44 protein-coding genes are annotated in these 46,354 nt (G+C 39.8%); 43 read left to right on the top strand and 1 reads right to left on the bottom strand.

Annotated elements, in window-relative coordinates:
- From IV73_RS05240 to IV73_RS05370, 27 genes are all read left to right on the top strand, one after another.
- Window positions 1-420, top strand: a 420-nt coding sequence (locus IV73_RS05240; protein ID WP_236697738.1) for a hypothetical protein, incomplete at its 5' end; no start/stop codon positions are given.
- A 27-nt stretch (window positions 421-447) separates the two neighbouring features.
- Window positions 448-2,757: a hypothetical protein gene (locus tag IV73_RS05245; RefSeq protein WP_057755888.1), complete on the top strand. Its 2,310-nt coding sequence runs from the start codon at window positions 448-450 to the stop codon at window positions 2,755-2,757.
- Between the two features lie 15 nt (window positions 2,758-2,772).
- Window positions 2,773-3,648 carry a sortase domain-containing protein gene (locus tag IV73_RS05250; RefSeq protein ID WP_057755892.1) on the top strand — a complete coding sequence of 292 codons (876 nt, stop codon included), beginning with the start codon at window positions 2,773-2,775 and terminating at the stop codon, window positions 3,646-3,648.
- A 164-nt stretch (window positions 3,649-3,812) separates the two neighbouring features.
- Complete coding sequence (locus IV73_RS05255; protein WP_057755894.1) at window positions 3,813-6,755, top strand: mucin-binding protein; 2,943 nt, start codon at window positions 3,813-3,815, stop codon at window positions 6,753-6,755.
- A 365-nt stretch (window positions 6,756-7,120) separates the two neighbouring features.
- On the top strand, window positions 7,121-8,317 hold the full coding sequence (locus IV73_RS05260) for an IS110 family RNA-guided transposase (RefSeq protein ID WP_057755896.1): 1,197 nt from the start codon (window positions 7,121-7,123) through the stop codon (window positions 8,315-8,317).
- 161 nt (window positions 8,318-8,478) lie between these two features.
- Window positions 8,479-9,162 carry a ComF family protein gene (locus IV73_RS05265; protein ID WP_057755898.1) on the top strand — a complete coding sequence of 228 codons (684 nt, stop codon included), beginning with the start codon at window positions 8,479-8,481 and terminating at the stop codon, window positions 9,160-9,162.
- A 145-nt stretch (window positions 9,163-9,307) separates the two neighbouring features.
- Window positions 9,308-9,853 carry a ribosome hibernation-promoting factor, HPF/YfiA family gene (gene hpf, locus IV73_RS05270; protein WP_057755900.1) on the top strand — a complete coding sequence of 182 codons (546 nt, stop codon included), beginning with the start codon at window positions 9,308-9,310 and terminating at the stop codon, window positions 9,851-9,853.
- Window positions 9,854-10,068: 215 nt separating this feature from the next.
- Window positions 10,069-11,160, top strand: coding sequence for a M24 family metallopeptidase (locus IV73_RS05275; RefSeq protein WP_057755903.1), 1,092 nt, complete (start codon window positions 10,069-10,071; stop codon window positions 11,158-11,160).
- A gap of 14 nt (window positions 11,161-11,174) precedes the next feature.
- Window positions 11,175-11,792 (top strand): metallophosphoesterase, encoded by a 618-nt coding sequence (locus IV73_RS05280; protein WP_057755906.1) that lies wholly within the window; start codon window positions 11,175-11,177, stop codon window positions 11,790-11,792.
- A 23-nt stretch (window positions 11,793-11,815) separates the two neighbouring features.
- The gene (locus IV73_RS05285) at window positions 11,816-13,192 is read left to right on the top strand and encodes a bifunctional metallophosphatase/5'-nucleotidase (RefSeq protein WP_057755909.1); all 1,377 of its coding nucleotides are present in this window, start codon (window positions 11,816-11,818) and stop codon (window positions 13,190-13,192) included.
- Window positions 13,193-13,215: 23 nt separating this feature from the next.
- Window positions 13,216-13,806 carry a YutD family protein gene (locus IV73_RS05290; RefSeq protein WP_057755911.1) on the top strand — a complete coding sequence of 197 codons (591 nt, stop codon included), beginning with the start codon at window positions 13,216-13,218 and terminating at the stop codon, window positions 13,804-13,806.
- Window positions 13,806-14,579 (top strand): TIGR01457 family HAD-type hydrolase, encoded by a 774-nt coding sequence (locus tag IV73_RS05295; RefSeq protein WP_057755914.1) that lies wholly within the window; start codon window positions 13,806-13,808, stop codon window positions 14,577-14,579. Before IV73_RS05290 ends, IV73_RS05295 begins: the two co-directional genes overlap by 1 nt.
- Window positions 14,580-14,820: 241 nt before the next feature.
- Window positions 14,821-15,693, top strand: a complete 873-nt coding sequence (locus IV73_RS05300) for a phosphate ABC transporter substrate-binding protein PstS family protein (protein ID WP_057755916.1) — start codon at window positions 14,821-14,823, stop codon at window positions 15,691-15,693.
- 13 nt (window positions 15,694-15,706) lie between these two features.
- A complete protein-coding gene (gene pstC, locus IV73_RS05305) occupies window positions 15,707-16,624 on the top strand; it encodes a phosphate ABC transporter permease subunit PstC (RefSeq protein ID WP_057755919.1) in 918 nt (305 codons plus the stop codon).
- Between the two features lie 2 nt (window positions 16,625-16,626).
- The gene (gene pstA, locus IV73_RS05310) at window positions 16,627-17,517 is read left to right on the top strand and encodes a phosphate ABC transporter permease PstA (protein ID WP_057755921.1); all 891 of its coding nucleotides are present in this window, start codon (window positions 16,627-16,629) and stop codon (window positions 17,515-17,517) included.
- 66 nt (window positions 17,518-17,583) lie between these two features.
- Window positions 17,584-18,354 carry a phosphate ABC transporter ATP-binding protein PstB gene (gene pstB / locus IV73_RS05315; RefSeq protein WP_420806363.1) on the top strand — a complete coding sequence of 257 codons (771 nt, stop codon included), beginning with the start codon at window positions 17,584-17,586 and terminating at the stop codon, window positions 18,352-18,354.
- A 10-nt stretch (window positions 18,355-18,364) separates the two neighbouring features.
- Entirely contained in the window at window positions 18,365-19,123 is a 759-nt protein-coding gene (gene pstB, locus IV73_RS05320; protein WP_057755925.1) for a phosphate ABC transporter ATP-binding protein PstB, read from the top strand.
- A 22-nt stretch (window positions 19,124-19,145) separates the two neighbouring features.
- Complete coding sequence (gene phoU, locus IV73_RS05325) at window positions 19,146-19,820, top strand: phosphate signaling complex protein PhoU (protein ID WP_057755927.1); 675 nt, start codon at window positions 19,146-19,148, stop codon at window positions 19,818-19,820.
- Between the two features lie 175 nt (window positions 19,821-19,995).
- Window positions 19,996-20,904, top strand: a complete 909-nt coding sequence (locus tag IV73_RS05330) for a sulfite exporter TauE/SafE family protein (RefSeq protein WP_057755930.1) — start codon at window positions 19,996-19,998, stop codon at window positions 20,902-20,904.
- Window positions 20,905-21,162: 258 nt separating this feature from the next.
- Window positions 21,163-22,878 carry a septation ring formation regulator EzrA gene (locus IV73_RS05335; protein WP_057755932.1) on the top strand — a complete coding sequence of 572 codons (1,716 nt, stop codon included), beginning with the start codon at window positions 21,163-21,165 and terminating at the stop codon, window positions 22,876-22,878.
- 332 nt (window positions 22,879-23,210) lie between these two features.
- Entirely contained in the window at window positions 23,211-24,464 is a 1,254-nt protein-coding gene (gene tyrS / locus IV73_RS05340; RefSeq protein WP_057755936.1) for a tyrosine--tRNA ligase, read from the top strand.
- A gap of 115 nt (window positions 24,465-24,579) precedes the next feature.
- The gene (gene secG, locus IV73_RS05345; RefSeq protein WP_057755940.1) at window positions 24,580-24,816 is read left to right on the top strand and encodes a preprotein translocase subunit SecG; all 237 of its coding nucleotides are present in this window, start codon (window positions 24,580-24,582) and stop codon (window positions 24,814-24,816) included.
- 85 nt (window positions 24,817-24,901) lie between these two features.
- A complete protein-coding gene (rnr, locus tag IV73_RS05350) occupies window positions 24,902-27,250 on the top strand; it encodes a ribonuclease R (RefSeq protein ID WP_057755943.1) in 2,349 nt (782 codons plus the stop codon).
- A gap of 3 nt (window positions 27,251-27,253) precedes the next feature.
- Complete coding sequence (gene smpB / locus IV73_RS05355) at window positions 27,254-27,718, top strand: SsrA-binding protein SmpB (protein ID WP_057755947.1); 465 nt, start codon at window positions 27,254-27,256, stop codon at window positions 27,716-27,718.
- 135 nt (window positions 27,719-27,853) lie between these two features.
- A complete protein-coding gene (locus IV73_RS05360) occupies window positions 27,854-28,195 on the top strand; it encodes a PadR family transcriptional regulator (RefSeq protein WP_057755948.1) in 342 nt (113 codons plus the stop codon).
- A complete protein-coding gene (locus IV73_RS05365) occupies window positions 28,188-29,303 on the top strand; it encodes a DUF4097 family beta strand repeat-containing protein (protein WP_057755950.1) in 1,116 nt (371 codons plus the stop codon). Before IV73_RS05360 ends, IV73_RS05365 begins: the two co-directional genes overlap by 8 nt.
- A gap of 14 nt (window positions 29,304-29,317) precedes the next feature.
- Window positions 29,318-29,521, top strand: a complete 204-nt coding sequence (locus IV73_RS05370; protein WP_057755953.1) for a PspC domain-containing protein — start codon at window positions 29,318-29,320, stop codon at window positions 29,519-29,521.
- Between the two features lie 76 nt (window positions 29,522-29,597).
- Here IV73_RS05370 and IV73_RS05375 read toward each other — a convergent pair whose 3' ends face one another.
- Entirely contained in the window at window positions 29,598-30,113 is a 516-nt protein-coding gene (locus tag IV73_RS05375) for a hypothetical protein (RefSeq protein ID WP_057755955.1), read from the bottom strand.
- 30 nt (window positions 30,114-30,143) lie between these two features.
- Between IV73_RS05375 and IV73_RS05380 the strand changes: the two genes are divergently transcribed.
- The 16 genes from IV73_RS05380 (at window position 30,144) to IV73_RS05455 (ending at window position 46,085) form a co-directional block, all read left to right on the top strand.
- Window positions 30,144-30,818, top strand: coding sequence for a uracil-DNA glycosylase (locus IV73_RS05380; protein ID WP_057755956.1), 675 nt, complete (start codon window positions 30,144-30,146; stop codon window positions 30,816-30,818).
- A 99-nt stretch (window positions 30,819-30,917) separates the two neighbouring features.
- Window positions 30,918-31,892 carry a phosphate acetyltransferase gene (gene pta, locus IV73_RS05385; protein ID WP_057755958.1) on the top strand — a complete coding sequence of 325 codons (975 nt, stop codon included), beginning with the start codon at window positions 30,918-30,920 and terminating at the stop codon, window positions 31,890-31,892.
- Between the two features lie 153 nt (window positions 31,893-32,045).
- Window positions 32,046-32,510 (top strand): tRNA (adenosine(37)-N6)-threonylcarbamoyltransferase complex ATPase subunit type 1 TsaE, encoded by a 465-nt coding sequence (gene tsaE, locus IV73_RS05390; protein WP_057755961.1) that lies wholly within the window; start codon window positions 32,046-32,048, stop codon window positions 32,508-32,510.
- Between the two features lie 5 nt (window positions 32,511-32,515).
- On the top strand, window positions 32,516-33,028 hold the full coding sequence (locus IV73_RS05395) for a GNAT family N-acetyltransferase (protein WP_057755964.1): 513 nt from the start codon (window positions 32,516-32,518) through the stop codon (window positions 33,026-33,028).
- Window positions 33,029-33,562, top strand: a complete 534-nt coding sequence (locus tag IV73_RS05400) for a 3'-5' exonuclease (RefSeq protein WP_057755967.1) — start codon at window positions 33,029-33,031, stop codon at window positions 33,560-33,562.
- A 9-nt stretch (window positions 33,563-33,571) separates the two neighbouring features.
- A complete protein-coding gene (gene murB, locus IV73_RS05405) occupies window positions 33,572-34,462 on the top strand; it encodes a UDP-N-acetylmuramate dehydrogenase (protein WP_057755970.1) in 891 nt (296 codons plus the stop codon).
- A gap of 76 nt (window positions 34,463-34,538) precedes the next feature.
- Window positions 34,539-36,602, top strand: coding sequence for a cation:proton antiporter (locus IV73_RS05410; protein ID WP_057755976.1), 2,064 nt, complete (start codon window positions 34,539-34,541; stop codon window positions 36,600-36,602).
- Between the two features lie 9 nt (window positions 36,603-36,611).
- Window positions 36,612-37,436, top strand: a complete 825-nt coding sequence (gene cdaA / locus IV73_RS05415; RefSeq protein WP_057755979.1) for a diadenylate cyclase CdaA — start codon at window positions 36,612-36,614, stop codon at window positions 37,434-37,436.
- 1 nt (window position 37,437) lies between these two features.
- Window positions 37,438-38,412, top strand: a complete 975-nt coding sequence (locus tag IV73_RS05420) for a CdaR family protein (protein WP_057755982.1) — start codon at window positions 37,438-37,440, stop codon at window positions 38,410-38,412.
- 43 nt (window positions 38,413-38,455) lie between these two features.
- The gene (gene glmM / locus IV73_RS05425; protein ID WP_057755984.1) at window positions 38,456-39,814 is read left to right on the top strand and encodes a phosphoglucosamine mutase; all 1,359 of its coding nucleotides are present in this window, start codon (window positions 38,456-38,458) and stop codon (window positions 39,812-39,814) included.
- Between the two features lies 1 nt (window position 39,815).
- Window positions 39,816-40,127, top strand: a complete 312-nt coding sequence (locus IV73_RS05430; RefSeq protein ID WP_057755991.1) for a hypothetical protein — start codon at window positions 39,816-39,818, stop codon at window positions 40,125-40,127.
- A 177-nt stretch (window positions 40,128-40,304) separates the two neighbouring features.
- Window positions 40,305-41,546 (top strand): glycosyltransferase family 4 protein, encoded by a 1,242-nt coding sequence (locus IV73_RS05435; RefSeq protein WP_057755994.1) that lies wholly within the window; start codon window positions 40,305-40,307, stop codon window positions 41,544-41,546.
- On the top strand, window positions 41,546-42,574 hold the full coding sequence (locus IV73_RS05440; RefSeq protein WP_057755997.1) for a glycosyltransferase family 4 protein: 1,029 nt from the start codon (window positions 41,546-41,548) through the stop codon (window positions 42,572-42,574). Before IV73_RS05435 ends, IV73_RS05440 begins: the two co-directional genes overlap by 1 nt.
- A 3-nt stretch (window positions 42,575-42,577) precedes the next feature.
- Window positions 42,578-43,600: a lysylphosphatidylglycerol synthase transmembrane domain-containing protein gene (locus IV73_RS05445; protein WP_057756001.1), complete on the top strand. Its 1,023-nt coding sequence runs from the start codon at window positions 42,578-42,580 to the stop codon at window positions 43,598-43,600.
- A complete protein-coding gene (locus IV73_RS05450) occupies window positions 43,585-43,830 on the top strand; it encodes a DUF1797 family protein (RefSeq protein ID WP_057756011.1) in 246 nt (81 codons plus the stop codon). The genes IV73_RS05445 and IV73_RS05450 overlap by 16 nt, the downstream gene beginning before the upstream one ends.
- 83 nt (window positions 43,831-43,913) lie before the next feature.
- Window positions 43,914-46,085: an LTA synthase family protein gene (locus IV73_RS05455; protein ID WP_057756013.1), complete on the top strand. Its 2,172-nt coding sequence runs from the start codon at window positions 43,914-43,916 to the stop codon at window positions 46,083-46,085.
- Window positions 46,086-46,354 lie beyond the last annotated feature (269 nt).

The raw sequence follows: 46,354 nt of genomic DNA on the forward strand, positions 1-46,354 counted from the left end.
CCAGGAATGGTAACAAAATTTATGGAGGTTAAGAAAATGAATAATATTAGTTTTCTTACGAAAGTATCACAAATTAAGGGAAAGCATAGTGAGGTGTGTGCTTCTCTAACTTCAATGTTGGTTGGCTTAGCATATCCATTAGCTGCACATGCTGAATTATTGGATTCAGCTAAAAATAGTGGTTCTAAGATCTACACTCTTTTTATGTCTTTTGCCCTAATTGTTGCAATGATCGCATTCTCGGTTGCCTGGATTAAACATGCAACTGGTAGCCGGAAAGGTGTACAAGAAGGTAATGAAGGAATCGTTAAAGCCAGTTTAACAATTGGTGGAGTTATGCTAACCGGTATGATATTTGGATGGCTTTATGCAACATTTACAGCAGCTGGTGGTGGATTAGGATTTGCCTGGCCATTCTAAAGTAAATAATAAGGAGTAAAGGATTATATGTTTGGGAAAAAATTTAGGAAGAAGCCCGCCATTACTGAGCCATATTATGTGGAAATTTTACCTGGTGAGTTAGATTTAAAGAACACACTCATAAAAGAAGCAATAGAATCAAGTGGTGAGTTAAAGGAACATTGGCCAAAAGCGACGCTAGATGAATTAAATCAATTCACACAATCTCTAAAGCAAAATTACGTGGTAGCATCTGGTCAAAAGATAGTATTGGAACAATTTCGTTTTATGATAAACGATGAAAATGATGGAACATATCCTGTTGGATTAACCTGGGAAAATCCAGTTATTGATTTGAATTTTGATAATTTTGTTGTTCAAACTGCTATGTCTACGTTTAATGATCGTGATACTCGTTTAAATGAACAGATTGAATATAGTGATATTAAGTCGGCAGTTAGTCAGTTAATTGATTATTCAATTAAACTTACCAAAATTGAACCAAAAGATTTACCTGTATTACCAACTAATGATCAATATAATAATGCTTTGAAAAATGATTCAGATTTACGTATTATTCCAGCAAAACTGATTCCTAAAACTACGAGGATTAATAATGATCCCCATGTTAAGGAGCGTAACAAGCCATTACCACCGGTCAATAAAACTTCAGAACGACAAGTAAAATATGTTGAAAATAGGCAAAAAGAGTCTGTAAGTAAGAGGCCTGAAGGGAAAATTGATAATGTCAATAGGAAACATAATATAAATAATAATACAAATTATGTTGAAAAAAATGTTGTAAATCATGATTCACAAGATAATATAACTCATCATGTTAATGATGGTATCGAAAATATTATTAATAATATTTTTGCAAAGATCAGCCTAAAGGCGCCACAATTTGATTCTTCAAATATTAAAACTAATGAATCTAAATCTACTGATAGCTCGTATGTAGAAGTGGAAATAACAAATAGAAAAAATGATGCAAATACATTTATGAATTCTATTGCATCAGAACTATTAGATGCAACAAAAAGTAAGGTATTAAGTGAAGAAGGTATACAGAAACTTTATCTAGATTATAAAAATAATGTATCAAAATTAACTAGTTCGAACTGGCAAGATCCAGTTTTGAATGAGATTAAAATCAAAATTGAAAATAAGTATAAAGAATTAATTCAAACTGAGTTAGATTCTTTACAAAAGAAATATAAACAAGCGCTTTCTGCCGAGAACAGACGACATGAGGATGAGTTAAGCAAAATTGAATCTGAAAAGAATGCCAATGAACGGAGCACTGAGAATAGATTAAATAATGCAAAGGTGTCTGAAATTGGACAAGAGTCAAATAATGCGTTGTCAATAATGCGTCAAAAAATTGATATTTCATTAAACAGTCTTGAAAAAAGTTTTGTTGATGAATTGGCAATTTATATTAATGCAAAGGCATATGAGTTAAATAAGGATAATTTAGAAACTCTGAATAATATATATGAAGAGCTTCAATCCCAATTAGAAGTCGACGAGGGTAAGTTATCTGAGGAATATGTCAAATCTCTTGCGGCAGAAACAAAATTAACTCAAGAACGCAATGCTCAAACGAATATAACTGAAATTCAAAATAAACTGTTGAATTTGCAAAAACAAAATACTTTGTTTGAACAAGCAGCAAATAAAGCAAAAGAAGAATTATCTGCAAAGAATCTTGAATTGCAAACTGTGAATTCAAGATTAGTTGCTACAAGTGAGGAAGCGGCACGTGCCAATGCTAGAGTAGCAGAGATTACTTCAGAGAAGAACCAAGCGTTTAATCAAACGATGATGGCCTCTGTGTTGACACAGCCAAAATCAAATGAAGTTGAAAAAACTAATTCAAGCTCATCTGGTTTTATTAAGGGAATATTAGTAAGTGTCTTGTTTTTTGTATTAGCTGGTGGAATTGCATTTACCGTATTTAAAGTGAATCAAGCAAATGTTCGAGCAGATCAAGCTACTGCGGCGGCAAATTCAACTCAGAAAAAATTGGAATCAAATAAAAGTATTAAGCAAACATCTGAATCAAAAGAAAGTAATGAAACACCTAAAACTGCTGATGATTCTAAAGCTGATAACTACTTTAAGGATCTTGATTTATCAATTGGAATGAATAGTTTGGTTACATACGACAATTATTATAAAAATATGAATCTAAAAACTAGTGAACGTGTACTTTCTGTTGGTAAATTACTGGTCGCAAATAATCGAATTTTAGATGCAATAAGCCTTGCAAAAGCAAATCTAGATCATAATCAAGAATTACTGCAATACATTGCTAGTCAAACTGGTAGCAGCTATTCAAATGCGTCAGAGTAAAGGGAGTATTATAAGATGGCTTTAAATATTGAACAAAAAAGTGCTTCTAATATCCAAAATATTAATAAACCAAGAAAAAAGAATTGGTTAATTTTAGTAATTGTATTATTCGCATTTATTGGTGGTGTTTTATTGAAAACTCATTTGGATAATCAAATGTTGCCGAAATTAGCCAGAGAATATCAAAGTCAAGAATTTAAGGGACCAGTAAAAATAAAATCAGAATCGAAGGTATATAGTTCTGGATCTAACATACCAAACGGCTATCAGTTGAAGAAATATCATAATTCATCTGGAAGATTGGATCATCGTGGTTATATTGCAGTGCCAAAACAAACAGGAGTAACTATTCCTATTAGATCAATGCAAATAAATGAAGGTTCTTCAAATGATAATCTTCAAAATAAAGCAATGAGTTATGGTGCTGTGACGGGAAAAGCTAATCAGGTTATGGGAGAAATGGGGAATTTTGGAGTCGAAGCTCACACATTTCCTGATGGCCGAACATTTTTTAGCCCGATGCAACATGGGATAGATGTTAATAAAAAGCCACTGGTCTACATTACAGATGGTAAAAAATTGTATATCTATCAGTTAAATGCGCAAAAAGATAGCTCAGGTAAAGATTCGATTGATCCATTAAAGAGCTATGACAATCCTACCAAAATTCCAGGAGAGCGTATTATTCATCAGATTCATGGCAATGTCATGAGTGATGAGGCAGCTGATGGGCTAGCAATGCTGACAATGTCTACTTGTGATGAACGTGATGAGCAAAAATTTAATTTAAGCCCTGTAAATCGAATTGTTATGACTGGATTGTTAGTTGAAACTAAACCATTTAATAGCGCAAATGAATCAGAAAAGTTATTGTTTCCACAACTTAACTAACAGCTTATTTTTAGGGATAGGGGTATGAATGAGAGGGATAAACATGTATTAGCTTTTGAAATTATTATGTTGTTTATATATGTAATTATTTTGATTTTTATGCTAACGCATAGTGATATTTAGATGTTAATTTACTTTGGAATAAAGAATAAAGGAATGAAATTATGAAAATTAAAAGTAGTATTTTATTAGTGCCAACAGTTTTAGGAGCAATGAATGTAGCTCCAATTGTGGGTCACGCCGATGATAAAGATATTGATAAAACAACCATGCAACAGGAACAAGGTCAAAGCATGAGCGACTTACAATCTAAATTGACCCAATCGATTCGCCCAAGTGCAACAACGGGGTCGACTTATACGGCAGATAAAGATACAAGCCATGCCAAAATTATTGGAACACCAGTATTGACAAGTGATACTGGACAAAAGGTAGGCTCGACTTATACTACAGACAATACAGCATTCGATTTAGGTATTGAATTCAATTATGAATTCAATAATTTAAAAGAGGGTGATACAATTATCATTCCTTATACAACCGATTTTCCTTCGGTTTCTACTGGGAATAATCATTTGTTTGCTCAAAATAATGTTACAAAGGGAGCGATTAAGGGAGCGGGATCTGATGACCGAGGAATGATTTTCAAAGTGGTGAAAGATGCTCCAGGGCAGTCAACAGGTACGATTAAGTTGGGCGCACGAATTGGAAATGCGCGAGCAGTCTTTCCGTTAAAGATGAATGCCGATGGCAACAGCATGTCTTATCAATCGATTCATCTTAAATATAACGGTAAGTTAGTGTCTACTGTGAATACGACTGCCAAAGATACAACAGGAAATATGTTTTATGCGAACGGCTATAAGACGTCTTCACCAGTAACTGGTGTTGGTAATCAAGTCGGAATTGGTAACTTGGTTGCTTATGATTCATATACGACAGGTAAGCATTTACCTACAACGCCAATGTATCAAACTGCTGAAGCCACAGTTAAGAATGATACGTTCATTGGAACTACCAATGGAACTTTCAATGTTTGGTTCTACGCATACAACAAAGAAGCCAATAAGGTATTCACAGTAGCTAATTTCTCCAATAATGGTAAAACTTATGCAGGAATCCATCGAGTAAGCGATGCATACAAGCAAGGAATTAAGTATTTAGATTTGCCAGCTGGATTAACATTAGACCAGGTAAAAGCTGAAGCAGCTAAATATACTGGTGTCGTTAACGCCAAGTCTATTTCTAAAGATGGTCATAAGTTGACGACAGTTCTTTATATTTCTAATCCGGCTAAATATGCTCCAAAATTGAAAGATACTCAATTGTATCAAGAGTTGGGTGCTACAAGTGGAGTTGATTTCTTTGAAAAAGCAGCTGGTATTAAGTACACAGGTGATGCCGCAACTAAAGTCAATGACATGATGGATAAATACGCCGGAAACGTTTCAGATTACATGTATGGGACATTGGCTAACGGTGCAATCGATCATGATGTCGATACCGTTACGTCAATCACTACCCCTGAAGGTACGACTACGGAAAGCAATACAACGCACATCAATTCGAGTTCAATGATGTCGCAAGGACAGTCACAAGTCCAAGCTCAGTATGTTGATAAGAATGGTAAGGATATTGCTGCTGCTGGCGATCCAGTCATTGGTTGGCCCAATGGTTCTAAAAATAACCCAACAGGAGCAAATAAAGCCACAGTGCAGTCTAAAGTTATCAAGGGTAATGTATTAACCAGTAAGCCAACTGGAGCTAAGACAACGGCCCCATACGCCGTGACAGCTGATTTTCCGGCCGAAGGACAGACGACACTTGAAAAGTATGTCTATACTCCAATTGCGAAGTTTGTGACAGATGAAGCGAGTGCTAAGGATAAGATGCCAGGATACGTAAACGACGATAAAGATGCGGCTAAGATTAAGCAATCTTATACAATTCCATATGTGAAGGGTAAGAAAGCCCAGGGCCCTGATGGTAAAGATTTGAAGCTGGTTAATGCCAATGATCGGACGAAGGGTTATGTGGCACCAGCTGTCAAGGACGCAACAAAAGACACTAAGATTTCTTATGTGGCTGATGAAGTTAAAATGACAGTCAATTATATTGATAAAGTTGAAGATAATAAAGTAGTAGCCACTGACGTAGAAAATGCGATTAATGGTGAAGCTTCTACTTACTCAACTGATAAAGAGATTAAGGCCTTAGCGGCTAAAGGATATGGACTGAATAAAGATAATTATCCAAAGGGACATATTCATAATGGAAATGAAACATTTACTGTTATTGTTGATCATACGTCAACTAAACACAGACCTGAGGATCCAAAGGGTATGGATCCTGATAAGTTAATCAAGAGCGTTACTGAGACCGTTAATTATTGGAAACAAACTTCAGATATTCAAAATAAGAATAATGATACTGCCTCAGCAGATAAGTCATCAGAGGATAAATCGGCTCAATCAACAGTAAGTGACGGTGTTTCAGGTAAAACCGATACTTCAGATGACAAGAAGCATGAAGGGCTAGAGAAGATTAAAGGTAAAGAATTTGATTCAAAAGTTCAACATGCCAATTTTACCAAAACAATTGTAACGGATAATGTTACTAATAAGGTTATTAATGAAACTGCATGGACTTCAAAGAACAATAATTTTAATGCGGTAGAGAGTCCAAAGTTAGATGGTTATACAGCTGATCAATTAAAAGTAGCTGAAGTTAAGGATGTTAAGCCGACTGATAAAAACATTGATAAAGATGTCATTTACAAAGCTGGTGAGCAAAAAGGTAAAGTAACATATATTGATGATAGTGAATCAGATGCTTCAAAGAAGATAATTAAAGAAGATGGTTTAACAGGTAAGAGTGACCAAAAGTTAGATTATTCAACTAAGGAATCAATCGACAAAATAGAAGCTGATGGTTACAAGTTGAAAGAAGATAAATTTCCAAAGGGCGGGGTAACTCTTGATCATGATGATAAGACTGATCAAAATTACGAAGTTCACTTTGATAAGACTGAGAAGGAGCTATCACACACTGGATCGACAAATATTGTTGGTCAGGTAATTAATAAGATTGTAAATATTTTCAAATAAAGTAGTTAAATAAAAGAAAAGGATGTGACTTTAGTACATCCTTTTTTCTGTTGTTACAAAAAAATCGAATAAAATGACAATAGCTTTGTTAAGGTTTATTCCTGATTAGGAAAAACATTAAATCTAGAAACAATGATTTGAATCACACAATATTGAAATAAAATAGATTGTTTTAATTATTATTGTTTAATATGGCACAATGTATTAGAAGGTAATGTCGGATTTAAACTTTGGACTTAGATTCCGTCGGTGAAAATGACTACTTCACAGAAAAATCGTTCGTAGTGAGTTGGACTTTGAATCCGTGCATGGAAAATTGAAATTCTGTGAAAACCTCAATAAATTATATAAGGAGATTGTATTAAATGCGTAAAGTTGTTGGAGTTGATGTGAGTAAAGCAAAATTAAATTTTTGTATTTTAAACGATACGTTTGAAATCGAAAGAGAAGGTGTTGTTGAAAATAACTTACTTGGATTCGAAAAATTAACTGCTTTATTAGAGTCTAGTAAAGTTGAAGTAGAGATAATTTTCGAACCTACTGGTGTGTACTCACAAAAGCTTCAATATTATTTACATCTGAACGATTTTAAATATGTGATAATTAATCCACTTTTGGCTAAAAAGGAAATGGATACTTTACGTAAAACTAAGAATGATAGATTAGACGCAAAGAAGCTTGCTATTGTGCAAGTAAAAAATAAATATGACTTTACTGTCATGAATAAATTAATATATTCTGAGTTACGTTATGCTCATCGTTACTATCAAGTTATAAGTCAAGATCATATAAATGCCAAAAATAGATTACATAGATCTTTACAGCTTACTTTTTCAGATGTTGAAAAACTGTATTCTAGTAACAAAACTGACGTATTCTACAATATAGTTAAAATAATTCCACACGCAGGTATAATCGCTGGGAAAAATACTGATGAAGTTTTCGCAATATTAGGTGGATTATTATCAAAAAGCAAAAAAAGTCATATTAAAAGAGTTAATCGATTAATTGAACTAGCGAATATTACAGCAGTTGCCGTACCTGTAGAGTCTGTTATGAATGATCAAGTTTCTCATTGGGCTAGTGAAGTACTTAGGTTACAATTACTAAAAGATAGAATTATTGAAGATATGGTAAAGAAAGCAGCTAAATTAGAAGAATTCGAAAAACTTTGTTCACTTCCAGGGTTTGCTGAAGTAAGTGTAGTTGGACTTATTGCAGAACTTGGCGATATTAGAAGGTTTAAAACTTCTCAAAAATTAAATGCATATGTCGGATTGGATATAAGTTTTTATGATTCTGGACAATTTAAATCTAAAGGCAGGATAACCAAAAGAGGTAATCCTATTGCGAGACGTATCCTATATTTAGATACTTTAAATATGATTAAAACAGCTAAAAGAACTCATGAAGATAATCCGGTAGCTAGATGGTATGAGCATAGATCGAAGAATGAATTAAATGGGAAAAAGAAAATTTTGATGGGCGCTACAGATAGGATGTTGAGACTCGTTCATAAATTAGTAACAACAGATGCTACTTATACGTATAGTAATGATTAAATAAAAATAGATAATCTATATTTAAAAAATCTCATTTTTAATGAGGTTTATTTAAGCGTACATAAAAATGTAAGTTAATTGAAAATGTCCCTTGACATGTAGCGGAAAAGTTTTATTAGCACAATTTGAAATTCAAAGGTTGAATTGGATTGGGAAAAAGGATGAAGTGTGAATATTGTCAGCAGCAGGTTGTGCCAGATTGGAATTTAGTAACATTTTTACTGAATGTTCCACAAAAACTCGAAATTCTATGCAACACTTGTTTAGGTCGTTTCAAAATGATCAGTAGTCGAACATGCCGGGGATGTGGACGACCAAATGATGGGCTTTGTTATGACTGCATTCGGTGGCAGCGGCAAGGACAGTCTTTGTTACATAACGATGCACTGTATGAATATAATACGATGATGCAGTGGTATTTTCAAAATTATAAATTGAAAGGCGGATATCATCTACGTCAGGTTTTTGCAGGAAATTTTACGGAGCATATTAAAAGTAAATTAGTGGACAATGCAAGCTGTTTGGTCCCAATTCCAGTCAGTGCAACCACTTTCAAGCAAAGAGGCTTTAATCATGTACAAGGTCTTTTGACAAATGACTGGGTGTTTAAGGATTGGTTAATGTGTACGAGAGAAAATAAGGTAACGCAAAGTTCTCTCAATCGATCACAACGGATGCAAGGCGCATCACCATTTCGACTGAATGTAACTCAAAATGCGATTGTGAATCAGCATATTGTGTTAATTGATGATATCTATACAACTGGTAGCACATTGTATTGGGCTGCCGAATTGTTTTATAGGTCTGGAGCATCTTCAGTGACTTCTATTACATTAGCGCGATAAAATAATAAAAAAATTATGAGAAAAGTTTCCGGCTTAAAGGAACTATGTTATAATAATATTACAGGAAAGATGTTAACGCTTACATATTTTCTGCATGAAGCGCTGTGATAGTGATTCATGAAAAAAGAGAATGGAGATTTACACTATGCTAGAATTTATCGTACGTGGTGAGAATATCGAAGTAACTGAGGCAATTAAAGATTACGTGGTTAAGCGTTTATCTCGTCTCGAGCGCTATTTGAGTGATGATAATAAGTATGTAGCGCATGTTAATGTCCGCTCGTATCAAGAACGAACATTTAAAATTGAGGTAACCATTCAATTACCATACTTGCTATTACGTGCTGAAGATACCCAAGATGATTTGTATCAAGCAATTGATTTTGTATCAGAAAAATTAGAGCGGCAAATCCGTAAGTATAAGACAAAAGTTAATCGTAAGTCACGTGAAAAGGGATATAAGGGCATTGCAACCTTTACGGACGACGTGGATGAAGGACCGGAACAAGAGTTTGAGGTAGTTCGGAAGAAGCATCTATCATTAAAGCCAATGGATGTAGAAGAGGCCATTTTACAAATGGACTTATTGGGACATTCCTTCTTTATTTTTGAAGATGCTGAGACTGAGAGCCCATCAATTGTTTATAAACGTAAAGATGGAAAGTATTCAGTCTTAGATACTGATATGTAACTAAAATATGATTAAGTTGATAGTAACATTGTTACTATCAGCTTTTTTGTTTAGAAAAATATCTCTTGACCGGTAGCGTAAAATTGATCATTTTTTAAACCGATTTATGTAACGAAAAAAGTAAATTTTTGAATAATTCTGCGATTAATATTGAGGAGGGGCAGAAAAATTTAGGTGATACAGGTATAATAATGATAAGAAGAGAGGTACGTAAAATGTATACAGAAAGAATTGCCAAGGTTCGTAAAAATTTACAAGTTTTTAAGACTGATGGAATGTTGATAGCTGATGGTGACAATCTTAAGTACTTAAGTGGGTTTAGTGGCGGAACTGGGGAAGGACTTCTGTTAATTGGACCCACACAAGCAGCTTTAATTACGGATAGTAGGTATGAAGTGGAATTGCGGGAACAATTAGAAACTGGGATTGATTTGTTGATTACGCGAGATTACTATGGGGTGGCAATGTTAGCTGCGCAGCGGTTTCAAATTAAGGACCTGGGCTTTGAGGATACAATGCCCTTTAGATATTTTGATATTTTAGATGAAACTTTTGAAGGCACTAGTGCTGATTCTGATATTATGCCAATTCCAGAATTGGTAGAATGGGTGCGTCAAGTTAAAGACGAAACAGAAATCGAGGCTTTACGCCACTCTAATCAAGTAGCAATTCAGGCTTTTCAACAGTTATTAAAAGAAGTGCATGTCGGAATGACGGAGCGCGAAGTGGCCAATCGGTTAGATCAAATTATTAAATCTTTGGGAGCGACGCAAGCATCTTTTGAGACAATTGTGGTTTCAGGAACTCGAGGGGCTTTGCCTCATGGTGAAGCTTCAGATAAGCCATTAGTGGCGGGTGAATTTATTACGATTGATTTTGGTTATTTTGTCGATGGGTATACTTCTGATATTACACGGACGTTTGTTTTAGGTTCGGCGACCAATGAAATGAAGTCGGCTTATGATTTGTTGCTAGCAGCTAAACGGGCGGCGGTGCAAAAAATGCGCCCAGGTGTTACGACGGGAGCTGTTGATCAAGCAGCCCGTGCGATAATTGAAAAGGCCGGCTATGGTACCAACTTTAACCATGCGACGGGGCACGGGATTGGTTTGGCAATTCATGAAGGTCCAGTCGCTTCGCAAGGCGGAGATGAGCGTTTGGAACCAGGAATGTTGTTGACCATCGAACCAGGCATCTATTTAGCTGATCAATTTGGGATTCGGGTTGAAGATGATGTGATTGTTACGAAAAATGGTTTTGAAAATTTGACGGCTGATTTAACTGATGAATTAGTGGTAGTCAACTAGAGGTAGCTAAAAAGATGGAATTTTTTACGGCAGATATGCATTTTTTTCATGCTGAGTTATTAAAAAGTGAACATTTTTCACCCCGTCCGTTTCAGGATTTAGCAAGCGAACATGCTGCTTTAATTGAGCGGTGGAATAATCGCGTCAAGCCAAGTGATACGGTCTATCATCTGGGAGATTTTGCTATGTTAAATGGAATTAAGCCCCCTAAGCATGCGTTTGAATTGGTTTTCCAAGTTTTAATGCAACTCAATGGGCATATTGTCTTAGTGAAAGGTAATCATGATTCACGAGATCTATTTAAATTTTTGATGCAACATAACCCTGATTTAGCCGATGGGAGAAGCAAATTTACCTTTTCTGATGTTGGGTTGATTGTGAAAGCCCATCATCATCAATTCTTTTTGACACATTATCCGTTAATTTTGGGACCATCCAAGAGTAGTATTAATTTGCATGGGCATATTCACCATGATCAAGTACCATTAGCCAGTAATTTAAATGTTGGGATTGACAGTGCTGATTTTGAGTATTTACCAGAAAGTCAGCGACCAGTTTGGGGCACACCATTGAACTTAGATGAAATTGATACATTAATTCAAAGTAAGCAGGCTGTTTTGACCAAAGTTTAAGGTGTTTAACAGAGGGGGGTAAAATGAGTGAAAAAATTGTTATATTACATACGAATGATTTGCATTCACATTTGGAGCGTTGGCCTAAAATAAGGCGCTTTTTAGTTAACCAACGCAAAAGCGCGTTACGTGAAGGGGTGACGACTTTAACGTTTGATATTGGGGATGCTTTGGATCGTGAACACGCTTTGACGGAAGCCAGTCAAGGACAAGCCAATGTCGCTTTAATGAATCAAATTGAGTATGATGGTGTGACGATTGGTAATAATGAAGGATTAGGACTGAATCATGAAGATTTAAATCGACTGTATGATGATGCGAATTTCCCCGTTTTATTAGGAAATATTACTGATACGCAAACTGGTGAAATACCATTATGGGCGCATTCCTATGAAATCATTACGACGCCAGAGGGGCATCATATTGGTGTGATTGGTCTAACGGCACCTTTTGAATTAACGTATCCTTTGATGGGGTGGACACCCGAGACGGCAGAATCAGCCTTGCGCCGTATTTTAGGTAAGTTAGCAGGTAAAACAGATTACAATATTTTGTTATCACATTTGGGCTTGCCGACTGATCGTTACTTAGCTGATCATTTTGAGGATTTAAATTTAATTTTGGGTGCACACACACATCATCATTTACCAAAGGGCGAATGGCGCAATCAGACTTTGTTAGCCGCCGCCGGGCGTTATGGCGAATATATTGGGCAAATCGGTTTGGAATTGAATCACGGCAAAATATTAGGATCTTGGGCGGAGACGGTGGCCACGGATACTTTGCCCGTATTACCAAAAGATGCGGCTGAAATTAGTGAATATCAGCAACAAGGGATTAATTATTTAAAAAAACAAAAGGTTGGGTATTTGGAGCAACCATATCAACGTGACGTTAAAGCTCCTCGGCGGTTAATTGACCTAGGCTTAGGGACGTTGATGGAACGAACCGATACGGACTTAGCCATGTTGTCGACGGGGATGTTTTTAACAGATTTACCAGCTGGTGAGATTGACCAAGAAATGTTACATACGATGTTGCCCCATGCCGTCCATGCGATGCGAACGCAGTTAAGCGGACGGGATGTCATTCGTTTAATGCAAGAAGTGCAAAAAAATCGGAATTACTTATTAGGCGGTCCGGTCCATGGAATGGGCTTTCGGGGTAAAAAATGGGGTGAAATTATCTGGTCAGGCTTAACTTTAACAGCAGATGGCAATGTCTTAGTGCATAATGAACCTATCAACTTAACTAAGAAATATACCATTGGAAGTTTGGATCATTATTCGTTTTTCCCATTTTTTCCTACTTTAGAAATCGCCGGTAATAACCAAATGTTTTACGATACCGTTTTTCGAGAGGATTTTGCACAATATATTAGAAATCATTTCCCAAATTAATTTAGTTTGAAGAGGAGCCATGTATGGATCGTGAAAGAATGAAAGAGCTGGTGAGCCAGCAAAAAGCTGAACGAATGGCCCAAACCCAATTAAAGGCTGGTCAGAAACCAGATGAAATTATGATTAATCAGCGGATGTACCGGTTAGTGGCCAATTATCGGGATGCGTATCAAGCGGATCAATTAAAGGCCCGTTTTAGTACATTTTTAGAAAAATATGATTTTTTGGTTGGCGATATTGCCGCGGACCAGTTGCGCCTCCGTGGATTTTACCAAGACGGTACGAATGGGGTGCCACGTAGTTTACAAATCGGCGCGCTTCAAGATTATTTATATGAAGATATTAATTTTGGTGCACCGTACTTTGTGTTAGAAAACCTAGAACCCCATGAAGTCGTTGAAGAACCAGAAGATATCCCTAAACGTCGAAATCGCCGGCATCACCGGAATCGGCATAACACGGCGGCCCATATTAGTGAAAAGGCCCATAAGGTGGCAGATCCTAAAAAGAAGCGGCCCATTAAAAAAGGATCTGGTAGTCAGGTGGTGACGAAAGGCAAGCGTAGTCAAAAACGCTTTGAAATTCATGAACGTAAAGTAGATGGAGATAAATAATGACAAAGTATCAAGAATATTTTATTGATTTAGATGGAACAATTTATCAAGGAACAAAAAGTTTTCCAAGTGGGAAGCGGTTTATTGAACGCCTTCAAGCGACTGGTCAGAAATTTATGTTTGTGACGAATAATTCAACGAAGACCCCTGAGGATGTCGTGAAAAATTTAGCTGAAGGGCACGATATTCATGTAGATGTTAGCCAAGTTTATACTTCAGCAATGGCGACTGCTGATTATATTAAACGCGCTTTGCCATCGGCACAAAAAATTTTGACGGTTGGAGAACAGGGGTTAGACGCTGCGTTACAAAAACTCGGGTTTCAGATTGTGACGCAAGGTGATGCCGATGTGGTGGTGGTTGGCTTAGACCGGCAGGTTCAATATGATGACCTCATGAACGCGACTTTAGCAATTCAGCATGGGGCTGAGTTTGTGGTCACAAATATAGATACGAATTTACCTAGTGAAAAAGGTTTTATCCCCGGGGCAGGTGCAGTGGTAGCCGCGGTTCAAACCGCGGTTCAAAAAATGCCACACGTAGTTGGAAAACCTTACCCAACGATTATGGAAGGTGCGTTGCAACGCGCTGACTTGACGTCAGATCAGGTTTTAATGGTGGGAGATAACTACCAAACTGATATTAAGGCTGGAATCGGTGTGAAGATGGATACACTTTTGGTGTATACAGGTGTCTCAACCCCACAACAGGTTCAACAAGAAACCATCCAACCAACTTATACGATTAATTCATTGGATGAGTGGGAAGTCTAGTCTTGGTATGAAAGCTTTGATATTAACTTAATGATTTAGCAGTTCAGCAAGTTTAAACATTAAGAATAATCCATGGAATCAGCAGAGATGTTGGTTCCTTTTTTGTTGGGTGAATTATTTTAATAACGCTGGGTGGAGCGTTTTGGTTATATTACAAATTTCTTTACAAGTCTGTTATAGTATGTGGACGGAAAACATAGGATAATGAACATAGCAAATGATGCATTTAAGGAGAAAAAGGATGAAGCAGAAATGGCTATGGAGTCTGATTGCTATATTGGGAGCGGTGGCTTTAACCGGCGCTTATTTGACCAAAGATAAACAACAGACCATCAATTTAAATGCGGTGGGATCAACGGCATTACAACCAATGGTCGAAGCGGCCGGCGAAAGTTTTCAACGTGATACCCCCGGAGCTTATGTAAATGTGCAAGGTGGTGGCTCAGGAACCGGTCTTGCTCAAGTTCAATCAGGGGCTGTGGATATGGGAATGGCAGACATGTTTGCTGAAGAAAAAAAGGGGATTCAAGCACAAAAATTAACTGACCATAAGGTGGCGGTAATTGGGATTGCGCCTATTTTGAATCCTAACGTTGGGGTGAAAAACCTGACAACGCAACAATTAGTCGATATTTTCACGAAAAAAATTACGAATTGGCAGCAAGTTGGGGGAGCCAACCAAGCGATTGTTTTGGTTAATCGCGTGAATGGTTCAGGAACACGAGCTACTTTTGAAAAATATGGCTTAGATGGTCATTTTTCAGCGGAAGGCCAAGAGCAAGATTCATCAGGAACCGCGCGTTCCATTGTATCTTCTACACCAGGGGCGATTTCGTACGTTGCCTTTTCTTATTTGGATGATAAACAGGTCTTAGTGCCAAAAGTAAACGGCGTGCAAGCAACCGATCAAAATGTGATGAATGGATCTTACCCAATTTGGGCGTATGAACATATTTATACGAAGGGGACTGAGAGCTCGGTTTTGCAAAAATTCTTGCGCTATCTGGATTCAGATGAGGTGCAAAGAAAGCTAGTGCCTCAACTTGGTTATATTTCACCACATGATATGCAAGTCCAACGTGATGTTGACGGACGGACGACGCCAGTTAAATAAAGAGGAAAATGAAATGGACGAAATACAAGAAGCGTTGACAAAAACAAGTAAAGCGACCAAAAAGGATCGTTTTGGACGAAGTGTTTCATTATTAGCATTAATTTTAATTTTAGCGGTCGTAATATCAATCTTTTGGTTTGTCGCCTCTAAAGGATTAGCGACATTCTTTAAAAATCACGTGAGCTTATGGAGCTTTTTAACGGGGACGAAATGGGCCCCTGGACAAGTTGATGCTCACGGAAAGCCCTTGGTGGGAGCAGCACCGATGATTGTGGGTTCTTTCTTAGTAACCTTTCTATCAGCCTTAATTGCGACCCCCTTTGCGGTGGGAACGGCTGTCTTTATGACTGAAATTTCACCGAAGCGGGGAGCTAAAATCTTACAGCCGGTGACAGAATTATTGGTCGGAATTCCTTCGGTGGTTTACGGATTCGTTGGATTGACGGTGGTTGTTCCAGCGATGCGGCATTTATTTGGTGGCTCAGGATTTGGGGTGCTGGCTGGATCGATGGTTTTGTTTGTGATGATCTTACCCACGGTGACATCGATGACCGTTGATACTTTGCGAGCGGTACCGAAACGTTATCGTGAGGCTGCGCTAGCTTTAGGAGCAACACGCTGGCAGATGATCTATAAAGTGATTTTGCGGGCCGCAACCCCGGGGATTTTGACAGCGATTGTTTTTGGAATGGCCCGGGCGTTTGGGGAAGCGTTAGCGGTCCAAATGGTGGTGGGAAATGCAGCCTTGATGCCACATAATTTAATGTCACCATCCGCAACTTTAACGTCTATTTTGACACAAGGGATTGGAAACACCGTGATGGGATCATTAGAGAATAATGCCTTATGGTCATTAGCTTTGATCTTGTTGTTGATGTCTTTGGTCTTCAATCTTGTGATTCGCGCTATTGGTAAGAAGGGAGCGATGTAATTATGAATGCTAAACAGGTTGATAAAATCGCAACGGGAATTTTATATACAATTGCCGGCTTTGTGATTTTAGTTTTACTTGCCTTGTTGGGTTATATCTTAGTGCAAGGAGTTCCAAACTTATCATGGCATTTCCTAACAGCGCCTGCTGAAGCTTTTTCAGCAGGTGGTGGGATCGGTATTCAACTTTTTAATTCATTTTATTTGTTAATTTTAACCATGGTAATTTCTTTTCCCATCGCTTTGGGGGCGGGAATTTATTTAAATGAATATGCCAACCAGAAGTCAAAAGTTATTGAAGTTATCCGGACGATGATTGAAATTTTGTCTTCATTACCGTCTGTGGTAGTGGGATTATTTGGGTTCTTATTGTTTGTCGTACAATTGAAATTGGGCTTTTCGTTGTTATCTGGAGCGATAGCGTTAACATTTTTCAACCTGCCTTTGCTAACGCGTTCGGTTGAAGAATCATTGCGTACGATTCCAAACTTGCAACGAGAAGCTGGTTCTGCGCTAGGCTTATCACGTTTTGAAACGATTGGGCACGTAATTTTGCCAGCGGCCTTACCATCAATTATGACGGGGGTCGTATTGTCAGCCGGACGGGTCTTTGGAGAAGCGGCGGCCTTAATTTATACGGCAGGTCAATCGGCACCAGCTTTGAATTTTGCCGATTGGAATCCGTTTAATGCGACATCCCCTCTGAATGTGATGCGGCCGGCTGAGACGCTCGCTGTCCATATTTGGAAAATTAATTCAGAAGGAATTATGCCGGATGCAGCTGCAGTTTCAGCCGGAGCATCAGCGGTCTTAGTGATTGCAGTGTTATTGTTTAATTTCTGCGCACGTTACTTTAGTAAGGTGTTGTACCGGCAGTTAACGTCAAGTAAATAAGGAGAGGTTTCGATGGTTGAGCCAAATCAATTAGTGTTTACGGATGAAATGCCGGATCACTATATCATGGATATTAATGAAGATAAGCATGAAGTAGCGTTGTCAGCTCAAGACGTGGAAGTCTATTACGGAGCAAAACAAGCGCTCCAAAAAACGAATTTAAAATTTGAGCGGTATAAAATTACATCTTTGATTGGGGCGTCTGGTTCAGGAAAATCAACCTTTTTGCGGTCCCTGAATCGGATGAACGATGATGTTGGAACGGTTAAGGGTAAAATTATGTATCGAAATCTAGATATTAACTCATCTGATATTGACGTTTATGAAATGCGTCGGCATATCGGAATGGTTTTTCAACGCCCTAATCCATTTGCTAAATCAATTGAAGATAATATTACTTTTGCCTTAAAACAACATGGCATTCGCGATAAGGATGAATTGGCCAAACGTGTGGAAACTAGTTTGAAGCAAGCGGCTTTATGGGACGAAGTTAAAGATACGTTGCATAAATCAGCGTTATCATTATCCGGGGGACAGCAGCAAAGATTGGTGATTGCGCGGGCGATTGCCTTACATCCTGATATTTTGTTATTGGACGAGCCAGCATCGGCGTTAGATCCAATTTCTTCGGCAAAGATTGAAGATACTTTACTTGAATTGAAAGAAAAGTACACAATTATTATTGTGACGCATAATATGCAACAAGCAGCGCGCGTGTCGGATTATACGGCGTTCTTCCACATGGGTGAAGTTTTAGAATATGATTTGACACGTAAGATTTTTACGCGACCAAAAGTACAGCGCACGATTGATTACGTCAATGGTAATTTCGGTTAGGAGCAAGACAATGGCAGAAAAAATATTGGTCACTGAAAATGTGCGGCTATATTATGGGGAAAAAGAGGCCTTACATGGGATTAATTTGGATTACCGAAAGTACGGAATTACGGCTTTAATTGGTCCCTCCGGTTCAGGTAAATCAACATATTTGCGCGCCTTAAATCGTATGCATGATTTAACGGATTACGTGACGGTGACGGGAACCTTCTTGTTAAATGGTGAGGATATTTACGCTCCTAATATGGATACGGTTCAATTACGTAAGCAGATTGGCATGGTCTTTCAACAACCAATGCCGTTCCCATTTTCAATTTATGATAATGTAGCCTTTGGGTTACGAACCGATGGGGTTAAAGATAAAGCAATTTTAGATGAAAAGGTGGAAAGTTCGTTAAAGGCTGCCGCCATTTGGGATGAAGTTAAAGATGATTTGCACAAGTCGGCCCTATCTTTATCGGGTGGACAACAACAACGAATTTCAATTGCGCGCGCTTTGGCAACTTCACCAGAAATATTATTATTAGATGAACCAACTTCAGCTTTAGATCCCGTTTCGGCGAATTTGGTGGAAAATACATTAATTCAATTACGCGAACAATATACGATGATTATTGTGACCCACTCGATGTCACAAGCGTCACGTATTTCGGATCGGACGGCGTTTTTCAATCAAGGTAAATTAATTGAAGTTAACGATACGAAGAAGATGTTTTTGAATCCTGATCAGCAAATGACACAAGATTATATTTCAGGCCGTTTTGGCTAATAAAAGACATGGAGGACGGACAATGCGACGCTTATTTGATGAAGAATTAGCAGATTTAGATACTTCTTTTAAAGAGATGGGGTTATTAGTTTCAGAAACCATTCAACGGTCAGTGCAAGCTTTTTTGGATCATGATCGCGCGACGGCTCAAGAGATTATTGACAGTGATCAAGCTATTAACCAACGCGAGATCGCTTTAGAGAAGAAAAGCTTTGAAATGATTGCTTTATATCAACCCGTGACAACCGATTTACGTGAAATTGTGACAATTTTGAAGGCTGTTTCTGTGATTGAACGAATCGGAGATAATGCCCGTAATATTGCTATTTCCACGATTCACGTGAAAGGGAATCGGCGGGTGGCTGATATTGAGGAAAAGATTGGAAATACCGGACAAATCGTTTCTAAGATGGTCGCTGACGTATTGACTTACTATATTAGTGATGACGCGCAAGGAGCAGCCTCAATGAGTGAGACGGCACATCAAGTGGCCTTGGCCACTCAAAATATTCGGGATGCTTCAATTGAAGCGATGAAGGCGGACGCTGAAAACGTCGAGGCGGCGACTGATTATCTGGTAATTGGTGGTTACTTGAAACGGACTTCTGATTATGTTACTGATATTGCTGAATGGGTAATTTATAAGCGAACGGGAAAAATCGTCGAATTAAATCCAGGAACGTCAAGCTTTATCTAAAGTTAAAAAATTAGACCAGATGGAAGTGAAGCACTTAGAAAGTGGTATATTTTTTGAATGCTTAATTTTCTATTTGGGCTTTTTTATTTTGCGAGCTATTTTTAATATAACCGTTTTAAAACGAAAGTGGTATGATATAAAAATGAATTTTTAAGAGGATTATCGGAGGAATATGATGAATGAACAATGGATCTTACATGGCTTACAGCTAGTACTAGTCATGGGAATGTTGGCAATGGGGTGGTTGTATACCCGACATTTACGCGCTAATAATTTAAATTGGCTGACCGGGGGGTGGAAAGGTTTCTTGATTGGTTTTGTAACCGATTTTGGTGACACGATTGGTGTGGGAAGTTTTGCGACCACCACGGCAGCCTTTAAAATGACGAATTACTTAGATGACGATCGGGACTTACCCGGGACGATTAACGCAGTGCATGCCATTCCAACGATGGTCGAGGCCATCTTTTTTTTGACGGCGGTACAAATTGATTGGCCAACTTTTATTGTGATGACGATTGCCTCAATTTTGGGGGCATTAATTGGTCCACGGTTAACCGCACATTGGGACGCTCAAAAAATCCGGCGCGCCTTAGCTTATATGTTAGTGTTAGCAGCGTTGGTGATGATTTATAATATCTTTTTCTTGCCCGATCCATCCGTTGCAAAACATGCATTGGTTGGTTGGCAATTATGGGTTGGAGCCTTATTTAATTTCACTTTGGGAATTTTGATGACTTTAGGTTTGGGAAATTATACACCCGAATTAATTTTCTTTTCATTGATGGGGATGAGTCCCTTGGTGGCTTTCCCAGTGATGATGGTTAACTCGGCCGCCGTGATGTCAACGGCCGCTTTAGGTTTTGTGAAAACTCATCGGCTTCAATGGCGCGGCTTAGGAAGCATTATCTTAGGTGGAATTGTTGGAGTTGTTTTGGCCGCCACTTTGGTGAAAAATATCGACATGACCATCTTGCGCTATGGAATTGTGATTTTGTCACTTTGGACGGCGTATGGTTTGTTTAAAGAAACACGGAATGTTGCTAAGGCAGCAGCAGCGTTGCAGGATGAAATTGGTGAATAATGAATGCATTTGGAAACTACGACTTCGGCAGAGCGGTTGTAGTTTTTTATTAGGCACAAAACTTAAAGAGAGCATCAACGCGATCATTCTGGATTTTTAGTTCAAAAGTGTTTCTTAATATTGTATAAAGGAAGTTCATATCTATATAAGCATTGCGTGAATTTACCGAAGGATCCTGTAAAAATGATACATTTAATATATGATAATTTGATAAATAAGGAGTTTGAGCGTGGGCAAAGCACGTTTCAGTGAAAACAGATGACACAAATTGGACATATTGTAATTGGCCTAATTGTGGTCGTGGCCGTCGTATATTTGCTAATTTTTATACTTCAACGTTGGACTGCACATCAGGTGGCAAAAATGGCGATTCAACAACAAGAATGGCAAGATGCTGGGACACGAGATCGAATTGTTGAAGATCGCAAAATGAGCTTAATGGGGCAAACTTTAGCTGATTTTAAAACATTAGAGGCCCAGTTTAATCAATTTGAAGAAGTTGATTTGGGGGCTGCCAAAGAACAGACCGACAAAGTTTTATTTGATACCAAAGGCATTAATTTTTGGGAAACCAAGCGGCAATTTAAACATTTGCAGCAACAGATGGCCGTTTTGGATGAACAATTTGAGCACATTAATGCTGGTTTGCAGAAATTGGAAACAACGGATGCGGAACATAAAGCGGCTGTAAAAGAATTAGAGAGCAAATATAAAGATTTACGCAAGACCTTATTGGCTAAGAATTTTACCTTTGGTGAGGCCTTGGATAAGTTGGAAGATGTGTTGGCTGCTTTGGAAGATGAATTTGCCGACTTTACGAAGTTAACTGAAGATGGTGATCATGCAGCGGCCTCGTCGGTCTATGAAACGCTGGCAATGGAAACTAATCAGTTGGAAGAGCGGATGGTCGCGATTCCTGAATTAGTGCAAAAGTTGGACCAGAAGATTCCGGCTCAACAAAGTGAATTACAAAATACGTATGACAACATGGTAATCCACGGTTATAATCTGCAAGATCAAGATATCCAAAAAGAATTGAATCAAATTGAGACAGACCGACAAACAGCTAAAGCAGCGTTGGCCGAATTAACTTTGAAAACGGTGCAAAGTAAATTGACAGGGATGCAGGCTCAAATTGATCAAATATATGCGAGCTTTGAACAAGAATATAATGCATCATTAGATGTTCAAAAAGGTTTAGAAACCTTACAAGCGTTCTTGGGGCATGTTCAAGAGCAAAATCAAGAATTAAGCACGATGGTCAGTCAATATAGTGAGAATTATATTTTTGATATGAGTAATGCCGAAGCTGTTCAGGGCTGGGGCCGTAAACTCTTAACCATTGAAAAGCAGCTGGATGATATTCAATTGTCTATTGCTAATCAAACGATTGTTTATTCAAAGACGCAAGGTCATTTGCAAATGATAGAGAATGAATTAAAAACGATCGAAGCGGACCAGCTACACTTGTTTGACAATTTGAAAATCTTACCAGAGATTGGGCGCAAAGCAAAAGAAAATTTGGAACAGGCACAAGAAGAATTACGTACGATTCATCGGCGGGTTGAACGGCAAGGTTTGCCGGGAGTCCCATCAAATTATTTGAACTTTTTTGATCAAGTAGTGAGTCGAGTAGAAAAGTTAAGCGATGTCATCAATGCTCCACGAATTAACGTTGATGAATTCCAACGCCAGATGAGTGTAGTTTCTGCTGATTTGGATAATTTAAAAGAGATGACGAAGCAAATGTTAGAAGCGGCTCAATTAACGGGATCCTTGGTGCGTAAAGCTAATCAATACCGGGATAATGCCGCGATTGGACAGGCCGTGCAACAAGCCCAAAGAGAATATAATCAATTCTATAATTTTGATCAAGCCGTCCAAATTTTGGGGCAACAATTAGACCGTTTAGAGCCGGGAACAACCGCTCGATTGCAACAACAAATTCAGCAAGATTATCTGGAATTTTCCTAGATTGAGAGTTGGAACCGGCTCAATTATATGCTAGAATGAAGAAGTCGGGAATTAGTAGTTAACTTCGTTGGAAAAGCCAGAAATATGACGGTCGCTGGAAGTCATACCAATAAGTTTGATGAATTACATCCCGTTTTAAGATGAAGCGTTTAATCCGCGTTATTGGATTCCAAGTGGCGGTGATGTAATTATCGCAATTTAGGTGGTACCGTGCATCCGCACCCTAATGATTTTAAATCGTTGGGGTGCCTTTTTATTTGGTAAAAGTCTCATGAACATGATGTGCGGGAAATGATCAGATAATCACTTTAGGTAGGTAAAGGAGTAAGCAGATGGATGTATTAAATGAATTAGAATGGCGTGATGCTATTAATCAGGTGACTGATGTAGATGGCTTGCGTAAGATGATTGCTGAACAACAAATTGGAGCCTATGTTGGGATCGACCCAACTGGTGATTCTATGCATATCGGGCACTTGATTCCCTTTATGATTTTAAAGCGGTTCCAGTTGGCAGGTGTGCGGCCAGTGATTGTGATTGGAGGAGCCACTGGGTCGATTGGGGACCCTTCTGGTAAAAAGCAAGAGCGAAAGCTGTTAGACCAAGCGGCAGTTGACCAAAACGTGGCTAAGATTACAAAACAAATGGAACGTTTGTTTGGGAAAGATGGCTTTACGGTCACCAATAATGCCAATTGGTTAGGTCAGATGACGTTGTTGAGCTTCTTGCGAGATTATGGAAAGCTTTTCCCAATTAATGTCATGTTAGCCAAAGACGTTGTGGCTTCACGTTTAGAAGCAGGGATTTCATTTACAGAATTTACTTACCAGATTTTACAAGCGGTTGACTATCACTACCTCTGGCAACATGAGAATGTCCGGTTGCAAGTTGGTGGCTCAGATCAGTGGGGCAATATTACGGGCGGAATTGATTTAATTCATAAAGTAGAGGGAAATGATGCGCCAGCCTTTGGATTAACAGTACCTTTGCTTTTGAAAGCTGATGGAACTAAATTTGGTAAGACTGAAGGCGGGGCGGTTTGGTTGAATGCTGAAAAGACCACCCCATTTGAATTCTATCAATTCTGGTTAAATACCGCGGATGCCGATGTTGAAAAAATGCTGAAGTACTTTACCTTCCTTACGCAAGATGAAATTCAAGCTTTGATGGACAGCATGCAAAATGATGCGGCAAGTCGTTCTGCTCAAAGGCGTTTAGCAAAAGAAGTAACGACCTTTGTGCATGGTGATCAAGCAGAACAAACGGCGGAATTGATGACGTCAATCCTTTTTGGTAATGGGGATGTCACAAAATTAACCACGAATCAAGTCGCTGCCTTAGCAGGTAACGTGCCAACGTTTGCCATGCAAGCTGATGCGCTTGGTTTGTTGGACTTGATTGTTCAAGCAGGATTAGAGACTTCCAAAACAGCCGCGCGGCGTGCAGTTAAAGACGGCGCCATTCGGGTAAACGGCGTGCAGATTAAGGATGAGGACGCTATTATTGATCCGACTACCCAATACGATGGTCAATATGTTATTGTGAAGCGCGGTAAGAAGAAGTGGGCTGTTGGAATTGTGCAATAAGGACTAAATTTTGATAATGGCAACAACCGATATGGGCGACCCTTTCCTTGAATTATCAGGTTAGGTATGCTAGAATGCAAGAATAGATGTTGACGTCAGAAAGAGGGACCGAGAAATGTACAGTACTTTAGTCACTGCAATGATTGTTGTAGGCGTGCTGATTATTATTGCCGTATTGATGCAACCTTCAAAGCAACAAGATGCTTTATCAGCTTTGTCTGGTGGTGGAGGTGATTTGTTTGCCACCCAAAAAGCGCGCGGATTTGAAGCAGTGATGCAACGAATTACAGCGATCTTGGGAGCCGTTTGGTTTATTTTAGGCCTGGCGTTGGTTTACCTATCAGCACATTAAAAATAAGCGCATTTCCCTCTCGTGATACGTTACGAGAGGGTTTTATTTTAGGAATATCAATTCCTGACGAGAAAGAGAGCAAAAAATGGACGCGAAACAATTACAAGATGAATTATTTAATTTTTTAAAGGCTAATCATACACAAAGCTTTTCTGCGCAAACCCTAACAGACGGGCTACGGTTGCCTGATGCAAATGGATTTACTCAGGTGGTACAAGCTTTAGCAAGTTTGGAACGGGCCGGTCAAATTCAAGAAATTGACGGAAGTTTTCGATATGATGCTAAAAAAGAAGGCTACATTGGAACCTTTCGTTCAAATGCGAAAGGCTTTGGCTTTGTTGCGATTGACGGCTTAGATGACGACGTGTTTATCAATCCAGATAATACTGCCCTGGCTTTAAATCTCGATCAAGTTCGAGTAACGTTATTAACCAAAGGTGATGCGACAGCCGGGAAAGGTCCAGAAGGTCGTGTTGAGGAAATCATTGAGCATCAATTAGATCAAGAAGTTGGAACTTTTAAATTAGGCTCTGATTATGCTGGTTATATCGGGACAATTAATGTAACTGATAAAAAATATGCGAATTATCAATTCTTAGTAGCCGAAGGTGGAGTTAGTGCCAGCGATGGTGAAGTCGTCGTGGCGACGATTCAACAATATCCAACGCCAGCGATGCCTAAACATTTGACCGGTGTGATTACTGAAGTCATCGGATACCAGGATGAACCCGGTGTTGATATTATGGCCGTTGTGCATCAACATAAGGTTCCAGCAGTCTTCCCAGATGAAGTGATGCAACAAGCTGAAGCCATTCCTGATCATGTTTTAGATAGTGAGTGGGAAGGCCGAGAAGATATTACCGACCAGTCATTAGTTACAATTGATTCCATTGAATCAAAGGATTTGGATGATGCTGTGGTCGTTTGGAAAAAAGAAAATGGGAATTTTCATTTGGGAGTGCATATTGCCGATGTTTCCCATTATGTGCCTGAAGGTTCACCGTTGGATTTAGAGGCTTATAATCGCGGGACGTCAGTTTATTTGACTGATCGTGTGATTCCGATGTTACCGCGCAATATTTCCAACGGGATTGCTTCTTTGAATCCCGGCGTGGAACGTTTGGCGATGTCGGCTGAAATGGAGTTCAATCGCCATGGAGAATTAGTTGATTATCGTTTGCATCAATCGGTCATGAAATCACATGCGCGGATGACATATAAAGCTGTTAATGCGATTTTAGATGGTGATCTTGAAACACGTGAAGAGTACGTTGATTTAGTCCCCATGTTTGAGGATATGAAGGAACTACACCTTATTTTGGCCAAAAAGCGGACAGAACGGGGCGCCATTGAATTTGATGCACCTGAGGCTCAGATTATTGTGGATGCCAATGGAAAGCCCACCGACATTAAGTTGCGCGAACGGGGTTTGTCCGAACGAATGATTGAATCATTTATGTTAGCGGCGAATGAAACGGTCGCACAAAACTTTGATCATTTGAAAGTTCCTTTCTTATATCGTGTACACACTACTCCTGATTTAGATAAAACGGTGCGTTTCTTTGAGTTTGTGAAGGCCTTGGGTGGTAAAGCGCAAGGTGATCCTAATAAGATTCGACCAATTGATTTCCAACGCATTCATGATGAATTCTTGGGGCAACCTTCAGAACAGATGGTCTCAACGATGATGTTGCGCTCGATGCAACGGGCTGAATATTCTGATGAATCATTAGGTCACTTTGGCCTTGGGGCGGAATACTATACACACTTTACTTCGCCTATTCGACGATATCCTGATTTGACTGTGCACCGTTTAATCAAATGGTACGAACAAGCTGGAACTGGTGAAGAAGCGCAAGCTAAATATCGCGATCAGTTGGCTGAAATTGGGCGAGACACTTCAATGCGGGAGCGACGGGCGATTGATACCGAACGTGATACTGATGCGATGAAGAAGACTGAGTTTATGGAAGATAAGGTTGGTCAAGAATTTGATGCGGTTGTTAATGGAGTCATGAAGTTTGGTATGTTCATTTCCTTAGACAATACCGTTGAAGGGTTGATTCACACATCGAACTTAACAGATGATTATTATATGTATGAAGAGAAGCATATGGCCTTAATTGGTCGGCGCTTCCATCATATTTATCAAATTGGGCAACCAGTTCGTGTGAAATTAATTCGGGTCGATAAAGAACAAAGCGCCTTAGATTTTGTGTTAGTTGATCCGGAAGCGGCACCAACGACTGATATTAAAGTGGCTGATGATCACCGCGGTAGTTTTGGTAAAAATTCACGTGATCACAAACACGGTGCCAAAGATAAGCCAAATCAAGCGCGCCGGCACAATGCTGGTAAACCGTTGGGAGCACCCAATCATCGTCGCAAACCCGCCGATGAACGGGCAAATGCAAATCGAAAAGGTAGGCATTAAACCATGGCTAAAAAGCACAAAACAACGTCTAGTTATTTAGCCACCAATAATAAGGCACGGTATAACTATGCCATCGGTGAAACCTTTGATGCGGGGATGGAATTAACAGGGACAGAAATTAAATCAGTTCGCGCTGGTCAAATTACCATTGCGGATGGTTTTGTGCAAGTACGGAATGGCGAAGCGTGGTTGGATAATGTGAATATTGCGCCCTTTGCGCAAGGAAATCAGTTTAACCATGAACCATTACGTTCACGGCGCCTGTTATTGCATAAGCGTGAAATTCAAGCCATTGAAAAAGCAACGGCCAATGCGGGAGTAACGGCAGTACCTTTGAAAGTCTACATTAAGCATGGCTTTGCGAAGATTTTAATTGGTATTGGGACTGGTAAACGGCAGTATGATAAACGGGAAACGATTAAAAAGCGTGATCAAGAACGTGATTTAAGACGTAAATTTAAGCGTTAAAAATTAATTAACCAGTTGTGAACTAAGACCACAGCTGGTTTTTTTAGTTAAATTTAACGCTTAAACGGGACACGATAAATTACTTTGACACATATAGTAGTGTGTGATATAGTAATAGATGTAGTGAGGTATCTAATGGAAGCAGAATTATCAAAAAATTTAATCCGTGGGCACACTGACGCGATTGTTTTAAATCGTCTAAATCAGGGTGACTCGTATGGTTATCGGATTGCCCAAGATATTGCAGCAATGACTAATAATCAATATACAATTAATGAGGCAACTTTATACGCTGTTTTCAGACGGTTAGGGAAAGCTGGCTTAGTCGAAAGTTATTATGGCGATGAAACCCAAGGGGCACGGCGTAAATATTACATGCTCACTAGTGCGGGCAAACAACGTTTAAAGGCTGAGCAGCAGGCTTGGCAGTTTACCCGGGAGATGCTGGATATTTTAATGAGGGATGCAAATGAATGAGAAATTAAAGCGAAAAATTGAAGCTATATTTGCCAATCGGGTGAATAATTTAGCTCTTGAAGAATTTAAAAATGAAGTTGAAGCGGATGCGAGAGAAGCTTATTCGGACTATCAAGTTTCACATCCCCGCGCGAGCGAAGGCGAAGTAATTGACCATGTTTTATCGGATTTAGGAGATTTGGACGCCGTCATTGATATGATTGCGGGTGAGACTACCAATCAGGTTTATCAGATGGATGGGAAAATATCTTGTCATGAAGATACGCCACAGGGTGATCAAATGCCGGATGTTATTCAAAATGTGGATGTTAATGTTTATGCAGGACAGGTCTTTATTATGCAGGGAACTGGTTCGCAGGTGAAGGTCGAACAGGTCTTTAATCACGAACATGCTGAATTAGCCGTGGTGATCAATGAGACGCCGCAACAATACGCGGTCACGATGCCCCGCTTATCTGGGCGCGGACTCTTAGGCCTCTTTTCAGCCACAACGAGCAACCGTTTCAAAAATGTGATTAAAGTGGAGTTGCCTGCGCATTTTAAAGGGGTGTTAAACCTTAAGTTGAATGCTGGGGAAGTGTTTATGACGGACTTAGTATTGCAAAACCAATTAGACATCACCGTGTCCGCGGGAACTTTGCATGTTAACCGGTTGGAAGCTTCAGAGTTGATGTTAACTTTGTTAGCTGGACGTGCTCATTTGCAACAAGTTAAGGTACAAAGGCTTGTTAAGGGCACGGTTTCAGCAGGTGAGTTGTATTTAGAACAGGTTGAAGCAAAATTTGATTTAAATATTGCGGCTGGTGTCGTAACGGGTCAGCGTTTAATTGGTTCCGGCCACTTCGATGTTAATGCAGGAAGCTTGAGTTTGGATTGGCAAACGGTGGACGCTCAATTGGACCTAACGACGGCCTTAGGTAGTATTCGGGTCGGCTTTGATTCACAGGCCAGCTATACAATTCAAGGCTATTCAACCTTGGGGCTGATTCGGGTGTTACGTCCCCATCAAGTTCAATCAAGTACTGGTAATTTAACAGCCCAAGTCGGGAATGATCCAAAATTTAAGGTTACAGCGCAAACATCATTTGGTAATATTACAATTAGATAGAGGAGGAAATAGTTATGAATAATCAAAAAGTGTATCGGTCACATGATGATCAAGTCTTGAGTGGTGTGTTAGGTGGGATTTCAGAGTATTTTGGTTGGAATTCTCAAATTGTACGGTTGATTTTCGCCATTTTTGTGGCAATGACGGGGTTCTTCCCTGGAGTGATAATTTATTTGATCGCCATGTTAATTATTCCTAAGGCGCCCTACTACAAGTAAACCAATTAAAGCCAAGTCGACGTTCAAGTAGGCTTGGCTTTTATAATGGTCTGTTAATCAATAATATGAATTAGCTTTAAGGATGAGGTGTGGTAGTGGTTTGAATTTGCGGTTGCCACTTGCGATCCGGGCTAAGGATTTCGATTTTTTGAACATGGTCTAAAAAAATAATGAGCATAAAAATAGTCGGTAATGGCGCGCTTTGATGGATGGTGACTTGTAAAATCCCTTTGGCATTGGGTTGTGCACTAGCAATGAGCTGGAAGCCTCGATAAAAATGATAAGTTTGTGTTTGGGGCTTTAGACGAATCCACCAACCAAAACGCCATATCAAGTAGAATGGTTGGTTAGAGGGGCTGAGATTATAACCACGGACTGTCTGTTGCTGCGTTTGTATTTTAAAATTTGGCCAAAGGTAGTGGTCAGTGGCATAAATACTGGCAATGGTTTGTGCTTGATCGTCATTGATCCGGCAATTACCAGACGTTTGATAGCGGGTTACCCAATATTTTATTTGCTGATTTTGATTTACAATGGCAAATGTTCTTTGGTTTTGGCGTGTATAATAAGGGTAAATTAAGAAAGTTTGCATAATAAAGACTCCTTTAGAAATGAGGATAAGATGGATAATTTACAAACATTAAGGCATACTGATTGGTGGGAACCATTGGATGCGTTGTTGAGCGCCGATGACTGGCAGCACATTGATCATTTAATTACGGAAAGTTATCAAAACGGGGTGGTTTATCCGCCCATTGCGCAAATATTTCGGGCGTTCACATTAACCCCATTGGCCAAAACGCATGTGGTTTTATTAGGGCAAGATCCGTATCCCAATCCGCACCAAGCAATGGGACTCAGTTTTTCAGTGCCAGCAGGACAAAGGTTACCGCCATCTTTGCGCAATATTTTTCAAGAATTAGCACAAGATCAGGGGACTCCTTTGCGAACCAATGGGGATTTAACGGATTGGGCACAACAAGGCGTGCTGTTATTAAACACTGTTTTAACGGTTCCTGCCGGCGTTCGAAATGGACATGCTAAGCAAGGCTGGGAAAGATTGACGGATGCGGTCATTAACATTTTAGGACAGCAAACGCGCCCCATGGTGTATTTATTATGGGGAAAGCCAGCTCAAGCCAAAGCGCAATTAATTGCGAATACCCAGCAATTAATTTTAACTGCACCGCATCCAAGTCCATTGTCGGCGTACCGGGGCTTTTTTGGCAGCCAGCCTTTTTTTCATACTAATCAGTATTTAGCACAACGTTCCATGCCGGTGATTAATTGGGGCTAGTTAAAAAGTGCTTGTTAAAATTTTGATTTTTGCGATAATATATACTGTAATCGCTAACATTAATTATAAAATAAAACGAGCAGAATTGAAGGAGAAAACATGGAACTTTTTGAACAACTCGCAAACCAAGTAAAAAATCAGGGGAAGACATTGGTTTTCCCTGAGGGAGCAGATCAGCGGATTCAAGGAGCGGCGGTTCGTTTAGTTGCCGATCATTTGGCACAACCAATTTTGTTGGGGGACCAAGCTGAAATTGAAGCTGTGGCGCAAGCTGAACAAAATGATTTGACGGGAGTTAAAATTATTGATCCTAAGTTGTATCCAGTGAAGGAAATGGATGCTATGATTTCGGCTTTAGTTGAGCGTCGGAATGGTAAGACGGATGCGTCAACTGCGTCTAAGTGGCTTCAAGATGTTAATTATTTTGGAACGATGCTCGTTTATATGAAAAAAGCTGATGGAATGGTCTCTGGTGCCACCCATCCAACGGGTGATACTGTCCGGCCGGCTTTGCAAATTATCAAGACTGTCCCAGGTTCAAAGCGGATTTCGGGTTCATTTGTGATGCAACGTGGGGATGAGCGGTATATTTTCGCTGATGCGGCCATCAATATTGATTTAGACGCCCAAACGATGGCTGAAGTGGCTATTCAATCAGCCAAGACCGCCAAGATTTTTGGGATTGACCCCAAGGTAGCAATGTTATCATTTTCAACGAAGGGTTCTGCTAAAGCACCGCAAGTTGATAAGGTCGTTGAAGCAACTAAGTTGGCCCATCAGATGGATCCTGAATTAGCGGTAGATGGTGAATTACAATTTGATGCCGCCTTTGTTGAAAGGGTGGCCGCTTCTAAGGCACCCGATTCAAAGGTAGCTGGGCATGCGAATGTCTTTGTCTTCCCTGATTTGCAGTCAGGAAACATTGGCTATAAGATTGCCCAACGTTTTGGTGGTTTTGAAGCCATTGGTCCGATTTTGCAAGGTTTGGCTGCTCCGGTTTCGGACTTGTCACGTGGGGCCAACGAAGAAGATGTATATAAGACCGCAATTATTACAGCGGCTCAAGCATTGTAAGCTCTTTTTATAAAATTTCATAATACAATCAACTGTAAACAAGTTGTTCCAGGTGGGACGACTTGTTTTTTGTATACGGTGGACATTGTTTTTAGGACGTTGTTTCAGTGGGGAATACTTTGTTCCCATTGGTTAAAATGCTATAATTATGTTATGAAAAAAATAGTACACACAGTTGAAGAAACGCAAGCAATCGCTACGCAGCTGGCCCAGTTGGTAGCTGCCGGTGATACAATTATATTAAATGGAGATTTAGGGGCAGGTAAGACAACGTTTACGCAAGGTTTTGCGCGTGCGTTAGGGATTAAACGCCCTCTCAAAAGTCCCACATTTACTTTGGTGCGCGAGTATCAAACACCGCGGTATCCTTTATATCATTTGGACGTTTATCGTTTAGGTGAAGAGGGTGGATCCGATGAAATTGGGTTAGAAGAGTATTTAGGTGGCGATGGGGTTGCTTTAGTTGAGTGGCCTGAATTTATTATGAATTTATTGCCTAATGCCGTTATTACGGTCAATCTTAGCCGAATCCTTGGAGATGATAGTGGTCAGCAGCGGCAAATTGAGCTAACAGGCTCAACGCCACGACTGCAAAAACTTGTTAATCAGATTGGATAAATATTATGGATTTTTGGTTAGAGGTAGCAACAGCGCAGTATGCACCCGCTATTTTGCAATTTTTAAAACAGGCTCAGCAAGAGAGCCCGTTTTTTGTCATGCAACAAGATTTAGCACAAATTACGGCGGCGCAATTAGGCCCTAGTTTGGAACAGATGGCGGTGCGCGAAGATTATTTAATGTTGCTTTTAATTAATGCACAGCATGAAGTTGGTGGCATGGTAACGTTAGCGCCTTGGCCTAATTTAGCAGAAACGCTCGAAATTGGAGTTGTTGTGCAGGCACGCTATCAACGGCAAGGCTTGGGTCAAGCTTTGCTGGCTGAAGCGTTAGATTGGGTGATTAATTATTCGGTAGCTAAACACGTTCGTTTAACCGTGCAAGAACGTAATCAACCCGCGCAAAAACTCTATGCCAAGCTGGGCTTTGTCCGGATTCCAAATAGTGAGCAGTTGGTTTTAGACGGACAACAACAGCAAGTGTCGGCCTATGATATGGATTGGGAGGTTGAAACATAAATGAATTTTATTGCAATGGATTTTGAAACAGCTAGTGCGAAACGCGCCAGTGCCGTGTCTATGGCTGTAGTAGTGGTGCGTGATAATCAGGTGGCGGATGAATTTTATACTTTGGTGAATCCTCAAATGGAGTTTAACCCTTTTAATATTAAAATCCATGGCATTCACCCGACGGATGTCGTTGATGCCCCGTTATTTTCAGAGGTTTGGCCGGTGATTGAGCAATTTTATACTACAAATCAGTTAGTCGTCGCCCATAATGCAGCATTTGATAACGCGGTCTTAAAAGCGACTTTAGAAAATTATCATATTCCAGCGCCCCATTATTTAACGTTAGATACCGTCCAGACATCCCGCAAATTGTACCCCCATTTAGTTAATCACAAATTAAATACGGTTGCAGATGCTTTAAATATTTCTTTGCCACATCATCATCATGCTTTAGATGATACGCGAGCGGCAGCACAAATCTTATTACAAGAAGTTGACCAATTTGGGGTGGAACAAGTAAAACCGTTTGCCAAAATGATTTAGGAGAAGAACATGGTAAATTTAAAAGCGAAATTTCCGGGCTATCAAATTCAAGAAGCAGTTCCTTTGGCCGAATTCACCAATACACAAGTCGGTGGACCAGCGGATTGGGTCTTTTGGCCCCAAGATTTGACGGCTTTGGAAGATGTTTTATCAGTGGCGCAAGAGAATAATATGCCGGTGACGGTTTTAGGAAATGCCTCGAATTTGGTGATTGGTGACGAAGGTCTGCCAGGTTTAGTGATCTTTTTAACGCATTTTACCGAGGTGAAGGTTCATAATCAATTAATTACGGCCCAGGCTGGGAGTGCTTTAATTGCGGTTACAAATGCAGCGTTGAAAGCACAATTAAGTGGAATTGAGTGGGCTGCCGGTATTCCAGGTTCGGTTGGTGGAGCCGTTTATATGAACGCGGGCGCATACGGCGGACAAGTCGCAGAATGGCTACAGTCCGTGACCGTTTTAACCCCAGACTTAAAGATCAAAACGTATCAAGGAACCGAGTTAGAGTTTGGGTATCGGCATTCCTTAATTCAAGAGACGGGTGACATTATTTTAGATGCCACTTTTAAACTAACGCTAGGTCAATATGCTGAAATTGAAGCTAAAATGGAAGACTATAATACACGACGGGCTTCTAAGCAACCGTTGGAATATCCCTCTTGCGGATCGACCTTTAAACGACCAGAAGGGTATTATGCTGGTAAGTTGATCATGGATGCTGGGTTACAAGGATATACTATTGGCGGTGCACAAGTTTCAAAAAAGCATGCTGGTTTCATTGTTAATGTTAATCATGCATCCGCTCATGAATATATTCAGGTAATTCGACATGTACAAGCCGTAGTGCAAGAAAAATTTGGTGTGCAATTAGAGACAGAAGTTCGGATTTTAGGTGAATAAAACAAAGGGTTGGTGGTGACAAGCGCGTTTAAATAAACAATGATAGCGAAAAAATAAAAATTTTCGGAGGAGTGCGATGGGATTGGTTGAGGTCGGAATAGTTCTATTAGGGGTGGTCTTATTAGGAAATTTAATTTCCCATTTAATTAAGGATTTGCCAGTTAGCTTGATTGAAATAGGCTTAGGAGTCATCTTAGCGACGGTTTTTAAGGTGCAAATTACCTTAGATACGAGTTGGTTTCTGTTGCTCTTTGTGGCACCATTATTGTATTCAGATGCATGGCGATTTCCCAAACGTGAAATGTGGGCGTTAAAAGGACCCATTTTTAGTAATGCAATTATTCTAGTTATTATTACGACTTTAATTGGGGGGGTTGCCATCTATTCGCTTGTGCCTGAATTATCCCTCGCGGTTTCATTTGCTTTAGCGGCCATCTTGTCACCAACTGATCCAGTTGCAGTGCAAGCGATTGCCCAGGGGACGAAGTTGCCGGAACGTTTATTGCATTTAGTTGCTGGTGAAAGTTTAATCAATGACGCCAGTGGACTAGTAATATTTAAAGTCGCGTTAGCAGCGACTGTGACGGGAACTTTTTCTGTTTGGCAAGCGACGGGTGAGTTCTTTTACACTTCGTTAATTGGCGCGTTAATTGGCGCAGTGTTGGCTATTTTGTTTAACACCATTTTGGAATTCATTGCTAGTCGGAGGATTCATGACGCTTTTTTTGTAGTTGTTTTGCAGATTTTTAGTCCCTTGATGATGTATTTAGTGGCAGAACATTTTCACGCCTCCGGGGTTATTGCGGTTGTGGTCGGCGCAGTGATAGGGAACTTAAATACTAAAAATAATGTAAATTATACTGGTGAAATTCAGATGGTTGGACATCAAACCTGGGATATCCTAGGATACTTATTGAACGGGATTATTTTTGTCCTGTTAGGGATTGAATTACCGGTAGCAATGGGAGCCTTTGTAGGTGTAACTGGTAAGCTCGCTTTACCAATGCTTTTCTGGTATGCCCTGATAACGTGGATGGTTATTTTTGCGATTCGTGTGGTTTGGACCTATTTGAATCAGTGGTGGCGCTATTATCAAAATAAAGATGAACACCCTGATTTCAAAATGGCGTTCATGTCTGGACTTGTAGGAGTACGAGGAGCCGTGACGATGGCTGGAGTTTTATCGATTCCAACTGTTCTATCAGATGGCGAAACACCGTTTCCAGCCCGCGGGATTGTGTTATTTATCGCGGCGACGGTTATCATTATTTCACTCGTGATGGCATTGGTGGGTGTTCCACTGTTAGCAAGACAAACGCAAAAGGCACAGCCCAAAAAGGCCAAACGGGTGGTGCAGCACATGACGGAGCCACGGGCACAGATTTATATTTTGCAGTCGGCGGTGCGTGAATTAGAACAAGCCCGCAATATTGATAATCAAAACTTGGTTTATGCGGTCTTAGCCCGTTACCATACTAAAATTCGACAGTTGCAGTTAGAAAATATGAATACGGAAATGCTCAATCCCATGTTAGAAGCGGAAGTGCAGTTACGAAAAACCTGCTTAATAGCTGAAAATGATGCTTTGAAACAATTGCTGAAGCGCAGACAAATTTCTGATTTTGTTTATTCTAATGAAGCCCAACGGATTGCACGAATTCAAGATAATCTTGAACAAATGGTGAAACGGCATGGTTATTTAAAATTTGGCGCCCGACTGCATCATTTGACATTAATGATATTTCGAGCGGTTCGGATTTGGATGACCGACGAAGATGATCAAACGATTCGCACGCAGATGAAACGCGCGCAGCAGGCTGAAAACGAGGCGGGCTTAGCTGCTGCTAAAAAATATGTGGAATCCCAGCCTAAAAAGTACTTGCAGCGAAATCAGCAAGTTGTGCATAATGTGATGGTGGCCTACGAGTATAATTTACAAATGGTTCAAGTTTCTTGGTCTAAACGGGATCAAAAAGCCCACCAAGAACGATTAATTGTTGAAATGGCGGGCTTAACGGCTCAACGTGAAGCGATTCAACATTTATTAGAAGCTCATTTTATTAGCTTTGAGATGGCACTCCAACTAAGACAAACCATCAATTACACGGAGGCGGGTTTATTAGCCGATGAAACACACTAGGAGGAACGCATGAATTTTTCAACATTTATAAGTAGCATTAATTTTGTTCGGTTACTGGACATCATCTTAGTGTGGTATATCTTATATCAATTAATGCGGTTGATGCAGGGCACCAAAGCCTTTACGTTAATTCGCGGGGTGGCGATTTTAATTGTCGTTAAATTAGTCGCTATGTATGTCGGGTTAACCGTGATTTCATGGTTAACCGATCAAATTATTAACTGGGGAGCCATTATGTTGGTCATTGTGTTTCAGCCCGAAATTCGACGAGGCTTGGAGCATCTAGGCCGTTCGCAGTTCTTTAAGGTGCAAGCTAACCAAGAAGGAGTGCGATTAGTTGAACAACTAGATGATGCGGTTCAATATATGTCGAAGCGTAAAATTGGAGCTTTAATTACTATTGAAATGGATACCGGGTTAGAGGAATACATTGAGACTGGGATTTCAATTGATGCGGTGGTTTCCAGCGCTTTATTGATTAATACCTTTATTCCTAATACGCCATTACACGATGGAGCGGTGATTATTAAAGATGACCGGGTCGCAGTTGCGGCGGCTTATTTGCCATTATCAGATAATCCGACGATTCCCAAGGCTTTGGGAACAAGGCATCGCGCGGGAGTTGGGATTTCGGAAGTAACGGATGCATTAACGATTATTGTCTCGGAAGAAACAGGAGGCATCACTATTACGCGAAATTCAGAACTAATGCAAGATTTAACCCATGAAGATTTTTTGAAGTACTTGGAAGTGCATCTAGTTAGCAATGAACAGAAAACGTCATGGGCCGACCGGCTTTTCTTTGCTTCATGGTTTAAGCGAAAGGAGCATTAAGATGTTTCGAATGAATCGACAAAAATTATTTTATTTAGTATTTTCATTAATCATGGCGATTTTGTTGGCCGCGTATGTTGATGGAACCACACCTAGTAAAACCACAAAAGTTAGTGATACGAAGCAAAATGTTGCAGGTATTGTGGGGATTGGGATGCAAAAAACGATAACCACTACCGTTCCAGTTCAGTTATCAGGGATTGATATGAATGAATACATTGTGACTGGGGTGCCGGAAATGTTGGATGTGAAGTTAACCGGTTCTTCTGCTTTGGTAACAACAGCCGTTAATACGAAAAATTTTCAAGTCTACGCAAATTTAAAGGGCTTGTCGGAAGGTCCTCATAAAATCACTTTGAAAGTAAGTGGCTTGAATAAAGATTTAGCTTATAAATTGAGTCAAGAAACTGTGGATGTCAATATTTATCGCCGGGCGGTGAAGAATTTTGATGTTCAAACCACTTATAATAAGACGGCGATTGCAGCTGGGTATGAAGTTGGCGATGTAACATCAAGTGTCACGAGTGCACAGGTGATTGGTTCACCAAAGGCGGTGGCTTCTGTGGCTAAGGTCGTGGCCAATGTTCAATTGGATTCTAATGTTAAAAGTACAATTAGTAAAAAGGTGAATTTACAAGCGCTCGATATTAATGGTAATGTAGTGAATGTAACAATTTCGCCTGCTGAAGCTTATGTTAAGATTCCCGTGACAGCTGGGAAAGGGGCCAAACAAATTCCAATTAATTTAAAGCCAAAAAATGGTGATTCCAGTCAATTTACAGTGACAGCGGATGTCAATGAGGCTAAGATCAGTGGTGATGCGGAACAAATTAGTCGTATTAAGAGTATCGATGTCCCCGTTGATTTGTCTAATATTAATGTGGAGACTATGCAAAATTTGAAGTTGCCAGTACCAGATGGGGTTTCAATTGATCCTGGTAGTATTGTGGTGACAATCACCCCTAATGCATCTTAATTGCTATAAATGAATATGATGATTAAACTAAAGGAGCAAGACTATGACAGAATTACACTATTTTGGAACTGATGGCGTGCGAGGAATTGCCAATCAAGAATTGACCCCCGAATTAGCATTCCGGGTAGGACGTTTTGCTGGAGCTGTTTTGACGAAACATGCGAAGGGGCGGCGACCACGCGTGTTAGTCGGACGCGATACGCGGATTTCTGGTGAAATGTTAGAGAGCGCTTTGGTGGCCGGTTTCCTTTCAATTGGAATTGAAGTGTTGAAATTAGGTGTAATTTCAACACCAGGAGTTGCTTATTTAGTTCGGGCTGATCAAGCTGATGCTGGGGCACAAATTACGGCCTCACATAATCCAGCGGAAGATAATGGAATCAAGTTATTTGGAGCGGATGGGTTTAAGCTGTCGGATGAAATTGAAGGTGAGATTGAAGCGCTGCTGGATCAAGTAGAAGACACGCTTCCACGGCCTTCAGCTGATGGTTTGGGAACGGTGACTGATTTCCCAGTGGGAACATCAAAGTATTTAGCCTTTTTGCAAACAACGATTCCAACCGATTTATCAGGAATGCGGATTGCGATTGACGCGGCCAACGGTGCTACTAGTGGCTTGGTTTCAAGTTTATTTGCCGATGAACAAGCTGATTTTATTACGATGGCTACCAACCCCGATGGATTAAACATTAACCAAGAGGTTGGATCGACGCATCCCGAAGCGTTGGCTAAGTTTGTCGTTGAACAACAAGCGCAAGTTGGGCTGGCTTTTGACGGAGATGGTGATCGGTTGATTGCGGTTGATGAAAATGGAAAGATTGTTGATGGCGATAAAATTATGTTTATTACCGGAAAGTTTTTGCATAAAAACGGACGGTTGAAGCAAGATACAGTGGTTACGACAGTGATGTCTAATATTGGAATGTATAAGGCGCTTGAAGCGAACGGAATGGCGTCGGTTAAGACGGCCGTTGGTGATCGGTACGTAGTTGAAGAAATGTTGAAGTCGGGTTATAACGTTGGTGGTGAGCAATCTGGTCACGTGGTATTCTTGGATTGGGCGACAACGGGGGATGGAATGTTAACTGCGCTTCAATTGCTTTCAGTCATGAAGATGACCGGTAAAAAGCTTTCTGAATTAGCAGACGAGGTGACTATTTATCCGCAAAAGTTGGTCAATATTAAGGTACAGGATAAAAAAGCGGCCCTTGAAAATGAGGCCATTAAAACAGTTATCGCTGAAGTCGAATCTGAGATGGGTGGTGAAGGTCGAGTCCTTGTGCGCCCTTCTGGAACCCAAAACCTTTTGCGCGTGATGGCGGAAGCGGCGACACCGGAAGCGGTTAGTATCTATGTTGACCGAATTGTGGAGGTAGTGCAAGCAGAGGTTGGAGTAGAATAAAATGGCAGATTATCAGGCCTTTGATATCGTTGAGGAAATTACACGCAATGATGGCACAAAGTACCGTGAAATTGGGAACTTGTTGCATAATGGTCAGGCTGAGTATGCTGCCGAACAAGGTATGATTAGAGAAGTTCGGATTATGAAAATTAATATTCCGCATTCACGAAATGTGGAAATCTATGAAAAATATGTGAACGATAATTTTCATATCTATGCGCAAGTTGCCATTCCGGAATGGATTGAATGGACTAAGACCGCTGAGATGGACGCGGTGATTGGTAAGATCCTGCAAGAAAATCAGCTTTCTTAAGTTGCATTCAGCATAATTAAAAAATTAAGCAGAGACGGTCAATTTTGACCGTTTTTTTGTTGAATTTAAACTTAACGTTAAGCTTGGCAGGGTATAATACAAACGTTAACCGTGAAATCAGAGTTTAAATTTGTTATGATGGAGGGATAATTAACGTGCGCAATGGAGGATTCAGATATGAATGTTGGAATTTTTACAGATACATATTTACCGCAGCTGTCGGGGGTTTCAACATCAATTGAAACTTTGAAAAATCAGTTAGAACGGTTGGGTCATCAGGTTTATATTTTTACGTCTACGGACCCCAACGTCCCTGAAAATGTAGCTGAGCCGAATGTGTACCGTTTTGCGAGTGTGCCCTTCGTTGGATTTAAAGAACGCCGCGTGACTTATCGTGGGGCGATTGCGGCGCAAGAAATTTCTAAAAAAATAAATTTAGATATTGTTCATACGCAGACTGAATTTTCACTAGGCCTTTTTGGTAAATCTGTCGCGCGAAATTTACATATTCCGGTTGTACATACCTATCATACAAACTATGAAGATTATACCCATTATATTTTTAATGGGCGGATTATTAAGCCAGGGAGTGTCAAGGTTATCTTACGGGGTTATACCCGTGGTTTAACCGGGCTTGTGGCTCCTTCCGAACAAACGCGGACTCAATTGATAGATTATGGAATTAAAGTCCCTATTGAGATTATTCCGACGGGGGTGAAAGTCGCCCATGATGTAAATGAGAATCAAAGTGTAGCTTTGCGGAAACGTTTGGGGATCGATGTTGATAGTCCAGTTGTCTTGTATTTAGGACGAATTGCCTTTGAAAAGAATATTGAAGCAGTTTTAGAGAGTTTTACTGAAATCTTAGCTGATTTGCCCAACGCGCGTTTAATTATTGCGGGAGATGGGCCAGCGGAAGAGGCTATTCATAATCATGCTACGGCCTTAGAAATTATGGATCAAGTGATTTTTACAGGTTATGTGGAGCATGAAGAAGCATATAGCTACTATCGTTTAGCCGATGCGTTTATTTCAGCATCAGAAAGTGAAACCCAAGGGCTTACGTATATTGAAGCGATGTCGGCAGATACGCCAGTTGTTGCGATGCACAGTCCTTATTTGGACACCATTGTGACAGACCCGAATGTCGGAACTTTAGTGGATACACCTGATGAATTGACGCAGCCGCTCAAAGCTTATCTGTTAGCAAAGCAAAATCAGCAAACGGTTGGTAATCCAGCTGTGCGCCAGCAAATTTTGCATGAAATCGATGAGCGGACGTTTGGCAAACGCATCGTTGCTTTTTATCAAGAGGCCATCGCAGTTTATCATGAAGAAGATTTGGATGAAATTGCCGATTCCGATGCGGAATATGCGCGCATTTTCGAACGACCATCATGGTTTAGAAAGGATAAATAATGCTGAAAATAACGATGTTCTCATCAGCAGAAACGGTTCCCGGTCAGGGGGTTGGTTCAGCTTATCGCGAATTAATTAATTTGTTACAAACGCAGTATGCCGATCAATTTGAACTGCAGTTTAACCGGTTAGGGCGTACGGATGTCAGTCATTACCATACCATTGACTTGAAATTTTATTTGAGCACCTTTTTACCTGGTCGTGGTCGCAAAGTGGGTTATGTACATTTTTTGCCGGAGACTTTGGAAGGATCCGTTAAATTATGGGGTCCCATCAAAAAAATCTTTTATAAGTATGTAATTGCGTTTTACCGACGGATGGACCAAATTGTAGTGGTCAATCCGACATTTATTCCAAAATTGGCCAATTATGGTATTTCAGAAGAAAAAATTCAGTACATCCCTAATTTTGTCGCAAAGGAAAGCTTTTTTAAGAAAAAACCTGCTGAAAAGCAAGCCATCCGGACCCGTTTAGGATTTAACACTGATGATTTTATTGTTTTAGGTGTTGGGCAAGTACAAGAACGAAAGGGTGTGTTTGATTTTGTCGAATTAGCTAAGCGAAATCCGCAATGGCAATTTGTCTGGGCGGGCGGTTTTTCATTTGGAAATATTACCGCCGGTTATGAGCAACTCAAGCAAATTGTCGATAATCCGCCGAAAAACTTACATTTTCCAGGAATCGTTGAACGCGATACGATGAATGATTACTATAATTTAGCCGATGTCTTTTTATTGCCAAGTTATAATGAGCTTTTCCCGATGTCAGCCTTGGAGGCTTTTAGTGTCGGGATCCCAACGATTTTGCGTGATTTGGATTTGTATAAATCTATTTTAGTTGGATATTATTTGCCGGCGAAAGATCGTGATGATATGCAAGTCCAGTTGAACCGTTTGGCACAAGATGAATCCTTACGCCAAGAATTGGGTGATGCAGCTCTGGCAGCTTCGGAGCGTTATTCTAAGCGGAATGTTGGTCAAATTTGGGCGGCCTTTTATCCTGAACAGGCGGCTAAAGGGAGAAAATAGTAAATGTCACGAAAAAATACATGGGTGTTTATTATCATGCTGCTATTGGGTGGTGGCATTCTTTGGTGGTCGATGCGAGGTGTTAACTCCGCTGATTTACAAAGCTCACTCGCTACTCTTAAGTGGGGCTGGGTCTTAGTAGCCGTATTGGCCATGGTGATTTATTTGCTTCTTGAAGCAGTAGTTGTCAAAATACTTGTTGATTCAAAACAAGAAACCATCAGTTGGGATAATGCTATTCGGGTGCCCTTAGTTGAACAATTAGGGAATGGAATTACGCCGTTTTCGAGTGGTGGACAGCCAATGCAGTTAATTATGCTGGTCCGTGCAGGAATCGATATTGGTCGGGCTAGTTCGATTTTATTAATGAAATTCATTGTGTATCAAGCGATGATTGTTGTTAATTTTATTGGAGCTTTAATTATTGGCTATAATTACTTACAAGCGCACTTGCATCAAATGGCTTGGTTAGTGATATTTGGCTTTGTGATTCATTTATTTGTAGTTAGCTCTTTGCTATTAGTGATGTATTGGCCGACTTTGACCGATCGTTTAGTGCGGTTATGCCTTGTTCCGGTGAAATGGTTTAGCCCTAAACGCTATACTGATTGGTTGAGTCTTTTACAAGACAAAATGGATAATTTCCATAAAGAAAGTGTCCGAATGGGGCATGATTTTAAAACTCTCGGGAAGGTAGTCTTAGCCACTTTCTTGCAATTGCTATTTTATTATGCAATTCCATATTTTATCTTGTTGGCATTGGGGCAAGTACACACTAATTTGATTTTTGTGATGGCCTTACATATCTTGATTGTCATGGTGATATCATTGTTTCCGATTCCTGGGGGCTCTGGTGGAGCCGAAGCTGGTTTTGCAATGTTATTTGCCAGTTTCCTACCCAATTCAGGGGCGTTAGTCTTAGCAATGTTAATTTGGCGTTTAATTACTTATTATTTTGGGATGTTTGCAGGAATTTTAGCATTTAATTTACCAAGGATTAGGAAGAAACAATGCAGAATGAGTTAGTGCAAATTGTACAGCGTTTGAGTGCAATGCGAAATGATGTAACGGGTCCTTTTCAAGTTCGAAATTTTGATTTATATGGGATAACTGTGGTTACGGTCACATATGATCAAGTCGATTGTACTTATGGGTTGTTTGAACATGGCAGTCGTCAGAGTTTTGTTTTTGATGATTTAAATGCTTTAGCAGTAGAAATATACGAATGTATTGCTGCTTTTAAATTGGCCTTTTAAGATGAAATCAAGTTAATTGATTAAAAAATCTTGTATACTGTATGTAATATGTTTAATTTAAATATGATTTGAAGGAGAATGTCATGCAACGTGTTATGACTAAACTTAAGAAGTGGTGGCCGGATTTTAATTCCGTCGTTGGCTTTTTTATACTTTCCGTTTTTTTAATTACTTTAAAAACGTACTGGGCATATCAAACGGCCTTTAGTTTAGGGGCAAAAGGAGTCCTGCAACAATTTTTGTTAGTAGTTAATCCATTACCAACAGCAATTATTTTATTTGGAATAGCTTTGTATTTCCGTGGTAAAATTTCTTACTGGTTGATGATTTTGATGAATTTTATTCAAAGTGCATGGTTGTTTGCGAACATGCTCTATTACCGTGAATTCACGGATTTTATTTCGTTAAATATCGCAAAAACTAGTGGTTCTTTAAGTTTGGAAAAAGCGATTAATGGGATTATTCAGCCGTCTGACTTTTTGGTCTTTTTGGATATTATTATTTTAATAATTTTATTGGCGGTTCATTGGATTAAAATTGATCCGATGCGGGTTCCGCGACGGGTGGCAATGTTAATAACGATTCTAGGCATTGTTTTAATGGGAGCGTTCTTTGGTGTTGCCTCTAAGGACCGTTCAGGATTATTAACGCGGACATTTGATAATAATTATATTGTTAAGTATTTAGGATTAAATGAATACGCAGCTTATAATTTAGTTAAAACACATGAACAGGCAAATGAAGTGAAACAGGCGAAAGCGTCTGATTTGGACCAAATTAAGCAATTTGTGAATTCGAATAAAACTTTGGCTAATAGTGCGACTTACGGTCAAGCTAAGGGGAAGAACGTGATTATCTTCCATTTGGAGTCATTCCAACAATTCCTGTTAGATTATCGGTGGGAAGGACAAGAAGTTACGCCGAATTTAAACGCTTTTTATCATGATCAAAATACAACAGCCTTTGATAATTTTTATAATGAAGTTGGTCAAGGTAAAACGGCCGATGCGGAGTTAATGCTTGAAACTTCGCTCTTTGGGACTTCATCTGGGTCGGCCATGACCAATTATGGAACCAATAATACGTTCCAAGCGATGCCAGCTTTATTGAAACAAGAAGGTAATTATACTTCAGCAGCTTTCCATGGGGATGTAGGTTCATTTTGGAATCGAGATAACACCTATAAAAATTGGGGTTATGATTACTTCTTCTCGAAGGCTTATTATCAGAATGCTGATAATCCTGATTATAATGTCGGTTACGGAATGAAGGATAAGATTTTCTTGAAAGATACGGCTAATTATATGCAACAGTTGCCGCAACCGTTTTATTCGAAGGTCATTACGGTTACTAATCATTATCCATATGACCTTGATGATAAAAATATTTCGATTAATAAGACAAATACGAATGATAAAACTGTTGATGGTTACGTCCAAACGGCGCGTTATCTCGATCAAGCTTTTGGCGAATTTGAACAAAACTTAAAAGATAGTGGTTTGTGGGATAATTCGATGGTTGTTTTGTATGGTGATCATTATGGAATTTCAGATAACCATAAGGATGCTATTGCCAAATTAATTGGTAAGAAGGAATTGACGCCTTTGGACTTAGCGAACTGGCAGAAGGTACCTTTGATGATTCGAGTACCAGGAATGCAAGGAGGTATTAACCATACGTATGGTGGTGAAATTGATGTGATGCCAACCTTATTAGGGCTTTTGGGAATTCAGGATTCGCATTTGGTCGGCTTTGGTCAAGATTTGTTTTCAGATCAAAATAAACAAATTGTCCCGTTCCGCAATGGAAATTGGGTAAGTAGTGAATACACCAAATATGGATCAAACTATTATGTGACCGCGACGGGAACCAAGATTGATCCAAAGAGTGATCCGCGCGCTAAGGTAGCCATTGATGCTGCTAATAAGTATGTCGAAACTTCATTAAGAAGCTCGGATAAAATTGTGCAAGGAAACTTATTACGATTCTTAGATAAGCAAGATGTGCCTAAGAATAAAACCAAGGACTTGTCATATAAGAAGAGTGTTGGCATGAAGAAACTAAAGCATAGCCAAAAAGATAAGACAAGTATCGTTGCTCAAAATGATGGTAATATTTTTGCTTATCAAACGAATGCGCCTGAATTAGGTGGTGACCGGCAGAGCAAACAGGACGGTGAAGATAATACAAATTCAACGGATATCGCGACACCTGAATCTATTCTCAATGGGCATGGGTCAGATCACGATAAATAATTATTGGTAAACTATCATTGAGTATTAAACGTGTTTGGGGGAGATCCTCGGACGCGTTTTTTATTTGAGACCATGGAGTATTGGAAATTGTTCGGATAAACATTTTAATATTAGGAGTTGACGAACATTCGGGGATGATGTATATTAATAAAGTTGATTGCGAGCGAAAAGTTCTTGATTGATAAATTAAAAAATATTGAGGGTTGACTTCCGGTTAGCTACTTGGTATTATATAAAAGTTGTCTCAACGAGATAACAAGTAGAACATT

The organism is Weissella kandleri, from assembly GCF_001438705.1.
Taxonomy (GTDB): domain Bacteria; phylum Bacillota; class Bacilli; order Lactobacillales; family Lactobacillaceae; genus Weissella; species Weissella kandleri.

What these genes read in the sequence shown, in the direction of transcription:
- IV73_RS05395 (WP_057755964.1), top strand. Translation starts at nt 32,516, where the DNA reads ATGGATTTTTGGTTAGAGGTAGCAACAGCGCAGTATGCACCCGCTATT.
- IV73_RS05360 (WP_057755948.1), top strand. Translation starts at nt 27,854, where the DNA reads ATGGAAGCAGAATTATCAAAAAATTTAATCCGTGGGCACACTGACGCG.
- secG (WP_057755940.1), top strand. Translation starts at nt 24,580, where the DNA reads ATGTACAGTACTTTAGTCACTGCAATGATTGTTGTAGGCGTGCTGATT.
- IV73_RS05435 (WP_057755994.1), top strand. Translation starts at nt 40,305, where the DNA reads ATGAATGTTGGAATTTTTACAGATACATATTTACCGCAGCTGTCGGGG.
- pstB (WP_420806363.1), top strand. Translation starts at nt 17,584, where the DNA reads ATGGATATTAATGAAGATAAGCATGAAGTAGCGTTGTCAGCTCAAGAC.
- IV73_RS05365 (WP_057755950.1), top strand. Translation starts at nt 28,188, where the DNA reads ATGAATGAGAAATTAAAGCGAAAAATTGAAGCTATATTTGCCAATCGG.
- IV73_RS05290 (WP_057755911.1), top strand. Translation starts at nt 13,216, where the DNA reads ATGGATCGTGAAAGAATGAAAGAGCTGGTGAGCCAGCAAAAAGCTGAA.
- IV73_RS05280 (WP_057755906.1), top strand. Translation starts at nt 11,175, where the DNA reads ATGGAATTTTTTACGGCAGATATGCATTTTTTTCATGCTGAGTTATTA.
- IV73_RS05420 (WP_057755982.1), top strand. Translation starts at nt 37,438, where the DNA reads ATGTTTCGAATGAATCGACAAAAATTATTTTATTTAGTATTTTCATTA.
- IV73_RS05275 (WP_057755903.1), top strand. Translation starts at nt 10,069, where the DNA reads ATGTATACAGAAAGAATTGCCAAGGTTCGTAAAAATTTACAAGTTTTT.
- IV73_RS05430 (WP_057755991.1), top strand. Translation starts at nt 39,816, where the DNA reads ATGGCAGATTATCAGGCCTTTGATATCGTTGAGGAAATTACACGCAAT.
- tsaE (WP_057755961.1), top strand. Translation starts at nt 32,046, where the DNA reads ATGAAAAAAATAGTACACACAGTTGAAGAAACGCAAGCAATCGCTACG.
- IV73_RS05455 (WP_057756013.1), top strand. Translation starts at nt 43,914, where the DNA reads ATGCAACGTGTTATGACTAAACTTAAGAAGTGGTGGCCGGATTTTAAT.
- hpf (WP_057755900.1), top strand. Translation starts at nt 9,308, where the DNA reads ATGCTAGAATTTATCGTACGTGGTGAGAATATCGAAGTAACTGAGGCA.
- rnr (WP_057755943.1), top strand. Translation starts at nt 24,902, where the DNA reads ATGGACGCGAAACAATTACAAGATGAATTATTTAATTTTTTAAAGGCT.
- IV73_RS05400 (WP_057755967.1), top strand. Translation starts at nt 33,029, where the DNA reads ATGAATTTTATTGCAATGGATTTTGAAACAGCTAGTGCGAAACGCGCC.
- IV73_RS05445 (WP_057756001.1), top strand. Translation starts at nt 42,578, where the DNA reads ATGTCACGAAAAAATACATGGGTGTTTATTATCATGCTGCTATTGGGT.
- IV73_RS05440 (WP_057755997.1), top strand. Translation starts at nt 41,546, where the DNA reads ATGCTGAAAATAACGATGTTCTCATCAGCAGAAACGGTTCCCGGTCAG.
- IV73_RS05255 (WP_057755894.1), top strand. Translation starts at nt 3,813, where the DNA reads ATGAAAATTAAAAGTAGTATTTTATTAGTGCCAACAGTTTTAGGAGCA.
- smpB (WP_057755947.1), top strand. Translation starts at nt 27,254, where the DNA reads ATGGCTAAAAAGCACAAAACAACGTCTAGTTATTTAGCCACCAATAAT.
- IV73_RS05375 (WP_057755955.1), bottom strand. Translation starts at nt 30,113, where the DNA reads ATGCAAACTTTCTTAATTTACCCTTATTATACACGCCAAAACCAAAGA.
- IV73_RS05370 (WP_057755953.1), top strand. Translation starts at nt 29,318, where the DNA reads ATGAATAATCAAAAAGTGTATCGGTCACATGATGATCAAGTCTTGAGT.
- IV73_RS05300 (WP_057755916.1), top strand. Translation starts at nt 14,821, where the DNA reads ATGAAGCAGAAATGGCTATGGAGTCTGATTGCTATATTGGGAGCGGTG.
- IV73_RS05245 (WP_057755888.1), top strand. Translation starts at nt 448, where the DNA reads ATGTTTGGGAAAAAATTTAGGAAGAAGCCCGCCATTACTGAGCCATAT.
- pstA (WP_057755921.1), top strand. Translation starts at nt 16,627, where the DNA reads ATGAATGCTAAACAGGTTGATAAAATCGCAACGGGAATTTTATATACA.
- tyrS (WP_057755936.1), top strand. Translation starts at nt 23,211, where the DNA reads ATGGATGTATTAAATGAATTAGAATGGCGTGATGCTATTAATCAGGTG.
- phoU (WP_057755927.1), top strand. Translation starts at nt 19,146, where the DNA reads ATGCGACGCTTATTTGATGAAGAATTAGCAGATTTAGATACTTCTTTT.
- IV73_RS05335 (WP_057755932.1), top strand. Translation starts at nt 21,163, where the DNA reads ATGACACAAATTGGACATATTGTAATTGGCCTAATTGTGGTCGTGGCC.
- IV73_RS05450 (WP_057756011.1), top strand. Translation starts at nt 43,585, where the DNA reads ATGCAGAATGAGTTAGTGCAAATTGTACAGCGTTTGAGTGCAATGCGA.
- IV73_RS05295 (WP_057755914.1), top strand. Translation starts at nt 13,806, where the DNA reads ATGACAAAGTATCAAGAATATTTTATTGATTTAGATGGAACAATTTAT.
- pstC (WP_057755919.1), top strand. Translation starts at nt 15,707, where the DNA reads ATGGACGAAATACAAGAAGCGTTGACAAAAACAAGTAAAGCGACCAAA.
- glmM (WP_057755984.1), top strand. Translation starts at nt 38,456, where the DNA reads ATGACAGAATTACACTATTTTGGAACTGATGGCGTGCGAGGAATTGCC.
- cdaA (WP_057755979.1), top strand. Translation starts at nt 36,612, where the DNA reads ATGAATTTTTCAACATTTATAAGTAGCATTAATTTTGTTCGGTTACTG.
- IV73_RS05330 (WP_057755930.1), top strand. Translation starts at nt 19,996, where the DNA reads ATGAATGAACAATGGATCTTACATGGCTTACAGCTAGTACTAGTCATG.
- pstB (WP_057755925.1), top strand. Translation starts at nt 18,365, where the DNA reads ATGGCAGAAAAAATATTGGTCACTGAAAATGTGCGGCTATATTATGGG.
- murB (WP_057755970.1), top strand. Translation starts at nt 33,572, where the DNA reads ATGGTAAATTTAAAAGCGAAATTTCCGGGCTATCAAATTCAAGAAGCA.
- IV73_RS05250 (WP_057755892.1), top strand. Translation starts at nt 2,773, where the DNA reads ATGGCTTTAAATATTGAACAAAAAAGTGCTTCTAATATCCAAAATATT.
- IV73_RS05380 (WP_057755956.1), top strand. Translation starts at nt 30,144, where the DNA reads ATGGATAATTTACAAACATTAAGGCATACTGATTGGTGGGAACCATTG.
- IV73_RS05265 (WP_057755898.1), top strand. Translation starts at nt 8,479, where the DNA reads ATGAAGTGTGAATATTGTCAGCAGCAGGTTGTGCCAGATTGGAATTTA.
- IV73_RS05285 (WP_057755909.1), top strand. Translation starts at nt 11,816, where the DNA reads ATGAGTGAAAAAATTGTTATATTACATACGAATGATTTGCATTCACAT.
- IV73_RS05410 (WP_057755976.1), top strand. Translation starts at nt 34,539, where the DNA reads ATGGGATTGGTTGAGGTCGGAATAGTTCTATTAGGGGTGGTCTTATTA.
- IV73_RS05260 (WP_057755896.1), top strand. Translation starts at nt 7,121, where the DNA reads ATGCGTAAAGTTGTTGGAGTTGATGTGAGTAAAGCAAAATTAAATTTT.
- pta (WP_057755958.1), top strand. Translation starts at nt 30,918, where the DNA reads ATGGAACTTTTTGAACAACTCGCAAACCAAGTAAAAAATCAGGGGAAG.